General features: G+C 36.6%; 41 protein-coding genes and 1 pseudogene (1 of these 42 running past the window's edge). 9 read left to right on the top strand and 33 right to left on the bottom strand.

Translation table 11 applies throughout. From position 1 onward, the window contains the following. From JM172_RS03675 to JM172_RS03745, 16 genes and pseudogenes are all read right to left on the bottom strand, one after another. Nucleotides 1–2,521: Ig-like domain-containing protein (locus JM172_RS03675; RefSeq protein WP_214480740.1), on the bottom strand; the 2,521-nt coding region annotated here is incomplete at its 3' end. A 288-nt stretch (nt 2,522–2,809) separates the two neighbouring features. Beyond that, nucleotides 2,810–3,652, bottom strand: a complete 843-nt coding sequence (locus JM172_RS03680; RefSeq protein ID WP_483297240.1) for a flagellin — start codon at nt 3,650–3,652, stop codon at nt 2,810–2,812. Further along, nucleotides 3,628–4,048: pseudogene (locus tag JM172_RS25600) on the bottom strand (flagellin N-terminal helical domain-containing protein); the annotation flags it as partial. The pseudogene JM172_RS25600 and the gene JM172_RS03680, both read right to left, overlap by 25 nt. Before the next feature lie 216 nt (nt 4,049–4,264). Next, the gene (gene csrA / locus JM172_RS03685) at nt 4,265–4,510 is read right to left on the bottom strand and encodes a carbon storage regulator CsrA (protein ID WP_214480742.1); all 246 of its coding nucleotides are present in this window, start codon (nt 4,508–4,510) and stop codon (nt 4,265–4,267) included. Between the two features lie 13 nt (nt 4,511–4,523). Next, on the bottom strand, nt 4,524–4,967 hold the full coding sequence (fliW, locus tag JM172_RS03690; protein ID WP_214480743.1) for a flagellar assembly protein FliW: 444 nt from the start codon (nt 4,965–4,967) through the stop codon (nt 4,524–4,526). Nucleotides 4,968–4,984: 17 nt separating this feature from the next. Next, complete coding sequence (locus JM172_RS03695) at nt 4,985–5,575, bottom strand: DUF6470 family protein (protein WP_214480744.1); 591 nt, start codon at nt 5,573–5,575, stop codon at nt 4,985–4,987. A gap of 69 nt (nt 5,576–5,644) precedes the next feature. Then, nucleotides 5,645–6,526, bottom strand: coding sequence for a flagellar hook-associated protein FlgL (gene flgL / locus JM172_RS03700; protein WP_214480745.1), 882 nt, complete (start codon nt 6,524–6,526; stop codon nt 5,645–5,647). A gap of 12 nt (nt 6,527–6,538) precedes the next feature. Next, on the bottom strand, nt 6,539–8,059 hold the full coding sequence (gene flgK / locus JM172_RS03705; protein ID WP_214480746.1) for a flagellar hook-associated protein FlgK: 1,521 nt from the start codon (nt 8,057–8,059) through the stop codon (nt 6,539–6,541). Nucleotides 8,060–8,079: 20 nt separating this feature from the next. After that, nucleotides 8,080–8,577: a flagellar protein FlgN gene (locus JM172_RS03710; protein WP_214480747.1), complete on the bottom strand. Its 498-nt coding sequence runs from the start codon at nt 8,575–8,577 to the stop codon at nt 8,080–8,082. Nucleotides 8,578–8,615: 38 nt separating this feature from the next. Next, the gene (gene flgM, locus JM172_RS03715; protein ID WP_214480748.1) at nt 8,616–8,879 is read right to left on the bottom strand and encodes a flagellar biosynthesis anti-sigma factor FlgM; all 264 of its coding nucleotides are present in this window, start codon (nt 8,877–8,879) and stop codon (nt 8,616–8,618) included. Nucleotides 8,880–8,967: 88 nt separating this feature from the next. Next, nucleotides 8,968–9,390 (bottom strand): TIGR03826 family flagellar region protein, encoded by a 423-nt coding sequence (locus JM172_RS03720; RefSeq protein ID WP_214480749.1) that lies wholly within the window; start codon nt 9,388–9,390, stop codon nt 8,968–8,970. Between the two features lie 255 nt (nt 9,391–9,645). After that, nucleotides 9,646–10,350: a ComFC family protein gene (locus JM172_RS03725; RefSeq protein WP_214480750.1), complete on the bottom strand. Its 705-nt coding sequence runs from the start codon at nt 10,348–10,350 to the stop codon at nt 9,646–9,648. A 28-nt stretch (nt 10,351–10,378) separates the two neighbouring features. After that, nucleotides 10,379–11,896 carry an ATP-dependent helicase ComFA gene (locus JM172_RS03730; protein WP_214480751.1) on the bottom strand — a complete coding sequence of 506 codons (1,518 nt, stop codon included), beginning with the start codon at nt 11,894–11,896 and terminating at the stop codon, nt 10,379–10,381. A gap of 309 nt (nt 11,897–12,205) precedes the next feature. Continuing rightward, entirely contained in the window at nt 12,206–13,048 is an 843-nt protein-coding gene (locus JM172_RS03735; protein WP_214480752.1) for a DegV family protein, read from the bottom strand. Nucleotides 13,049–13,235: 187 nt separating this feature from the next. Next, nucleotides 13,236–13,922, bottom strand: coding sequence for a response regulator (locus JM172_RS03740; RefSeq protein WP_250886504.1), 687 nt, complete (start codon nt 13,920–13,922; stop codon nt 13,236–13,238). 195 nt (nt 13,923–14,117) lie between these two features. After that, nucleotides 14,118–15,254, bottom strand: coding sequence for a sensor histidine kinase (locus JM172_RS03745; RefSeq protein ID WP_214480754.1), 1,137 nt, complete (start codon nt 15,252–15,254; stop codon nt 14,118–14,120). 472 nt (nt 15,255–15,726) lie between these two features. Here JM172_RS03745 and JM172_RS03750 point away from each other — a divergent pair, with 472 nt between their 5' ends. The 3 genes from JM172_RS03750 (at nt 15,727) to JM172_RS03760 (ending at nt 18,785) form a co-directional block, all read left to right on the top strand. Beyond that, nucleotides 15,727–16,365, top strand: coding sequence for a YigZ family protein (locus JM172_RS03750; RefSeq protein ID WP_214480755.1), 639 nt, complete (start codon nt 15,727–15,729; stop codon nt 16,363–16,365). A 31-nt stretch (nt 16,366–16,396) separates the two neighbouring features. Then, on the top strand, nt 16,397–17,404 hold the full coding sequence (locus JM172_RS03755) for an LCP family protein (RefSeq protein ID WP_214480756.1): 1,008 nt from the start codon (nt 16,397–16,399) through the stop codon (nt 17,402–17,404). A gap of 346 nt (nt 17,405–17,750) precedes the next feature. Further along, nucleotides 17,751–18,785, top strand: a complete 1,035-nt coding sequence (locus tag JM172_RS03760) for an LCP family protein (RefSeq protein ID WP_214480757.1) — start codon at nt 17,751–17,753, stop codon at nt 18,783–18,785. A 384-nt stretch (nt 18,786–19,169) separates the two neighbouring features. On the opposite strand, the gene JM172_RS03765 is transcribed toward JM172_RS03760, so the two are convergent. Further along, a complete protein-coding gene (locus tag JM172_RS03765) occupies nt 19,170–20,228 on the bottom strand; it encodes a glycosyltransferase family 4 protein (protein WP_214480758.1) in 1,059 nt (352 codons plus the stop codon). A 308-nt stretch (nt 20,229–20,536) separates the two neighbouring features. Between JM172_RS03765 and JM172_RS03770 the strand changes: the two genes are divergently transcribed. Together JM172_RS03770 and JM172_RS03775 are read left to right on the top strand one after the other, a co-directional pair. Further along, nucleotides 20,537–20,767: a hypothetical protein gene (locus tag JM172_RS03770; protein WP_214480759.1), complete on the top strand. Its 231-nt coding sequence runs from the start codon at nt 20,537–20,539 to the stop codon at nt 20,765–20,767. Nucleotides 20,768–20,788: 21 nt separating this feature from the next. Beyond that, nucleotides 20,789–22,156, top strand: coding sequence for a SpoIID/LytB domain-containing protein (locus tag JM172_RS03775; RefSeq protein WP_214480760.1), 1,368 nt, complete (start codon nt 20,789–20,791; stop codon nt 22,154–22,156). 115 nt (nt 22,157–22,271) lie between these two features. On the opposite strand, the gene JM172_RS03780 is transcribed toward JM172_RS03775, so the two are convergent. From JM172_RS03780 to JM172_RS03820, 9 genes are all read right to left on the bottom strand, one after another. Then, the gene (locus JM172_RS03780) at nt 22,272–23,045 is read right to left on the bottom strand and encodes an S-layer homology domain-containing protein (RefSeq protein WP_214480761.1); all 774 of its coding nucleotides are present in this window, start codon (nt 23,043–23,045) and stop codon (nt 22,272–22,274) included. Nucleotides 23,046–23,068: 23 nt separating this feature from the next. Further along, nucleotides 23,069–24,601, bottom strand: coding sequence for a murein biosynthesis integral membrane protein MurJ (murJ, locus tag JM172_RS03785; RefSeq protein ID WP_214480762.1), 1,533 nt, complete (start codon nt 24,599–24,601; stop codon nt 23,069–23,071). A 5-nt stretch (nt 24,602–24,606) separates the two neighbouring features. Next, on the bottom strand, nt 24,607–25,698 hold the full coding sequence (locus JM172_RS03790; protein ID WP_214480763.1) for a glycosyltransferase family 4 protein: 1,092 nt from the start codon (nt 25,696–25,698) through the stop codon (nt 24,607–24,609). Further along, the gene (locus JM172_RS03795; protein ID WP_214480764.1) at nt 25,699–26,853 is read right to left on the bottom strand and encodes a polysaccharide pyruvyl transferase family protein; all 1,155 of its coding nucleotides are present in this window, start codon (nt 26,851–26,853) and stop codon (nt 25,699–25,701) included. Nucleotides 26,854–27,296: 443 nt separating this feature from the next. Further along, nucleotides 27,297–29,126: an N-acetylmuramoyl-L-alanine amidase gene (locus JM172_RS03800; RefSeq protein ID WP_214480765.1), complete on the bottom strand. Its 1,830-nt coding sequence runs from the start codon at nt 29,124–29,126 to the stop codon at nt 27,297–27,299. 256 nt (nt 29,127–29,382) lie between these two features. Next, complete coding sequence (locus tag JM172_RS03805) at nt 29,383–32,151, bottom strand: S-layer homology domain-containing protein (RefSeq protein ID WP_214480766.1); 2,769 nt, start codon at nt 32,149–32,151, stop codon at nt 29,383–29,385. 706 nt (nt 32,152–32,857) lie between these two features. Next, nucleotides 32,858–34,306, bottom strand: coding sequence for an O-antigen ligase family protein (locus JM172_RS03810; protein WP_214480767.1), 1,449 nt, complete (start codon nt 34,304–34,306; stop codon nt 32,858–32,860). A 247-nt stretch (nt 34,307–34,553) separates the two neighbouring features. Next, nucleotides 34,554–36,848, bottom strand: coding sequence for a S8 family peptidase (locus tag JM172_RS03815; RefSeq protein ID WP_214480768.1), 2,295 nt, complete (start codon nt 36,846–36,848; stop codon nt 34,554–34,556). A gap of 242 nt (nt 36,849–37,090) precedes the next feature. Next, nucleotides 37,091–39,166, bottom strand: a complete 2,076-nt coding sequence (locus JM172_RS03820; protein ID WP_214480769.1) for a 5'-nucleotidase C-terminal domain-containing protein — start codon at nt 39,164–39,166, stop codon at nt 37,091–37,093. Between the two features lie 254 nt (nt 39,167–39,420). Between JM172_RS03820 and JM172_RS03825 the strand changes: the two genes are divergently transcribed. Beyond that, nucleotides 39,421–41,301, top strand: a complete 1,881-nt coding sequence (locus tag JM172_RS03825) for a bifunctional metallophosphatase/5'-nucleotidase (protein ID WP_214480770.1) — start codon at nt 39,421–39,423, stop codon at nt 41,299–41,301. A gap of 86 nt (nt 41,302–41,387) precedes the next feature. Here JM172_RS03825 and JM172_RS03830 read toward each other — a convergent pair whose 3' ends face one another. Further along, complete coding sequence (locus JM172_RS03830; RefSeq protein WP_214480771.1) at nt 41,388–45,692, bottom strand: S8 family serine peptidase; 4,305 nt, start codon at nt 45,690–45,692, stop codon at nt 41,388–41,390. Nucleotides 45,693–46,208: 516 nt separating this feature from the next. Further along, nucleotides 46,209–47,201 (bottom strand): GGDEF domain-containing protein, encoded by a 993-nt coding sequence (locus tag JM172_RS03835; protein ID WP_214480772.1) that lies wholly within the window; start codon nt 47,199–47,201, stop codon nt 46,209–46,211. Nucleotides 47,202–48,051: 850 nt separating this feature from the next. Here JM172_RS03835 and JM172_RS03840 point away from each other — a divergent pair. Further along, entirely contained in the window at nt 48,052–48,411 is a 360-nt protein-coding gene (locus JM172_RS03840; protein ID WP_214480773.1) for a hypothetical protein, read from the top strand. Next, nucleotides 48,408–48,656, top strand: coding sequence for a hypothetical protein (locus tag JM172_RS03845; protein WP_214480774.1), 249 nt, complete (start codon nt 48,408–48,410; stop codon nt 48,654–48,656). The genes JM172_RS03840 and JM172_RS03845 overlap by 4 nt, the downstream gene beginning before the upstream one ends. Nucleotides 48,657–48,842: 186 nt before the next feature. Here the strand turns inward: JM172_RS03845 and JM172_RS03850 are convergent, their stop codons facing one another. Continuing rightward, nucleotides 48,843–50,579, bottom strand: coding sequence for an ABC transporter ATP-binding protein (locus JM172_RS03850; protein WP_214480775.1), 1,737 nt, complete (start codon nt 50,577–50,579; stop codon nt 48,843–48,845). Between the two features lie 656 nt (nt 50,580–51,235). On the opposite strand from JM172_RS03850, the gene JM172_RS03855 reads away from it, so the two are divergent. Beyond that, a complete protein-coding gene (locus JM172_RS03855; RefSeq protein ID WP_214480776.1) occupies nt 51,236–52,510 on the top strand; it encodes a glycosyl hydrolase family 18 protein in 1,275 nt (424 codons plus the stop codon). A 312-nt stretch (nt 52,511–52,822) separates the two neighbouring features. Here JM172_RS03855 and ssb read toward each other — a convergent pair whose 3' ends face one another. From ssb to JM172_RS03875, 4 genes are all read right to left on the bottom strand, one after another. Further along, nucleotides 52,823–53,164, bottom strand: a complete 342-nt coding sequence (gene ssb, locus JM172_RS03860) for a single-stranded DNA-binding protein (RefSeq protein ID WP_214480777.1) — start codon at nt 53,162–53,164, stop codon at nt 52,823–52,825. A 487-nt stretch (nt 53,165–53,651) separates the two neighbouring features. Further along, nucleotides 53,652–55,070 (bottom strand): glycoside hydrolase family 18 protein, encoded by a 1,419-nt coding sequence (locus JM172_RS03865; RefSeq protein WP_214480778.1) that lies wholly within the window; start codon nt 55,068–55,070, stop codon nt 53,652–53,654. Between the two features lie 514 nt (nt 55,071–55,584). Continuing rightward, a complete protein-coding gene (locus JM172_RS03870; protein ID WP_214480779.1) occupies nt 55,585–57,075 on the bottom strand; it encodes a HAMP domain-containing sensor histidine kinase in 1,491 nt (496 codons plus the stop codon). Next, nucleotides 57,068–57,671: the 3' portion of a response regulator transcription factor gene (locus JM172_RS03875; protein WP_214480780.1), read on the bottom strand. 77 nt of this gene lie beyond the right edge of the window; only the last 604 of its 681 coding nucleotides appear in the window; its start codon lies beyond the right edge, outside the window; its stop codon occupies nt 57,068–57,070. The genes JM172_RS03870 and JM172_RS03875 overlap by 8 nt, the downstream gene beginning before the upstream one ends.

Genomic DNA, 57,671 nt, shown 5'->3' on the forward strand with positions numbered 1-57,671 from the left:
CTGTAATGACCACTGTTCCACCTGTAGCGTCTGCTGGAACTGTGATTAAACCAGTCACATCTACTGCTGCTTGGCTTGCGTCGTCACTACTGTACGCTACTTCGCTTGTTACATCTTTTGTTGTTCCATCTGACATATTGGCTACAACTGAGATTTGTTGTGTTTCTCCCTGTGCCAACGTTACTGTTGATGGATCTAATGTAATTCCTTGTACTGTTGCTGGGACAGTTACTGTTGTTGTACTTGTGTGCCCTTCATAACTTCCTGTAATGACCACTGTTCCACCTGTAGCGTCTGCTGGAACTGTGATTAAACCAGTCACATCTACTGCTGCTTGGCTTGCGTCGTCACTACTGTACGCTACTTCGCTTGTTACATCTTTTGTTGTTCCATCTGACATATTGGCTACGACTGAGATTTGTTGTGTTTCTCCCTGTGCCAACGTTACTGTCGATGGATCTAATGTAATTCCTTGGACTGTTGCTGGCACGGTTACTGTTGTTGTACTTGTATGCCCTTCATAGCTTCCTGTAATGACTACTGTTCCACCTGTAGCGTCTACTCCAACTGTGATTAAACCAGTCACATCTACTGTTGCTTGGCTTGCGTCATCACTACTGTATGCTACTTCGCTTGTTACATCCTTCGTTGTTCCATCTGACATATTGGCTACAACTGTAATTTGTTGCGTTTCTCCTTGTGCCAACGTCACTGTTGATGGATCTAATGTAATTCCTTGGACAGCTGCTGGGACGGTCACTGTTACCGTTCCACTAATTCCTTCATAGCTTCCTGTAATGTCCACCGTGCCCCCTGGTGCATTTTGAGGAATGGTGATCAATCCACTCGCATCTATTGTTACTAGACTTTCATCAGCACTGCTATATGTTGTGCTGCCCGTTACATCAATTTGCGTATTGTCAGACAAATTGGCTAATACTTGTAGCTGACTTGTCTCTCCTTGCGCAAGCGTTAATTCATCTGGCGTAAAGATTAAACTCTCTGCAGTTACATCGAGTACTTCAATTGTCGCTACTGCTGTTTTTCCGTTATGATATGCTCTAATATATGCGATCCCGCTTGGAGCGTTTTCTGGGATTGTTACTAGTCCATTTTCATCGACCATTGCTATACTCGTATCATCGCTACTATATGTTGTACCTGTCTCTCCTAATGTCACATCTACAACGGAATCATCATCTTTTGTAGCTGTTACAGTTAACTGGTGTGTCGTCCCTCTTAATAAAGTGATGTTTTCAGGTTCAATTTCTACATTTTTAATCACTTCATAAGGCGGTATCGTAATCGTTCTCGCTACAAACTTCTCATCATGATCTGACAATAAATTTACTACATACTCAAGCTCTCTTATGTCAGCACTTGGTTCTATTTCTACATCCCAAGAAACTTGTGTTTCCTCACCTGGATTTATAGAACCTATACTTATTTCTTGTTGTTGATTTTCAGCTAGCTTTAAACCTGCTGGTAAAACAATGTTTAATCTAGCATTCCTCTCTGTATAATTTTCAATGTTAGTAATATAAGCAGTAACTGTAAACGGATTTGGGCTGTAGCCATTCTCGGTTGCCTCTACAATACTCGCACCAGTTACACTTAATGCTAGAGGTGGTGTTAAATCTTGTGAAAGCTCACTAATACCGTAAAAGGTCTTAAATTCCTTTACTTCCCCAGGTGCTAATGTAGTTGGATTCCAATAAATAGCAACTGCACTATCTTCCCCACTGCTGTTACCACTAAAGTCTTGACCAGGTAAAATAGAATAATCCCATATTTTACCTCTTATTCTTGACCAACCTATAAATTGGATTTTATCGGGCTTGAAAGTAGTCCCATTAAAAACGCTTCCGTGTGTTATGACTGTTGGTTCTTCAATATCATCAAATGCTTGCCAATATTCAGGAATGTTATCACCTGTGTACTCTGTTTCTGTATTTACAATACCTTCCCCCGGTATTCTAAATGGAGCACCATCGTTAATCCCAAGCATCGTGTCCAACATAATACGTAACCCAACCTCATGACTTTGGTTGCCATTGTTAGTCACTAAGTACTTAATTTCAACAGTATCATCATTATTTGTGTTTTGATTTTTCACAATAGATAATACTTGTTGGATAGAAATATCGCCTCTCGTTTGTACTGTTGAATGAGATAAATTTGCGTAATCATACGTACCTGAATTATCAGCTTCAAACCAGAAAGGTACACCGTCTATATTTAATGATGTCATAGAAGACCACGGAACACCCTCTTCATGACCATATAGCATTTTTTTATTATTATCTCTATCATTTGCTGGGTTACCGCCAGTTGTTCCTATTGTAAATCTCCCTGCTTTAGTATCATTAGTAGTATTAGGTGCTACATCAAATTCAATAAAATCATTCCCAATTTCACTCTCTGCAATCGCATTAGAATGATCCACAAAAAACGCCAGGAAAAATACTAAAAATAATGCAAGATACTTTGTGTTTATCCATTTCTTTGAAAACACTTTCATAATAAACTCCTCTCTGTGACAAGATAAAAAAGCTTTTCATATAATGAAGAAAAGCTGTAAGCGCCTTAGCATTAATAAGCACTAAGTAGCCTTTGATACAACAATAATTAAAGGTTTAGCACTCATATTTTTCAATATGAAACTAAGCACTAAAATGTTTATTAACAATCTAAACTTTACTTTGAGATATAGTTATAAAAGATCAAAAATGCAATAACCTATTTGTTTCTAAAAAAAGAGACCTTAGATGATCTAAGATCTCTCCTTCATGTATGCTAGCTTCAGTTATTAACGTAATAATTGAAGTACGCCTTGAGGTTGTTGGTTAGCTTGAGCCAACATTGATTGAGCTGCTTGAGAAAGAATGTTATTCTTCGTGAATTCCATCATTTCTTTCGCCATGTCAACGTCACGGATACGAGACTCAGCAGCTGTTAAGTTTTCAGAAGATGTGCCTAAGTTATTAATTGTATGCTCTAAACGGTTTTGGAATGCACCAAGTTGCGAACGTTGAGAAGATACATCTTCAATTGCATGATTGATCGCAGAGATAGATGCTTCTGCTGATGAAGCTGTTGTTACATCAAGACCTTCAATTTTCAAAGCACTAGAGCTCATATCTCCAACACTTACACTCATTGTTTGCGATGAATTTGCCCCAATATGAAAGCTTAATCTGTCGTCAGTAAGATCAGTTACTTCTTTCCGAGCAGTAAAAGTAAGCTCTTTCCCTAAGTCTCCAGAATTAAAATCTCTATCTACTGTTAAATCAAATGATACTTCAGCAGCACCACCCGTTGCAGGAACAAAGAAAGTAGTACCCCCTGTTGCAGATGATGTTAATGTAAGGTTACCGTTGGTAATAGTTATATCACCACTACCCGATGAAGTCGTTGTAGCAACATTTCCATAAGCATCTGAAATTTCAAGTGTAGCAACTCCCGATGCATCTAAACTAGTTACTTTAACATTTATTGTACTATCCACAGATGAAGATGCTGCTGGTGGTGTAGTAGTCGCATTACTTGTTATCGCTATTTTAGTGAAGAGATCTGCATCTTGATTGTTGTCAAAACCAACAGTCTCTGTTTGTTCTACTATTCCAGCTTTAGTACCATCTAATAACGTCATCGTATTAAATTCAGTTGTAGTAGAAATACGATCAATTTCTTCAAGTAGCTGATTCATTTCTTCTTGTAATTCACCGCGATCTGCATCTGTATTAGTATCACTTGCAGATTGAACAGCTAGCTCACGCATACGTTGAAGGATTGAGTGTGTTTCGTTTAGGGCACCTTCAGCTGTTTGAATTAGAGAAATACCATCTTGAGCGTTTTTTGAAGCCATATCTAAACCGCGGATTTGTCCACGCATTTTTTCAGAGATTGCTAAGCCTGCTGCGTCATCTCCAGCACGGTTAATACGAAGACCTGAAGATAATTTTTCCATTGATTTTGATGCTGCAGTGTTACCTGCTGTTAATTGACGGTAAGTGTTTAGAGCTGCGATATTATGATTAATTCTCATTGTTAAATTCCTCCTTGAATTTTGTATTCCACATCCATATGGAATAGGTATAAAGTATGGTAATTACATACAATAGTCGGCCGCCTATGCATCTAATCTACCAGTTATACTATATATATCGACACGCTTGTTAATTGTTTAATAGATTTTTTAATATTTTCTTGTAAAATTTTCAGGATATATGTAATGAGCGTGAAAAATAAAAAGCCCTAACCATCATGATAGTTGGTTAGAACTATTTTTTAGTGTTTTATTTAGTTGCTGTAGGGTATCTTTCGAGTTGAGGGCAGACTCAATATTTTCTTGTTGAATTGACAAGTAAATTTCTTTGCGATGTATTTCTGTTTTCTTCGGTGCTTTAATACCTAGCTTAATTTGCTCACGATCAATGGCTACTACTGTCACTTCGATGTCTTCACCAATTTGAATGGCCTCATCTACTTTTCTCGTTAACACTAGCACATCTGCTCCCCCCTTACTTCATTAATTTTTGCTTCTTCGTAAATAAATTGTGCTTTGTATGGTAGGACGTATTTGCTAGAATGACTTGTTTTCCTACTCGCTTTTCTACATTTATTACAATCGGCGCTTGAAGATTAACAGTCGTGTTTGTAAACGGCTCATGAACTGTAATGATATTGTAAATTGCGACATTTTCCTCTAATATAATATTTAATTGATCGAGCGAACGGCTATCTAGCTCGAAGGCATAATCTTGAAAATAGGAGAATGGTTCTATGAGCGTAAATGCGACATCTTTACTACATACAGACTGCAAAATTTGAAATGGTGTCCCTTGTGAAAACGGGATAATGACAAATTCCTTTTCATCTAAGAAGCCTGGAATACCATTCGCAAAAGTAATCATATCGTCATTATTTATATTGACCGTACCATGATATTTCGTATTAATTTCCATAGTTCACAACCCCGTAACTAAATTTCAATCTCAAAATTATTACCGACAAATTTCAAGTTTTCAAAATCAATTTCTAATGAGTTAGAGCGCATTACAGCAGTATAAACATCACCAGGCTGATAACGGATAATTGGTCTATGCACTTCGACTTCAATTATTGGCCTATGAACTTGCACGTCGATATGAACCTGTGCAGGCTCATAATCAGTTTTCACACTAAAATGTGAAGGAATAAAGCCGATGTTCTTCTCATATATTGGTCTTTCACTATTTTCCTTCGCTTGCTTGGCGATTGGATTTCCTCTATTTTCAATCCGCATCAGCTCATCACCTTGTTGCGATCGACGCTCAAGACCGTCAAGCCAATCCTTATAGCCAAGTTCAGCTGCTTCTTCAATTCTCCGGAAAATATGTTTTAAATCCATATCCTCCCATGCCTGTGTCTGATCTATCGTTAGCTTTCCTGGCGTAGTTTCTATTGATACATCCGGCTTTGGCTGTTCAATCGATACTTCGGCTGGTGGTTGTTCAATTTCTACAGTTGCGGGTGTCGTCAGCATTTCCATTTGAATAAGACTTGATTGTTGACGAATTTGTGGTAATTGCATAGCGCTTTCACCCCTTATTTCATGAAAAAGCTATCTCCAATAGAAGATAGCTATGTTTTTTATCATAGATTATCGTAAAAAGTCCATTAACGTCGGCTGCATAATACTTGCGCCAACACTTAAAGCAGCACGATGAACACTTTCCTGTACAGTTAAATCGATAATGACCCGCTCTAAATCTACATCTTCATTGTCAGATAAAATTTTAGTAGCGATGAGCTCCTGTTGGGCTAGGCGATCCTCTACTAGCTCAACGCGATTATAGCGCGCACCTAGCTCAGATCGCTCGGCAGAAAGGCTGTCTAAATGACCATCCACCTCGTCTAATAGTGTATCAAAATCACCTGAACCCGATGCCAGCCCGTTAAGGCTGTCTTCAATATCCTGAATAGTATCAAAAAGCGCTTGACTAAACACGTTGTCTGCATTTATATTCGCCTTCATTTCAACTCCGTTGGAAACTGAAATATTAAATGCATCCGTATTGATATTTGCAACTATAGGAGGTCCTGCATTGACAGGAGCTTCATCTATCGCTGTCCCATTATAAATGTATTTCCCAGCTACCTTCGTATTTGCTACAGATATTAAATCTTCCTTAATTTGAGACAGCTCATCCGCTATTGCCTGTTGATCCTCAGGCGAAAGCGAGCCGTTTTTTCCTCTTAATACTAGATCACGAACTTGGGCAAGTGCTGAGTTTGCATGGTCTAGGCCATCCTCAGAGTTTTCAATCCATGAGTATAATTCTGAAAGGTTTCGTTGATATTGCTCTACCTCTGTCAAGTTCGTTCGATAAGCTATCCCCTTCATCGCTACTACTGGATCGTCAGAAGGTCTAGTAATTTTCTTCCCTGTAGATAACTGGTCTTGTAATTCTCCAAGTCGAGAGTAGCCTTGACTAATATTACGAAGTGAGCGATCAGCTATCATCGTTTGAGTAACTCGCATGTTTTATTCCTCCTATCTACCTACTATTCCCATTCCATTAATTACTCTATCTAACATTTCATCAATCGTTGTAATATTTCTTGCCGATGCGTTGTATGCATGCTGAAATTTAATCATATTCGTAAATTCTTCATCTAAAGATACACTGCTCACAGATAAACGATTTTCTTCTGCTGTACTAAGCAATAAACCGACATTATTTGTGAAAACAATCGATTCTTTGGAAATAACAGCCATTTCACCAATAACACCTTCATAATAATCTTGTAAATTTGTCGTTTTCCCGTCAATTGTTAATGCGTTATTTTTCACTTCTGCTAATGCAACAGCGTTACCACCATCCCCAAGCTGGCCGGTTGCAGACGCCGCAATGTTATCCGTTGATGCTTCAATTTCAGCTGATAGCTGAAGAAGACTCGCAGCGCCTTCTGGATTCGCCAGTGCTTCAAAGAAATTAACTGGGGTTTGCGTGCTTGCGTTTATATCATTTATATTCCAACCTGATTGATGGACATTGTTAAATTCAGTTGCAAAGGCATATGCCATTTCATCGATCTTTTTGATCATGTCAGGATATTCGCCTTCTTTTGATGTCCCATCTGTATAGCCGTATGAATCTATTAAACTTCTAATGCTACCTGTCGAAGCAAAGCCACCATCAACACCCATCGTATTACCGTCAAAATCAATCGATTCAGCCAAACCATTTGTTGCATTGTAATTAATCGTTAATGCGTTCACATTACCAGATGTATCTACGAGTGTGCCAAGTGAGTTTCCAGAATCATCAACGAGAGTGACAGTTGCAATCCCGTCTGCTGTTGGAGGGGCATGTCCCCCACTTGAAGTGTACGATACTTCAATGTTAGCAAGATTAGATATTTGGTCTAAAAGTCGGTCACGCTCATCATACAAATCATTTGGTATTAAGCCGTGTGGTTCTACTTCTGCAATTTGCTGATTTACATTATTCAACAATGTCGCTAATGTATTAATTTCATCAATGCTATGATCTAGCTTGTCTTTAAAATCCTGTTGTGTAGCTTGTAATGAACTTGCTATGTAATTAAATGCTTGTGCAACTGAACGACCGTTTTCTCGAACAACTGAACGTGCTCCTGAGTTTGATGGATCAACAGCTAAATCCTCTAAAGATTTCCAAAAAGCATCGATTGTACTTGATAAACCTGAATCAGAAGGCTCATTCATAATGTCCTCCATTCGAGAAAGTGCTTCTGCACGAGATTCCCAATAACCGAGCTTACTGTTTTCACTTCTATATTGAATATCTAGAAAACGATCCCTTATGCGTTGTATTTCTCCCGCTTCAACACCTGTACCCATTTGCCCAGGGATTTCTGGTCTATTTATTGACGCAGGTGGGTAAGGTTCTGTTTGTACAAAATCCACTCGTTGTCTTGTGTAACCAGGTGTGTTCGCATTTGCGATATTATGCCCTAAGACGTTTAGCGCAGTTTGCTGTGTCGTCATGCCTCGACGGGCTGTTTCTAATCCGTGAAATGTAGAGCGCATGTATACTTTCCTCCGTTTCTTTACGCTTTTGAGTCAAACATGCTGCGATTAACTATTTGTTCATGTGATGTAGTTGACGTTGGTTTTTCATAATTGAATGAAGTAGGCTGTGGGATGAGTAAATCTAGAGACAAGTTAACATATTGGAGTGATTGATATATAAGCGCTTGATTAAGTTCATTTTGTTGTTTTAGCTTGTCTATCACTTTAATTAACTCGCTTTGTATGTCAGCTAATTGTTGTTTCGTCTGACCAGTAACGATGTTGATACAATCTATCATCGTTGGCTCATTCCCTGAAATCGGATGACCACTAACCAGCTCGTAAACCATTATTTTTCGTTCTTCATCCAGCTTATTAATGATGGCAATATACTTTTGTTCCTCTATGAGAATCTTGTCCAAAGCTTCAATATTACTAGTTTTTATGACATCTACCTTTTTTATACTTAGATCATACAGGCTTTCGTGTTGTTTAAATAAGCTCTCCAAAGTTTGTAATAATTTTTGAGAAGACAATCGTACTCCCCCTATCTATCTGTCATATCTATGATGAATTATTGTTTAGTGTAAAATTGATACAATCCTTTAGCAACCTGTTCGCGATTAATTGTATAAGTACCATTTTGAACTTGCTGCTTTAGCGTTTCGACCTTTTGCTGACGATCGATTTCAACTTGTGAGGTTTCCTGTAATTCCTTTGCAGCTGAAGAAATTTCGATTCGATCAGATTTTGTATGCTTATCTATGTTATTTTTATATTGGTTCGTTTGCTGCTTATAGGCATATAAGCCATTTGGTTTAAACTGATTAATTTTCATGTGTATCCCTCACCTTCATTAATGAGTGAACTCCCCTCTTGTTACTATTATCGGTTGTTAACAATAAATTTTAATAAACAATAGTAAATTATTCATCTTTGTAAAGAGAATAATAAGTAATAGACTTGCGTTCACGCTTTCTCATATGTTCCTTTCTATTTTCTTCTCTTTCAAATGTAGCTAGTTCATTTTGTAATTGAGCCACACATTTTTTGCATAGTTCACCCTCTTGAATCATATCGTTGCACCGTTTACACGGATATCCTAAGTTCGGAAATTGCTTAAGGCTTAACCGCCCTTTTTTAATAAATTTGATAATATATTCTTCAGCTACCTCTGTATCCTCAACAATTTGTGCAATTGTAGCACTGCGGTTTTTTTTAATTCGTAGGTACGTATATATCTTGTTAAACGCTTCTTCCTCTTCTTTATAGCATTGATCACAAACTTCTCTCATATTATGCTTTACAAATAATCTCTCACACCGTGGGCAATTCATTAATTCATTCATCATAATCCTCCCGTACTATGTGTATTCATATTTTTAGTCTACTATAGCATTCTATGTTCTAATTGATAATGGCTCTTTTCGTAAACATTGTTGCTTTTATTAACAAATTATTACTATAAAAAGTGATTTTATATGTTAGTCATTTTCGTACAGAAGAAAAGATGCCACGATAGATAGTTGACTACGTGTTTATTTCTTAATACGAAAAATAACAATCAATGCGAAAACAGCATTGATAATAAAGAAATGACATATTTATCCTCGCACTAAAGTGAGCGAAGAAGCTGATTTTGCCCCAGCTTGTAATAGGGCTTTCGCAGCATGACGGACGGTTGTTCCAGTCGTATATACATCATCAATGAGTAAGATTTGTTGATGATTCACAAGAACAGTTTCATTAAATATATACATATTGTCCGAATGGATACGTGCATATCTTGATTTTTTTGATTGTTTTTTTTCATGTTTACGTGATAGAGGATGAGACAATGATAAATCTAGCAAATGAGCTATTGCATCTGCTTGATTAAAGCCTCTTTCATATAAACGTTGCTTACTTAAAGGAATGGGAACTATCATATAGTTATCTTGAAAATGTTCTTTAAAGCATTGTTGAAATAATGACTTAAAGGCATACACAACTGCATAATCACCACGGAATTTAAAAAGATTAAGTATTTCTTTCATATAGTCATTATACCTATAAACAGATCGATTACGCTGAAGTACACCCCGCCACTCTCGTTGATTTTCCCACCTAACACAGTCGTAACATAATGTTGTCGTTGACGATACATCCTGTAAAGGACGACCACATATACTACATAGCTTACCTTCAATTATTGTAAGCCTTCTATGACATTCGTGGCAAATCTTTTGTTGTTCAGGCGACAAAGTCAATATAGCATGCCAGCTTACTTCCATTTGATATGGTTTGTGACATAGAAGACATGTCTTCATAGTAATTACTCCCTTACAAAACATCAAACTATTTATTATTAATGTAGCCCTGCCTTTGTCCTTGTTTATTCATGTATTGAATATGTCTTTTGGCTCTGACCATCGCTTTTGTTTTTCCGAAATGAAAGAAAATGATTTCTCCAGTTGGAGACGCAGCATGCCTTCCTACTCTCCCTGAAATTTGAACGAGTGCACTTTCAGTAAAAATACGATCCTCAGCACCTAGTACTGCCACATCAATGTTTGGTATCGTCACACCCCTTTCAAGTATCGTTGTCGTCACAAGAATTTGAATGTCACCTTTACGGAAAGCCGCAACTTTTTCTTTACGCTTTGGATCTTTGGATGAAACACTGTCAATTCGTTGATCAAATTTCTTTATAATCATTGTAATTGTATGTAAAACATCAATTGAAGGAACAAAAAGCAAAGCTTGCTTTTTGCATTGGAGATGCATAGATAGCCATGAGGTGACGATTGTAGGAAGATAATGCTTCAACAGGCACTTCTGCCAATTTCCACACCAGCGAAACGAGGGCAAAGGCAGTGGATAACCGTGATATCTAGCGGGAATGACAATCGCATTCCTTTGTTGTCTTTTTACTTCCCTCTGCCATTGACTATGAGGGGTAGCTGTCAAATAAATTGTTGATGCCGTTAGTTTTTTAGCGTTATTAACAGCATATCGTAGCATAGGTTCTACCGTATATGGAAATGCATCAACCTCATCAATGATCACAACGTCAAAAGCACGATAATAGCGTAAAAGTTGATGTGTAGTCGAAAGCGTCAATGGTTCAAGTTTATTTTTCAAGTCAGCGCTCCCGCCGTACAATGCATTAATATTAATAGAAGGAAAAACTTCTCGTAAGCGCGGTGCAAGCTCTAACACAACATCTGTTCTTGGCGTTGCAATGCATATATATTTATTCGTTTGCAATGCTCTTTCTATTCCACTGAATAACACCTCTGTTTTCCCAGATCCACACACAGCCCACACGAGAAGGGTACTATGTTGATCTATTGTTTCTTTAATTGTTGTCGAGGCTAACTTTTGACTTTTTGACAATGTTCCATCCCATTGTAATGAACCATCATTTCTCGGAGAATCTGGGCTTGGACCAATCCAATGTATGACAGGTGTGCATTCACTTATTCTCCCTAGCATAATACATTTTCTACAATAGGTACATTTTTCATGACACCGAGCACATAAGAAGCTGGAAAAGAGCTGCTTGTTTCGATTACCACACCGTTTACAATAATAATTTCCATGTTTAAAAGCAATTCCTTGTTGATAAGTAAGGTAGCCATTTACATAATGCTCATGGATAAGGTCTAGAGGATAGGGAATATCATGTAACAACAGTTGCTTTCCAAATAAGTATTGCTGTAGTTGCTTACTGTAGACATAAGAAGAATTACAAGTTGGAGGTGACATGAATGAACACTGTCCGAGTGGTTTTTTTTGGAGATGATGCTTTTCAAGCTCAGAAGTAGCAAGAGACTCAGGTATTAACCGCTCTCGATACTCGTAAAACCGCATATTCGAGCTCCTTTCATAATTTATGAATAGTCATATTTAGTTTAATAGTAGTTGACATAAATTGTTATTCAATGAGTTTTCGTAGCGTTGTATCTTATAACATGACCAGCTTATTAAGTGATCCTACAGTAGGGGTTCGCTTATGCCCCCCCTGCTGTGAATGAGATATAAATAAATTAAGGTGTTTTTGAATGATTGATGTTTTCTGTACTACATGTACACATCCAGATCATCTTTACTTCGATAAAACGATGACAACCGTAAAAAACTCTTTTCTTACGATGCTCATTTTATAACAATAGCCATAAATTATTTTCTATACCAGCCCATACCTATTGCACCTTCTCCAAGATGTGTGCCGATAACTGCTCCGAAATAGCTTAATGTAAATTCGACATGTGGATACTGCTTTTCAAGTTCACTCTTTATTTGCTCAGCTTGTTGTTCGCGATTTGCATGAATGATGACTGCTCGCATTGGTAATTGATTTGAAGCCTCTTCTCCAAACATGTCTATCATTTTCTGAAGTGCTTTTTTGCGTGTACGAATCTTTTCATACGGCACAATCACTTTATTAACAAAATGCAGAACTGGCTTCACTTGAAGAAGACTGCCGATTAATGCTTGAGCACTGTTTAAGCGTCCCCCACGCTGAAGGTGTGATAAATCATCAACCATAAAATAAGCTTGGACTGACTTTTTCATTTCTTGAAGCCTCAAGATTATTTCTTCAGGAGTTTTACCTTCCTTTGCCATTTCAGCTGCCTCTATTACATAGAAGCCTTGGAGCATACAGCTCGTCTCTGAATCGAATGGGTAGACGTTTATGTTTTCGACCATTTCTCCAGCTGAAACTGCACCAGCATAAGTTCCACTAATACCGCTGGAGAGGTGAATACAAATGACTGCGTCAAAATCATTAGCTAATTGTTTAAATTTCTCAACAAACAAGCCAATTGACGGCTGTGAGGTTGTTGGTAGCTCTCCATTACCACGAACCTTGTCATAAAAATCGTCTGCTGATATTTCAATTTCTTCTTTATATGATTCGTTCTCAAAATTAACCATTAATGGAATCATTTCTATATGAAGCTTATTACGAATTTCCAATGGAATATACGCCGTACTATCAGTTAAAATTGCCGTCCTCATTCCTACAATCCTTCCTTATGCCGTATGTTTGAGCTTAATAACACCTTTATACCATCATTTATTTTACATGATATTGTTTATAAATTGTATAGAAAATACACAAGCTACTTCAATTATTAAACGACGAATATGATCATAAACCCTAACCTTCTCATTCACACAATCATAAGGTGAGATGCTACATCATTTATCGTACTTCCACCCAACCATTTTTAATGGCAACTACAACTGCTTGAGTACGATCATTGACACTCATCTTTTGCAAAATATTACTTACATGGTTTTTAACTGTTTTTTCACTAATATATAATGCTTCACCGACTCCACGGTTGCTCTTTCCGTCTGCTAATAGCTGTAACACTTCACATTCACGTCTAGTAAGGATATGAAGTGGTCTTCTTATTTCAGTTTTTTCAATGGCATTTCCCATATTCGTTTGTCCACCATCAGCTAAACGTCGGAATTCATTTACAAGATTATGCGTAACCTTTGGATGTAAATATGAGCCTCCATTTGCTACAACTTTTATCGCTTCAACTAATGCATCCGCATCCATTTCTTTCAACAAATAGCCTCTAGCACCAGTCTTCAAAGCATGCATAACATAGTTTTCATCATCGTGAATCGAAAGAATGATGACCTTAGCTTCACTATTTTCTTCTATTAGTAATCTTGTCGCTTCAACACCATTTACAATTGGCATATTTATATCCATTAATATAACATCAGGATTAAATGTTTTTTCAAGTTGTAAAGCTTCGTTTCCGTCACTACCTTCCGCAACTACTTCAAAGCTCTCCTCAAAATCTAAAATCCTTTTTACACCTTCTCGAAATAATTGATGATCATCAATAATAACTATTTTAGTATTCAATGTAATCCTCCCCATACTTTTCAAGGCTACTAAGAACTACGTTACTATATTTATTAATAGCTTAATCCTCTACCGGTAAGAAATAATAGTATTTTTACTGCATTTACATGCGTATTACTCTATGTCTTTTCCTTTTATTACATTTGATTATTTGAAATTACCCTACCACACCTGCCACTACGTCTTGAATGATCATTAAACAGGAATTGGGATTCTTATCATAATTACCGTACCTACACCCACTTTGGAATCTACTGTCATTTCACCTTCTAATAAGTCTACTCTCTCATTCATTCCTATAAGTCCAAAAGCATTTTCTTTTTTTTCATGGATGTTGAATCCTTTACCATCATCTTTAATGACCAGTATAACATTATTCACTCCAATTTCAATTTTCACCTGAATTTTACTTGAATCAGCATGCTTAATGGCATTTTGTACTGATTCCTGCGCTAGGCGGAAAAGCGCTACCTCTAATCGAGCAGGTAATCTTTTTTCCTTTCTAATACTTAGAAATAGAATGACTACTTGATTATATTCTTCAACTGTTGACAAATATTTTTTTAAGGTCGGGATTAGCCCTAAGTCATCTAGAGCCATCGGACGTAGATCATAAATAATTCTTCTTACTTCAGAGAGAGTGGAGCGTACCATCGTCCGTAAATCACGTATCTCTTTAAATGCTTCCTCTGCTCCACGTTCACGGTACAATCGGTCTATTAACTCTGATCTCATCATAACATTTGCGAGCATTTGAGCAGGTCCATCATGAATTTCACGTGATAGCCTTTTCCGCTCTTCCTCTTGCCCCTCAATAATTCTCAAACCAAAATCTTGTTTTTGAATGGCATCTTCAAGCAATTCTCCAACTTGTCGAAAATCACTGTTTAAATAATTGAGAACGACTGAAATTTGTCCCATTAAATGGTCTGCACGCTCAATCGTTTCCGATAATGCTAATATTCTTCTTTCAAGGTCATCACGACGATCTCTAAGCTGTTTCTCGCGTTCTCGAACCATTGATAAATTCATTTGTAGCGCGTGTGCTTGCTCGTAAGCACCGCGAACTTGGCTCTCACTATATTGATCAAAATGTCTACTCACCTCTACAAGTCGTTGCCTTGCAAACTTTTCATGAGTATCTAACTTGTCACCTTCATCAATCACGTCATTTACTAGAATTTTTGTCTTTAAAAGTTCTTCATTTAATTTTTCGTATTCCGTACGCGATTGCTCACTTATTTGGAAAATTTCCCCTTTGCTACTATCGACAGTTTCTATCATTTTTTTTAGAATATTATCTAATGCTAATGTATTGAATTTCTTTGTCATTTTGCCTCCTTTATATATTGTTGGGCTTTATATTAGCAATCGACCTTAGACAAATTTTTCATGATTATTGCAATATATGTATAAATTTCAATCTACAGTGATTTAAGAAGGTTCTTGCTTTTAATTATATCATGGAGCAAACAAGTATATTTTCCCATTTAAGCGTCGACAAAATTCGCTATTTTTGTCGATATTTTTTAAAAAATTCATACAAATTGGAAGCGATATAGTTAATAGTACCTATTTCATATCGACAACCTAAAAAGCGAAATGAATTTACAAAAATAAAGAATATGTACAGTATTTATTTGCAAAACAGACTTTGCTCCATTAATGTAAATATTGCGGAAAACTATTTGCTGTAAAATTTTTGTCGTTTTATAATATATATGGAGAATTATAACGAAAAAGAACGACATTTAAAAGAATGGCGAAAGTTTGATCGAGAAGTATAATCAGGAGGGTTATCAGTTTGTTACAAAAGTATTATACCGTAAAGGGAAATGGAGAACATGAAATTACGATTCAAAAATCCCGCTTCATCTGTCACGTAAAGCGAGTAACGACTGATGCAGAAGCACAACAATATATACTTGATATTAAGAAGCAATATTGGAATGCTTCTCATAATTGTTCTGCATACTTAATTGGTGAAAGAGACCAAATTCAAAAAGCAAATGATGACGGCGAGCCTAGTGGCACGGCAGGTGTACCGATGCTAGAAGTGCTAAAGAAGAAAGGCCTAAAAGATACCGTCGTCGTTGTCACTCGTTATTTTGGTGGAATTAAGCTAGGTGCAGGGGGGCTTGTTAGAGCTTATGGGAAGGCTGTATCTGAGGGGCTTCAAGCGACGGGTATTGTCGAAAGAACGCTGATGCGTGTGATGCACACCAAAATTGATTATAATTGGCTCGGGAAGCTCGAAAATGAGCTGCGTTCTTCAATATACAAACTAAAAGAAATTCACTATTTAGAAGATGTCGATATTGAGGTATATGTAGAAGAAGAGCATAAACAACAATTTATTGAATGGATGACAGATTTAACGAACGGTAAAGCCGTCATCTCTGAAGGCATAAGCACATATTTAGAGGAGACCGTTACAATATAAGGAATTACACGAAACGAAGAAGGGTGAGGGAATGAAAGACAATCAGGACAATAAATCAGGAAAGGTTATATCAAAACGACGCAAGAGGCTTATTATCTTCATCATTCCAGTGCTCATTATCATCATAGCTGCCACTGCATATGGTGCAAATTTATATATAAAAGCTCAAAATGCATTTGAAAATTCACGAGAGGTTCCGACTAATGAGGATACATCTAGTCCACCAGTACAAGAAGCGATTATAAAGAAAAAAGATAACTTTTCGTTGTTAATTATGGGCATAGAAAATAGTGAAACGAGGGTTGATGCAAATAATGTAGATGCATTACTTCTTGCTACATTTAATGAAGAAAAAAAATCTGTGAAGCTTTTACATATCCCACGTGATTCCTATGTATATATTCCTTATAAGGATAGTAAAGACAAAATCACACATTCCAATAATGGCGGAACTCAAGCAACCATTGAAACTGTTTCACAGCTTCTTGATCTACCGATTGACCGCTATATTAAATTGGATTTTAATGCATTTGTTGCCATTGTTGATGCACTTGGTGGTATTGAAGTTGATGTACCAATTACATTTTCTGAACAAGATAGTCAGGATCGACTTAATAGCATTTATATAGAAAAAGGCCTGCAAACATTAACTGGTGAGGAAGCACTTGCGTTAGCACGAGTAAGGAAGCTTGATAATGATTTTGAACGTGGTAAACGTCAACAGCTTATTATTGAGGCGATTATTGATAAAGCCGCTTCACTCGGTTCGATTACGAAGTATGGCACGATGATTGAAGCACTTGGAGACAACTTAAAACATAATTTTGCTACTTTCTCTGAAATCACTTCATTATACAAATATGCCACGCCTGATCTCACAATTGAGACGCTACAGCTACAAGGGTATGATTCAACAGCTGGAGCAGCATATATTTTCGAATTAGATGAAGCTTATTTAGAAGAAGTTAAAAAAGAACTGCAAGATCACCTAGAAGACGTTGAGCCTCCTAACAATGAAAGCTCTAATAACGAACAATAAAGCATTTATTTCTACAGTTCAACAACATCCTAATTATTGGATATTAGCACCAGCCACTAACATGTTATACTAGATATAGTGGCTTATGTTTTGTTCAACCAGATGGAAACACATTAAGCCACTAACAGCACCTAGAAGTAAGGCATTTTAGTTCGTTATGAATAATATTAGCTTTCATTTTACTAAATTTCCCCATTTACGAGACTTATAAAAAAAGGTACAATGGAAGCTGTTATACTTTTTTTGAGTTCAACAGTAGCCACCATCATTTTAAATAGTGGCTCTTTTACTAAACTTTGTTTGTGCCTATTCGAACAATCTTTAAAACTTAAAGGAGTAGAATGCTATGAATAATGATAGACGCTATCTTAAGTTAAAGCATCGTAAAAAGAAGCGAAGAAGAATAATTTATTTATTTACGATCCCATTATTAGCCATTATATTAGGCGTGACAACATACGGTTCCATTTTATTAAACCAGGCACAATCAGCTGCCAATGAGGCAAATGAGGAATTAGTCAGAGGCGAAAAATCAGAAAAACGCGAAGAAGTCGTACACCCAAAAGCAGATAATATTTCAATTCTATTTATGGGTGTAGATGATAGTGAAGCAAGAGGTAGTGGTAATAGTAGAACAGATGCTTTATTACTAGCTACATTTAATGAGGAAGAAAAGTCTGTAAAACTATTAAGTATGCCGAGAGATTCATATGTTTATATCCCTTCAGTAGGGTATAATGACAAAATAAATCACGCCCATGCTTTCGGTGGAACTGACGGTGCAGTTGAGACAGTTGAAAACTTACTTGATATTCCAGTTGATTACTTTGTTAAATTGAATTTCAACGCATTCGTTGATTTAGTCGACGCACTTGATGGAATTGAAGTCGATGTTCCAATTACGTTTTCTGAGCAGGACAGTCAAGATCGTAAAGGAGCCATTTATCTTGAACAAGGGCTACAAACACTTGACGGTGAAGAAGCACTTGCTTTAGCCAGAACGAGAAAAATAGATTCTGACTTAATGCGTGGTGAACGCCAGCAGCTCGTGATGAAAGCAATTGCTGAAAAAGCAGCTTCATTAGGTTCTGTTACTAAATATAGTGCAATCATCGAAGCACTTGGTAACAACATTAAAACAAACCTTACCTTTGACGAGATGATTTCTTTCTATGATTATGCGACATCAAGCTTTACAATTGATAATCTCCAATTGCAAGGTAGTAATGCAATGATTGACGGCATTTATTATTACGATCTAGATGAACAACAATTAGAAAATATTAAGCAAGAATTAAAAACACATTTAAATGTGAATGCAGATCATACGGCAAATGATTCGGTTGTAAACAACGAGCAACAAACATCCGAGCATAATTAAGAAACACAGCTCTATTCGTCTATATTTGACGAGTAGAGCTGTTTTATTTTTGAGCTAGAGTCTCTTGGTTTAAAACTCTCCTTTAGTTCAAAATATATGCTTTGCTGCATTAAAAGTGTTGGGAAAGATACAGGAGTTGATGAGACCGTTTGTCATTCGTCCACTTCACTCCCATTTCAATGCTATAGTAGCACATATTCATTCATGTTAAGAGAAGTGGGATGTACAAACATCTCACATCTATCACAAACTGAAGGTCAGTCCTTGAAGTCTTGCTCACCCTTAAAATAAAGTTAATCATTGTCCATAGTGCTAAAAAAGGAGGATGACTATGATCCTGCCCAACAAATTCATTGGGTTAGATCATTTGTCATCCTCCATTAATTATTTTTTTACATTTGGTGCATATAAAATGCCGCGTATGAAATTAATTAGTGGACGATAATTTTCACCAATTAAGCCGATCTTTTCAACAAATAGCTCAACGACAAGTAATAACACTGAAATAATGACGAGTGCATACCATATCGTTACTTGTGAGAAAATAACAGCAGCAACTCCAAACATGGCACTTATACCGTAAATAACAAGAACGGTTTGTCGGTGACTATACCCTAGTCGTAACAAGCAGTGATGCAAATGTGATTTATCAGGTGCAGATAACGGCTTTTTATTTACAATTCGACGAATGATCGCAAAGAACGTATCTGAAATCGGTACACCTAACACAATGATTGGCACAATCAAGGAGATAAATGTAACGTTTTTAAATCCTAGTAGTGATAGAACAGCTATCATGTAACCAAGGAATAACGCTCCTGTATCACCCATAAATATTTTAGCCGGATGGAAATTATAGAATAGAAAGCCAATAATGCTTCCAAGCATAATTAACCCAATACTGACAACAAATATATCACCTTTAATCATCGCCATTCCAGTAATTGTAATCAATGCGATAGCAGATACTCCTGCTGCTAGGCCATCAAGGCCATCGATTAAATTAATGGCATTAGTGATGCCGACTATCCATAGTATTGTTAACGGTATACTGAACCAGCCAAATTGCAATTCACCACCGAATGGCAAGTTGATAAATTCAACTTGTACACCACCTAATACAACCACACCGGCAGCTAATAACTGTCCACCTAATTTTATCTTCGCAGATAATTCAAATACATCATCTAATACACCTGTGAGGATAATAATGGCACTACCGATAAGTATAGCTAATTGAAATTCATCTTGAGGTCGTAAAATCAACACACCGATTAGAAAACTTATATATATCGCTAAGCCACCTAAACGCGGCATGATTTTTTGATGTACTTTGCGCTGATTCGGACGATCTGTTGCTCCAATTTTATACGCAAATTTCTTTACAAGCGGCGTAATCAATATGGAGATTATTAAACAAATCAATGAGGTCAAATAAATCATGTAGACCCTCCTTAGTAATATATGTTGCCCAATTTCATTCAAAACTATCTTCTTTTTTACATAAAAATTTACAATTAATTCTAAATTTAAGTATATTTGCTATCTTGTTTTCTAGTTATACAAATTGCATTATATCATAACTATTTTATAAGATAAATAGAATACTAGGCAACTATTTTTAACAGTTTCCTGCTACTTCTATCGCATTCTCTAAAATAGCGAAACGCAGGCCACCATTTCTTTGTTATAATAATATTCGTGCAAATCTTTCATTTTTTGACCATTATCTACAAGGAGGAAACAAAAAAATGAAATTCTCTAAGAAATCGATTCTAGCAATTTGTGTAACTAGTATGCTTGCACTATCAATATTTACAGTTAAAACTGCCGCCAATACAGAGCCTGTCATTGCAAGTGTAGAATGGGTTTTGTCAAAAATTAATCCACTGAGTGATAAGGTAGAGAATTTAGAACAAAGAGTGACAGAGCTTGAAGATCAAGTAGATCAATTAAAAAACAAGCTTGAAAATAACTCATAACGATAGGGTGGTGTACATACGATGAAAAAATTAGCCATCGCTATCATGTCAATCATTTTTATAGCTCTACTCCCAACAATCTCTGCCGGATCTGGGACAGCAGGTATATCACCTCCACTCTATGAGACGAGTATTAAGGTGAAATTGTTACCAGAAAAAACATTTTCAGCAAAAATATTTGGGTCATATCATTTTGTGAACCTAGATGATCAATCGGCAATTCCTTATACTACAGACATTATATTTGAGCAACAGAATGGTATAGTCATTGCTACAACCAATGGTGACTCCTACGAATCGAGTTCTGGATACGGACTTTATGAAGTAGAGCAAAATGACCAAAATGCTGTAGAAATATCTAACATCCAGACGAGCTCTGGACCTATGCCTATTCAGTATCGTGGTTCGTTTTCAATTACACCTCTACTAACAGAAGAAGCACCTAACTTAGTTAACACGTTACATATTGAAGATTATATCAAAGGTGTTGTACCTAGTGAGATGCCATCTTATTGGCCATATGAAGCACTAAAAGCACAAGCTGTAGCAGCACGGAGTTATGCGTTCTCTCAAATGCAAACATCACAATATTTAAACATGACTGTTGCAAGTCAGGTTTATCGTGGTAAAACGAACGAAGCAGCAACGACTAATCAAGCAATCGCTGAAACAAATGGCATATTTGCAACATATAACAACGAACCTATTCAGGCATTTTTCCATGCTAGTAGTGGTGGTTATACTGAAAATAGTGAAGATATATGGTCAAATCCTATTCCTTATATTCGAGCTGTAGAGGATTCATTTGATCAACATCCAGATAACACTCATTATGGTTGGAGCATGAGCATCCCTGCTACAACGATAACTAACAGCCTATTTGGTAATGCACAAAACACCTTACTCTCTTTAAAAGTAACTGAAAGAAGTATAGCTGGTGCAGTACAACAAATGGAAGCCATTGTATATGACAATGAAACGAATACTAGACCTTCCATTTCATTAAAGCCTACATTTACAAGCTCTTCTGATGGATTTCGCACCATCTTCGGAGAGTACTTAAAGAGCTCCAAATTTACCGTTACTGGTGATGCAGCTGCAAAAATCATCGTTGCAGACGGCTCAACAACTCATGTAGATAACCTTTACGGCTATGAGCTACAAACAGCAGACAATGCGACAGAGACAATCGTTGACGACAACATTACATTAAAAACTAAAACGTCAACAGCTCTTTATCCAACATTTACTCAAGCGTATCAATTTTCAGGCGACGGTTGGGGCCACGGTCTAGGCATGAGTCAGTGGGGTGCACGAAGCATGGCATCAGCAGGCTATACATACGACCAAATATTAAAGCATTATTACATTGGTATCGAAGTCAGATGATCACCAAAAAAGCTTAATATCCATCTATAGTCACAAACAAGGAGACTTACGATAATAAGTCTCCTTTATGTTGCCCTATTTTTTTAGATGTTTTCACCTTTTGTGTATTTACTACTTAATCTCTTTCCAATGCTCGTACAAGAAATGCAGAAAACTGAGAGCGTTTCGTTGGCTCACTTGGGTTAAAATAACCATTGCTTCCTGTCGCAATGCCGTGCTGGGTAACAATCTTTATAGCGTCATATATGTCACCATCACTGTTATCATTTGTTACATCCACATACTCTGTAAAAGCAACGTCTAGTGGCTGTAATTGAAAGCCTTTTTGTAATGCAACAGCCATATGTTTTCTTTGCATTGGTTCATTTGGCATAAACGAACCGTTGTTACCGTCAATCAACCCATGTTCAAAAGCAGTCATAATCAACTGTTCGGCCCAATTACCTGGCTCTACATCATTGAATACGGACGGTGTTTTAGATAGTGGGAGGTCAAGTGCTATGACAATCATCTTTGCTGCCTGTGCCCTTGTAATTGTATTTTCAGGTTTGAAGAGCTGTTCAGCTGGGTAGCCTGAAATAATTCCTTGCTTGTACAATTTCATAACTTCCCCAAAAGCCCAATAATCAGCTTGCACATCATTAAAGACCGGCTGTTCAGTTGACTGTTCTGAACTCATTAAAAGTTCTTCTACTTCTTTCTCAAGTAAAGCAACTTTATCTTCTACGCTTTGTGTAATTGCAGCTACTTCACCTAGCTCTTGCTCCGTCCACTCTGCTGTTGCTACCTCGTTATTTTTACCTGCATATGTTTTTTGCTCCTGTGAACAAGCAGACGTGATTAATAAGCCGGTAATAGTACATAATAAAAACCCTTTTTTATTAAGCATCCTTTAACCCTCCCCCGTCACAATTATTCAACAACTTGCTTATTTCTCTTACTTCTTAAGTAACGCGTAAATATTTCAAGCTCAGGAAATTTCAATAATTTCATAAGGAGCGCACCTACGATTACAAATATCACTAACCCGATTGCTACGTTGATGAAGGAAGAAGCAAATGAGAGCCAAATGGAAGAGACGTATGTAATGGTACCTAAGATCAAAATAAAGATCCACGTTTTCCAAATTTGCATTATCTCTTTCCCATACACTTTTAAGCGTAGGATGAAGCGTCCAAACATCACGAGTAAAATGTAATTCGAAATAGCACTTATTGTCGTTCCCCAAGCAATGGCATTAGTGCCTTCATAGTCGATAAGAATATTTGTTGCGAGAACTGTTACACCAAATACGGAAATAACGTTAATCAAAACAGGTAAAAATGTATTTTCCATCGCATAGAAAAATCTCGTTACGTATGCGCTTGATGCGAGAGCATACATAGAAATGGCTAATATTTGCACGAGTGGAGTGGTCAATATTGTGTCGTCTGCTGTTAATTTTCCATATTCAAAAACGATCGTGACAATATCTTGTGCGTAAAAATAGACAAACACCGTGATCGGTAATAGCATCAGCCTAAGTACTCGTAAACCCCTTTGATATAAGCTTTCAATTTGACCCATCTCATTCGCTGCTACCTTTTTAGACAGCAACGGATAAATAACAGTCGTAACAGCTGTCATTAATACTGCTTGAGGGAACTGTGTAAGCTTGGAAGCATTATTTAACAGTGTCGTTAACCCATCAAATTCAGGGAACCGTGCAGCATAAATACGTTGAATAAAAATGTAAAATTGTAACGCTGCCCCTCCTAAAATAAGTGGAACTGTCATATTGACTAAGCGCTTCATTTCATTTGTATATGCAAACTGAAAACGAAATTGGATCTTTTCTTTTTTGATTCCGTATATGAGCACAACAAGCATAAAGACTGCACCGAGTAACGCACCAAACCCGTATGAATAAAAGCTGAGTATCGGCATAAGGGCGACTCCAAATATTAAAAACACTAAATTATATAGTAACGTTGAAAATGTCGATAAACTAAATCGATTATGAACATTTAATACTCCACTTAACCATATTGATAGTACTAATAAAACGGTAGATGGAGTCATCCATAAGTAAAGATTTTTTGTAATTTCAAAGCTTTCACTAGAAAGCTGCCTAAAGGATAATTTAAGGATTGGATCGACAAATATCATTAACAATATGGTTAAAGCAATAAAAATAACCGTCATATAAGAAAATACGATATTTAGAAATTTTGTTTTTTCTTCTTTCGTCGGTAATTTGCTATAAATTGAAATAAATGCTGTGGTTATTGCACCACCAACAACTAGGTAAATGAGGTTTGGAATCGTATAGGCAAAAAATATAGCATCTGCTTCTGTTTTACTAAATAACATACCTACTACTGCATCTTTAGCAAAACCAATAAGCCTAGCAACTATATTAATAATCGTAACGATCCCAATCGCTTTAAAAAGTTGATTCTTCATGTCTTTCATCCTTTATGATAAATGCTTATTAGCTTATCGATAAGAGTATCTTCGTCATTTTCTTCTGCGCGTTTCTCGCCATTGTTAATTAATTGCTGTTTAAGTTGGTCATCACTCATAACTGCATTAATTCCTTCATAAAGCGCATCTGCATTTTGTGGCTGCACTAAAATCCCATGTTGATTTGCTAGCAAATACGATAAACCACCAACATCACTACCTACTACAGGCGTGTGACAAGACATCGCTTCAACTGCTACAAGACCGAACCCTTCCATATGAGATGGTAAGACAAAAACCTCTCCAGCTGACATCCACTTAGCAAGTTCCTGCTGTGTTAATGCACCAAGAAATTTTATATCAGCTGTCTGTAGTTCACTAGCCTTCTGTTGTAACTCATTCATAAAGTTTTCGTTACGACTTGGACCGATTACATACAAGACTGCATCCTTATGTTCTTTTTTCAATAAAGTAAATGCTTCAATCAGTTCGATAAGTCCTTTTTCACGAATGATATTACCGACAAAAATAAGTGGACGTTCATGCTCTTTCAAACCAAGTTGTTGACGGACAGCTCGTTTCTCGTATGGGACAAAGACTTTTCTGTTGACACCCATGTTAACGATCGACAGTTTGTCCTTCTCAACGCCATATTGCTCGTGTATCTCATCATACAGTCCTTGTCCAACCGCAATGACATGATTAGCACGTTGTAATATTTTTTGTGTCCACCTTCGAATCCGTGGATTCTTCTTAGCCATGCGATCTATATCACCGCCATGTGCAGTAACAATTAATGGCGTACGGTGAATCTTTTGAAATAGCAAGCCAATAATCCCTGTTGGAAAAACATAATGTGCATGAACCACATCATATGATCTTCCTTTTATTAGTAAAGTCCACAATGCTTGCAGCAACCACTTACAATATTTTATTATTACGTTCACTTTGCGATTACTTGGGTCATCAATTGCAATGACATCTACATTTAATCCTTGCTTCCTCAGAGCTTCCACCTGATTCTTCACAAAGATACCGAAAGTTATGCCGTCATCATTAGGGTACATATTACTTAGTACAAGTACTTTTTTCTTCATTTACTTACCCTCTTTTCTCGGCAACATATGAAATTGCTTTAACCCTTGTGCTGCTTTCTCCTTTAATTGAACGGATATTTTCTTAACAAGTGTTTCTGTGTGTTTCCAATTCTGTTCCATTTCATTTACCGATGACAAAAATATCGTATCGTTCGATGATAAGTTATCTATTGGAATACAAGCCTTTTCTTGATCAATCATCTTCATAAAATGCTCAACCTTATGATGGTACGCTACACCAATGGACGGTGTTTCTACCAGATATGAGAAGATGATAGAATGAAGTCTCGTTCCGATGACAACATCCTGTTCTGCACATACATTAATCAGTTGATGCGGTTGCAAATGATCATCAATGACAGTAGCATGATCTTTATATTTCATCCGGTCATAAATTTCCTGTGTCATCCATACATCCTGTGGATATTTTGTTGAAAAGAACGTAATATCTACACCTTTTTCTTCAATAAGCGCATCTAAATTTTGAGCCATTCCATTTACATACATTTCATATTTTTCATCATTAGCTTCAGGCCAATATTTTAAGTTATAATACGGTAGGCTTGTTACACCAATTTTTTTTATCTTCTCGCTGCTTTTGTGTGTTTTTTCGGGAGTGATGGAAAAAGCAGGGTCACCAATCACATCGATGTCCTTTTTAACACCAATTTTCCTAAGTAGCTCCTTCGACTGAGGATCACGCACCGATACACTATCAGCAACTCTCGTCAGAAGTCTAATAAATAATCTACCAATGGACGTATTCAATGGGCCTACTCCACATCCGTAAACAATCACTTTAGCTCCATAAAAGCGTCCTAATAAGCCGTACGTTCCAAACAAAGGTGCCTCACGCTTGTATAAGTCCATCAAAATGCCACCACCACCAATGATGACAACATCTAACCCTTTCATTACTTTCCGATTATGTTTCACGGTATGTAATAATGTTTTAACAGCCGACCCTTTTTTATAATAAAGCGAGGCTGCTTCCGTTCCATATTTTTGCTTCGTAAAATCTGGGTTATCACTAAAGACCGTAATATCTTTTCTATTTACATCAAAATGTGTCGTTAATTGTTGAATAATACCTAACAGGATCGCTTCATCCCCGTTATTGTTATTCCCATAATTACCCACAATCCCAATTTTCATGTCTATTCGTCCTTTTCTTATTAAAAATACCACGAATATTATACCATACATATGTCATAATAAAACTGTTGCTCTCTTGAATTAAGGTGATATCAACTAGTAATTCTTACAAGAGTAGCTATATCAAATCCTATGTGCATGGGGATTTCTCTTCGTTAAAATGAACGCGTCATTGTTGTCTATTAAATGCACTAATTGTTATTTTTCATCCTTTCAACACGTATAGCGATGTTCGTGGCACCCCTTCACATTTTGGCTGTTCTCGTATGGATTGTTGTTTTTTGCACTAAAAAACTTACTTATACATAGTCATTTATTCTTCTAAAAACGATGACTATAGCGTAAAACGACGTCTTTCGACTAGTTTAGGAACTATAACAACAAAGCTTACGAAAAGAGCCTAAAGAAAACAACGAGCTAAACAGCTCGTTGCTATGTTGGTGTTAAAATAATTGATAATATAACTGAATTCCTGAAACAATTCCATCTGCATACTTCACTAAAACATTATCATCAAGTAGCAATTCAGCATCTACTTCGTTTGAGAGAAAACCCAGCTCAACGAGAACGCTTGGGATATCATTATGCTTAACTACATACAATTCATTGTCCTTAATACCACGATCAGCCGATCCAACTATTTTCACAATTTCAGATTGTATAGCACTAGCTAATAGCTTGCTTTCCGCTCCATTTTCATTCGTAGAAGTATTATAGTAAGTTTCAGTACCATTCGCATCGTTATTGGACGCCGAATTCGTGTGAATACTAACAAATATATCTGCATAATTTTCTTTCGCTATATCAACGCGATCCTGAAGCTCTAGCTTCGTATCATCATCTCTCGTCATAACGACGTGAGCCCCTAATTCGGTAAGTCTTTGCTCAACTAATTTAGCAACTTTAAGATTTATATTTTTTTCTTGTTCATCATAGCCAGACGTTCCTGGATCTTTCCCACCGTGTCCAGCATCAATGACGATAATGCGATTTTCGATCATGTTACCTTTATCAGTTGATAACAGCTTCAAATATGTTTTGTGTACATATCCAGTTTCATTGTTAAATTGAATATGTGCCCAATTGCCATTTAAGTCCATTACATCAACGATTTCTCCATTCAACAGCTTGCCAACCACTTCACTTTCTGTTGATGGCGACTGACGAACATTTAATGTGGTCTCAACAGTAACGACACCTTTTAACTCTCCAGTTTCACTATCAGGGTCTGGAGCTGGCTCTGGCTCTGGTTTTGGGACTGTCATTCGAAAGTTTTCATTTAATGTTCTAGATAAGAACACCGAAAACTCAGCTCTTGACACAGCTTTCTCCGGTTTAAATTGATTATTACTTCCGTTTGAAATCCCTTGATAATACAATGCCGATATGTAATTAGATGCCCAATAATTAGCGTCTACGTCCGTAAATACTGCATCGATTTGTTGCTGCGCTTGTGTTTGCTGTAGAGAAAAAGCCTCTGTAATAATCTTACTCATCTGTGACCTTTTCAACGTGTCATTTGGTTGATATTTATCACCGTATCCTGAAATAACACCAAGCTGCACAGCCTTTTCGATATACCCTGATGCCCAATGATTCGTTGGTACATCAGTAAAGGTTGCATCTACTACCTCAAGCTGGCTTTCTCCTAACGCTTCAATAATCATTTTAGCTGCCTGTGCCCGGGTTACGTTGTTTTCTGGCAAAAATTGCTTGTCATCGTTTTCTAAAGTATAGCCTGAGATAATCTCTAATGATACTAAGTAATGAATGTTTGGCATAGCCCAATAGTCATTATTAATATCGATAAACACTTGATCTTGATCAATGAAATCTTCAAAAGTTGGCTGGTCAGTGTCATCGGACTGATCATTGTTTTCTTCATCAGAAGGTTCCCCTTCATTTTCTGGATCGTCCGTTGGATCATCCTCAGTGGCTACTTCATCTGCATCCTCATCATCACTATTTCCTTCCGGTTCTTCCTCATCAGAACCTTCTGGATTTTCTTCATCATTTGCTGCTGTTTCCTCGTCAGATTCTTCATTATTCTCTGCGTCCTCATCGGATTCTTCATCCTTTTCTTGCTCTTCCTCATCAACAGGATCGTCCGTTTCTTCTCCCCCTTCGTCCTCTGGTGGATCTTCAGGATCAACCTGTGTCATAGGCTCTGTGTTTTGAGTCGCACGAAGATCGGACTCTGCATTGACTTGAGCACCGAGGAAAAATGTAGAGAAGCAAAGCATTAAAATCCATAAAGATAGTTTTTTCCCCACGAGTTACACCCTTTCTATAGCAAACAGCTATACAAATAAAGCTAGCGTCTGCTATGTTTTTATATGGACATTGTAAATATGTAAAAAAGACGTAGAAGAAAGGTAAACGCTTGTCCTCAATCGTTGTTCCACGCCTTGTTAAATAGTTGAAGAGGGTTCCTCACACGCTCTATCGAATACATCAATGTTCACGCGTTGCTCATAAGAACCCTCTTTGAAAAACCCTTTGCGAGAACTTCCTCCCGCGTAAGTAGATTTACTTTGTTAAAATACGGTATAAAAATGCACTGAATTGTGCACGAGTGACGTAATTATTGGGCTTGAAAGTTTGATCTTCATACCCTGTCGTCACACCATTTGCTGCTAATGCAGAAATTTCTTTATACGCCCAATGATCAGCAGGGACATCCTTAAAGTCAGCTGCTGCTTGTCCAGCTAAATCATATGCACGCTGTAATATTGCCGCCATTTGGCCACGAGTCAAAGTCCCCTCTGGATCAAATGTGCCATCTTCTTTCCCTTTAACAATCCCTGCATTTGCTACTGCTGCAATCGTTTTATAATATTGATGATCTGTTGATACATCCTTAAAGTTAGGATTAGTTATGTTACTTGTGTCAAGGTTCAGTGCTCTATCTAGCAGCACTGCGGCATGAGCACGAGTTAGGTTGTTATACGGTAAGAAATTTCCATCAGGGTAGCCGTTAATAATCCCTTTGCTTGCTAAATATTCGATCTCAGTTTTCGCCCAATTATCTTCTGGAACATCTGAAAATAATTGTTCATTATACGATGCACTGTAAACAGCTTGTAGCTTGTCAAAATAAATTTCACCACTGTCTTGCTTATCTTCCACAGCTTCGGCTAGATAAACTTTACTCACCTCAATTGGTGCTTGAACATCTTGTGGAATATCAGCTTCAACGTATTTCCAGCCTGTCCAAGTTAAGCCACCTTCGGTAGTGAAATCAATCGTATGGGTCTTGCCCGCGCTATCAATAATTTTTCCACGTAACCAATGACTCTTTCCATCACCGTAAACCCAAAGACCAAGCTTTAATGGTTTACTTGCTACTTTGATCGGTTGTTTCGCAGTTACATAAGCAGCTGCTACTCCCTCCTCACCAACTGAAAAATCATAGCTTAGTTTTAGAGATGCAGAACCTTCTTGACGTGGTTCTGATTCACTGCTCTTTGCAATTGAGGCAGATGCTCGAGCCGTTTCAGCAGTCCATTTTGAAACATCGTCAAAGCTATCAAGGCTTAACGGCTTATTGTTCACAGTTACTGGTACGGATACTGACGTTTTTCCTAACGTTGCAGTTATCTTTCCAGATCCTTCAGCCTCTGCTGCAGTAAACAATCCGCTGTTTGAAATCGTCCCTATTGCTTCTGTTACAGACCAAGAAACTAAACTGCTATCATAAATGAGCTTGTCATTATTTGAATCCAATGCTTGTAAATTCAATTGCTCAGTTTGACCTGAAGCTACGACTAATGAATCAGGTGAAACTGTTAATTTATCAATCGTATCTACTACAGTGATTGGAAGTTCTTTCACAGCACCTTCATACGTAGCGATAATTTTTCCTGTACCACTGTTCTCTGCTATAAACTTCATGCCTTCAAACTTTCCGAGATTATTAGTTACCTGCAATGAAAGTTTAGAAGAATCAAAGGATAATGGATTATAATATTTGTCCATTACAAAGTCATAAACTACTTCGACTGATGCACCTTCAACAATTTTCCCTTGCTCCTTCATATGGAGTTCTAAAAATTTCGGTGTGTCATTCGGTGCTGAGCTTACAACGTGAAGAGAAGTTGAAACTGCCCGTTCTCTGCCATCCGAAGGTTTATTTGCTACTGATGCATATTGATCACCATGCTCACGAACGACCATCGTCGTTGATCCACCACCATCAAGGTTGATGGCACGATCTGCACCAAGACTCGCAACATACTCTGCGAATTCTTTAAGATTCATTCCTGTACTATAGCCAGATTGTCTACCATCAACAGTAACAAAAAACACTCGGTTTTTACTACTATCAATGGCAACAGCTGAACGGGGTGCCTTTTCTTTTGCACGGGAGCTGTTTTCATCAATTGTTAAGTACGGCTTGCCGTCCTTCACTAGCATAGGTCCAGACGTTAACATATACTTTGAGTCCTGCCACTTCGAATCAATATTTAAAGAGACTTGAAGCTGGTCCCCTACTTTTACATGTTTAAGTTGTTCATTCCACTTCCCTGTCATAGAAAGAACAAAGCCATTTTTCGGAATAGGAGTATTTGCATTATCCCCATAGTTACGGATGGATTGAACTGTACCATTGTAAACATCACCAAAGCTTGGTAACCCTTCTAATGCTTGGTCTGTAGTAACAATGAATTCCGTTCCATATTCATTCGTATCTGTGTATCCATTAGAATGACTTGGCGTATAGATAATCATCTCATCATAGCCACGACCACGATTGATGCCGTCTGCTTGATATGTAGTTCCGTTATGTTCAAGAGCTATATTTACATTATAATGATCAATTTCTGCTTGCCCATTGCTTAAAATCCCAAATGCAATGGCTTCATTTACATATTGATCTCTACCAGAGGCAATCATGCCACCATTATAAATTTGATTGTCCTTAGCAATCATGTATACAGGTAAACCATTACTAGTATGATAGAACGAACCATTTATCGCCCCGACTACATGATGCTCTGCACTACTATTTGCTTTTGCACTACTTGAAACAGTAGTTAATTTATTTAGAGGGGATGGAATTCCTACTTCAATTGATGTGAATGGGTCATTCAATTGAATATCTAATACATTAGCAACCTGTGTAGTAGATGATGATTGAAGTTTCGTATTTTTATATGTGACACCAGGTGAAACTTGAAACTGGTCTAATAGATCTTGTGAGTAGCTTTCAGCACGTACACTTTCTGTAATCATGCTAAAACTAAGCATTTGTATAATTAATACTAACGACGTAATTAATGAAACTATTTTTTTCATGCTGTCTCCCCTTACACTCCTTTCAAAGCTATTAATCTTGTTCACCACCTTACATATTTTAGCAGATAATGTCGAGATACGCTACCTATCTATTGCACTATTTTCGACAACTTGTAGTCAGTCCTCATAAAATTATAATGAAAGATGCTAGAATAATAGTAACAAAATAGTTACATTTACCAACAACATCATTCTTATAGCTTAGTAAGATCGTCACAAAATACCATATAAATCGACAAGGACTGTTTTAACTTAATTAAAAATGCAGCTCTATTAAACAATTAATTTTACACTAGTTAGTAACCACCATATATTCTTTTGTGACAAAGTATTACACGAAATTACAACATCTCCTCAACATATATTCGGAGAAGAATAAATCAATATGAGGGTACAAATACGTTTTATGACGTTCTTTTTAGGAATGGCTGTTTGCGCAATGGTTGTTGCTTTGCGTTCTAATATATAAGCACGTATAAACCAGCATCTTTTATACGTTTACAATGATGAGGTTTTATAAAAACTGTATATTTCAACAAGGTTTATGAAGAGAGCCGTAGGAATAAATGAGACGATGATACTGTTGACTACATGATCGTACGTTCATTATGAGCACCTCTCGTTACAGTCGTTCGTGAGAAAAACGCCTTACACAATATAAAAAACCTATCGCAAAATGCGATAGGTTATCGTTTAAGTATACTGTTTAATCTTGTAGCACTAATTTGTGTTTTGCAGCGTATGCACCTAGAATCATAAAGAAATATAAGGTGTAAATCTTAGTTTCCCAAATATTGTATAGCAACCCACTTGCACATGTTGCCATCCAAAATGCAATCATCACATTCGAAAATAAATCTTCTTTTCTTCTTTTCCAAAAGAGAACTAGCATTCCTAGAAGGAACACAGCAAACAATATAACGCCCGCAGCTCCTGTTTCAGCTATGACCTGAATATATTGATTATCGGTATAAAAATTTTGGAAATAATACTTATTTTCGCTACCTTCACCATATCCGTCCGAGTAAATATTATATTTTTCATATATTGGTGATGAAAACGATAATGTAGCCGAATCACCAAATGTTGCAAAGCCTGATCCCATCATTGGATAGTCCTTGAAAACTTCAAAACCTTTTTCAATAAAATAAATTCTTCCAGTCTCTGCAGTTAGTATTTGCGTCTCATCATCAACTGTATGCTGGATCCTATTAATGAAGCCACCCTTACCATAATCTTGGTCATTAATATATTGTACTAGCGCAACCCCACCGTTCGTAGGAAAGTATACGAGCAGTATACCAAGAATTAGCGTGACAACATAGGGCTTGACTGGCTTCCAATACCTTGTTAAAGCTAAAAATACTATCCAACCTATAAATACAGAAATGAGCGTTCCTCTAGATAATGTCAGTAGCATCGTTCCGTTAAATAATGTTAACGCAACATATAGGAAACGCTTCGTTTGTCCCTCTGCCTGATGTAACAGGTATAAACTTAAGACGATGGCTACACCAAGATACATACCTAGTGTATTGGGGTTACCAGGCATTCCATAAATACGAGCAAAGTTAGTTTCTGAAATAATTCTTTCAACCCAAGCTTGGGGCAATAGCCATGTTCTCAACGAAAGCTTCTCAATAATTCCATGTACACTAATTAGCATAGCGACAAAAACTGTTACCCAAGCAAACTTTGTGATGTCTTGCTTATCAATTTTCATTCTAGATATTATGTAGTAGAGTAAATACATAATTATAAAAGTGCGAAGCTGAAATACAATCGCTACGATGGATACGCCTGTCATATAGGCAGAAACAGCACCTACAAGGCAAAATAAAAAGAATGCCCATTCAAAAACTTTAAAGCGAAAAATCGAACGTATATCATGTCTCAACTGATATACTGTTATTAAAAAAAGTAAAATTGTGATGATGTCCCCAATATACTTCAGTCCAGGATTTGCTTCTGCATACAATGGCCTGATTGGAACATATAGCAAGAGTAACAAGAGTGCATTTTTCGGATTCACTATAGTATATACTGCAAAAATTGCCGTAATCGAAATTAGAGCTAATTTAGGTGTTAACGTTAATGACAAAGTTAGGATTAAAAAACCTATTAATAGAAATCGATACGATTTAATGTTCTCCATAAATATAGACCCTCGCTATTTTTAATAGTTCATGTTATAAAATCATTTTAAAATCTATTGTTGGGCTGTACTATTTTGCACCTTCAGTTAAGCAAAAATGAATACATAAAAGGAATTTAAAACTCCTAATTGTTAGAGATAATGTATAACGAATTGATGTATACAAATATCAGACAGTTTCTATCATACTACAAATTATAAGATTCGTCATATTAATATTTCCTTTATCCAAATAACTGGTAACATTCTATTTTTGAAGATGCTCATATGTCCTCATAAGCATGGCAACGAATTGTGCCCGCGTAATTTTCTCTTCAGGTCGAAAAATCGGTTGCTCACTAACAATTCCTATACTTGTTAAGTACTGCACTGCATTGTACGCATAATGGTCTTCCTCCAAATCGTTAAATTGATAGTGATTTGGTGAATTCATATGATCATTCTTCTGAAGAGCCCTATGCAAGATCACTGCGATTTGTCCTCTTGTCAATTCTTCTTCAGGGTAGAAGCTTCCATTACTATAACCTTTAATAATCCCTTTGTCTGCAGCAGAATAAATCGCTAAAGACCCAGACAATTCGATAGGAACGTCCTGAAATGTCATCTCTATGGAAGCTGGAAGCTCCCAATTAAACAAGCGCTCCAAAACCATCACACTATGACGGCGAGTAATTTCATTATTTCCCCGAAAAGTACCATCGGCATATCCGTGAACAAAACCCAATTCTTGTGATTCGTATATGTAATCGTACGCCCAGAAATCATCCGCAACGTCGGAAAACTCGTGTCCTTCTTCTTCACTGTTTGGCATAAGCACCTTAATTTGGTCTGTCGCATGAACTCGTTGTTCACTCATAGCTACTACGGATAAAGTAAGGTCACTTTGGAATGCATCAATATTACTAAAATCTATAAACAGCCTATTGGATTCAGCTTTTTCAGATGAATACAACTGCCCATCAACAAATATATGGATATCAGACCCTATCAATCCGTTAGATAAGCCTAGTATGTTCATCTCATCCTCAATTAAGGTCTGTCCATCTTTTAAGGTGAGCCATTCAATCACTTCGGTAGTTTCTTCCTGAACTGCCTTTGTAAGCTGTAACAAGCCAGCTCCGGAATAAATGTCATAACCATCAATGTTTAAGTCCCTCGCAGTTGCTAGCAACTTTGATCTTATTTGTAATACGTCTAACTGATTATTATCAAGCTTCATATAGGCGACTGCTCCAGAGATGTATGGCACAGCCATCGATGTACCTGATAAAGTTTTATATGAATTATCTTTATATGTACTTAAGATATCTGAGCCAGGTGCGCTAATGTCTACCTCCCAGCCATAATTTGCAATAGAAATAATCCTATTAAATGATGTTGTACCAGAAACAGTAATGACTCCAGGATAAGAAGCGGGATAAATTTTGTCAGTTGTTGTTTTCCAATTACCTGCAGCTGCTACGACAACAATGTTCTGTTGAATTGCTTGCTCAATTGCTTCGCGAAGCATTTTAGTTTCTCCTTTTCCTGCAAGGCTAAGGTTAATCAAATCAACATCTAATTGAACGGCATCATCCACCGCTACGCCTAGTTCATAATCACTTCCGTTACCGTACTTGTCTAATACCTTTAACGGTAAGATATCAACAGGTGCATTTGCCAGTATACCTGTAACGCCTACTTCATTATCGGAGCATGCAGCTAAAATCCCTGTAACATGTGTGCCGTGCCCGTACTCGTCATCTACATATTCATCGTCACTAGTATAATTCTTTCCTAAGCTATATAATACATTCCCGCAATAATCCTCGTGTTGTGATACACCTGAATCAATTACGGCAATTAACAAATGATTCACACCAATGATGTTGTTAATGACTGGCTTCTTCTTCCAAACCCCTTTTGTTTGGACCATTACCTTTATCGAGTCAAAGGCATCATCTCTTGGTATAAGCACATCTAGCGTTTGCAAATTACCTTCGTTCATTGCAATTCTTTCACCACTACTATTGAACACCTCGAGCTGCCATATATCTTCAACATGTTCAAGCTCAATGGAAAGTCTGGAAATAGTTTCACTACCAAGGACTATAGTAAACTCTGTTTGTTCCAACGATTGATTGTTGTAAGTTATCGTTCCTTCAGGCGTAATGATCTCATTTCCAATCATTAAATTATCTCTTGCAGTAGAGTAGTTAGCCATACTATCTTCTGCGTTCACTTTGTCCAATCCCCATTGGTCCACTACAAGTGGATCAGAGAGGCTAAGCTCTAGCGCTGCAGTTTTCGAATAATTCTTTTCTACTAAACTTACAAACCCTTCTTGTTGAATTGTTTGTATTTCATACTCTGTAAACGACCCTTTTACTATTTGTTTTTCAATACTTATAACACCTTGTCCATGACTCTCTAAGAATCTATCTAAATCTGCCTTTTTGTCGAAATATAACAGCCACTCATCAGCTTTTTCCTCGGCACTTGTATTAATAGTAGTAACAAATAAACATACACTTAAAATGAGTAAATGTAACAAAACTTTCATAAAGAACTCCCTAATCTTTTATTTTCTATTATACCAACCTTTGTAGTTATTTGAATGAATAGTTTGTTAATCTACAATCAAAAAACGACATAAAGCACAAAATTATTTCCTAAGCAATTATTTTTATATTAATACGGACATAGTGTTTGGGTAACGTCAAAATAACAAAAATAGGGGACGTGTGGGGTTAACCGAAATAAAAAAAAGAGCTGCTAGTAAACTAGCAACCCCTTAAAACAAATCTATTCATTTTTCATGAAGCGATCATCCATGATCGATGCTGCATCAACTTCTTCTGTCATAGCACGCAAATAATCAGCAAATAATTCGCGTTGGAAGTCAGTTGAGTCAGTCCATGTTACTTCTCCAAACGCAGCATAGCCATCTCCTTCACCTGTTGACAAGAAGTTGTTTGTCACAACAGAGAACGTACCTTCTGCAAACTCACCATTAGTATAAACTGGTGTACCGTCCGTTAACGTAATATCAACTATTTGATCACCAAGCTCACGAGCATCATCAATCACTACTTTTAAACCTGAGAATTGTATTTGAAGTAATCTGTCTTCAGGACCTTCAAGAATAGTTTTCAGCTGCTGAGCAGTCATATCAGATGTTACATTATAGTTATCGAATGGGAGTACTTTAAATACTTCACCGTAATTAATCTCTCCAGCATCGATGTTTTCACGAATCCCACCTGAATTTTGGAAAGCAATTTGAGTTCCTGCTTTTTCACGCATTGCATCAGTAATCATATTTCCTAATTGGGTTACCCCAAAATCACCCTCAGAGTAATCACGAGTTAACTCGCCGTTTGTGCTACCAACCATTTCATTTTCTATTTCTTTCACTTTCGTTTGATAGTCCTTTACAATACTATCAGTATCTGCGTCTAAAGCAGTAAGATTAATATTTGTTTCAAGCAAGCCTACTTCTTGTGAAACAACTTCTTTGCTGTCTTTATCAACGAATAACTTTATATGACCCACTGCTCTCGTATATTTATCAGCTTCGATTACAGGAATGCCATTAACAATACCAGCCACACGTTTATGTGAGTGTCCACCAACGATCGCATCTAAAGACCCAGCTGATGCATCAGCTAAATCTGCTAATTCACCTACGATTTCATTCGTTTCTTCCTCAGCCCATCCCGGTAAGTGAGATGTAACAAAGATAAGGTCTACACCTTGATCTTTTAATTCCTTCGCTAGCTCTTCAGCAATCGGAGCTGGTGTTGGGAATATTAAACCTTCTACATGTGTTGAAAGTGTAGTAGATTTTGTTTCTGGTGTAGCGAAACCAATGACACCAATTTTATAGTCACCTTTTTCTAGAATCACATAAGGCTCAGCCCAATCAACACGCGAATTTGTTTCTTCATCAAACACGTTTGCACCCATAATCGGTAATTGCGCTTGTGCAATACGCTCTTTTAATACATCGACTCCCCAGTCAAATTCATGATTCCCGATTGCAGCAGCATCGTATTCAATTGAATTTAACGTGTCAATTGTAGAAGCACCTTCAAATGAATTTGAGATCAGTGTTCCTTGCATGATGTCCCCACCATCAAGCACGACTGTTCCGTCTGTATTTACTGAACGGAATGCATCAACGATTCCACCAACAACAGCCATACCGCCACGTTGTTTTGCTTCATCAAACTCAATATTCCCATGAATATCATTCGTTGAAAGAATATCAATAACATCAAAAATTACTGGCTTTAATGCATCACTTGCTTCTTCACGAGTAAGGTTGTCCTTCGCGCCAAACGCTTCACCGTTGTTCACATCGAATACTCCTGCAAGAAGTGAATAAGCCACATAAGGACGTGCCCAATCTGAAATATCAGCTACATCTGTAAAATTGTTTAAGACACTCTCATCTACAGTAGGCATATTACCGTCTGTTAATGCTAGAGTAATAATTTTGGCAAACTGCTCTTTATTCACTGTGTCATTCGGGCCGAACTCAGCTTCTGAATAGCCTTCTATTAGATTAGCAGCAATTGCTTTTGCTACTACATCTTTATGTTCTTGGGTATAAACATCTTTAAAAGATAACTCAGCTTTTTCCTCCCCAAGTTCACCAGCTCTATCTAACATGATTAAAAGTTGTGCACGAGTAACCAGTTGGTCACCACCAAGGTCACCGTTACTAAAACCTTTTACAATACCTTTTGTTTGCATTAGATTAATATCAGTTAATTTGACTGCATCAAAGTTCGTGTCTGCCTTAGCTAAATCTGTCCCTATCAGACTAAAAGCTAGAGCAGAAGATGCAACAAGCGTTGTCAACTTTTTCTTCATTAAAGTTCACCTCATATGTAGTTTTATTAAACCGTTTTTCTATCGCTCTATTAATATAGCACATAGTTTATAAATGTCAAAAAGCCATTGTTTTGGTATTTTATCCATACTTAAGGTTACTTACATATTTTTTCTAGAATGAGGTAAATGTTGTTAGTATAAAATTTTTATTGTCGAAATCTATAGAATTTCTTATAATAGAGAGTGTTTGAGAGTTTTAATAGTTAAGTTAACTTTCGATTGGAGGAGAATATATGAAGACATTTGGTAAAGTTGGAAGCGTTTTAGCTGGAGTAGCTCTATCTACATCTTTGTTTGCTAGTACTACTTTTGCGGAAGCCATTGAAGTAAATCATATTGATTGGATGAAAGAAGAAAGTATTTTAAAGGGTAATCAATCTGGAAACTATAAATTGAATCAACACGTTAAGCTAGCAGATACTCTTATCTTTCTTGCTAGAACAAAAGGTGTTGAAGGGCTAGAAGAATCTACAGGCAAGAACTTTGCTGAAGATTATATACAATGGGCAAAATCAAATGATGCAATTTCTGATGACCAAGCGAAATTTCCTCATAAACAGCTTTCTTCTGATGAAGTTACAGAGATCGCTAGTAAGCTAGGATACGAGCTTGCTCTTGAAAATAGCAAAAAAGTAACGAGAGAAGACTTTTTAACAGCACTTGGAGAAGCTGTTGTTAACCATATTACAATCGGACATACAAATGATATTCACGGTCACATTGAAGAAAATAGCTTCGGTGGAGAATATGGTTATGCAAAAATCTCTACATTAATTAACGAATGGCGTGCTGAAAACGAAAATTTCTTATTGCTTGATGGTGGAGATACGTTCCAAGGAACTGTGTTAGCGAATGAATACAAAGGTGAATCACTTCTACCTATCTTAAACTATTTGGATTATGATGTGATGGCTGCTGGAAACCATGAATTTGACTTTGGTTACGAGCAAACATTAAAGCTACGTGATGCATTGAACTACCCAATGATTTCTGCAAACGTATTTAAGCCAGACGGAACGGAATTATTAATTCCAGTTCACTATGAAGAAGTTGCTGGTAAAAAGTTTGCCTTCGTTGGATTTGTTGCTGAAGATACACCTGTATTGACTCACCCAGATAATGTTGCTGGGCTAACATTCAAGAGCCCTGTTGAAGTAGCAAAAGAATTAATTCCTGAAGTGCAGAAGCAAGTTGACAACGTCATTGTCGTTTCACACGTAGGTGTGACAGTTGACCGACAAATCGCTGAAGCTGTTGATGGTATCGATTTAATCGTAGGAGGACATTCACATACACCACTTACTGAACCTGAATTAGTGAATGGTACGTATATTGTTCAAGATTGGGAATACGGTAAATCATTAGGCCGTGCAGACTTATACTATTACAACGATGAGGTCATTGCATTCGATGGCGGGTTAGTAGAATATGATGAAACAGTTGAAGCTGATCCTGAAGTAGCTGCAATGGTTGAAAAAATTGTAACTGAAATTGATGAAAAATTAAATGTTACAATTGCTACTACTGATGTTCATTTAGATGGTGCTCGTGATTTAATTCGCTCTCAAGAAACAAATCTAGGAAACTTAATTACTGACATTATGCTTGAGAAAACATTAACGATTGATGGTTACAATGCTGATGTTGTTTTAACTAATGGTGGCGGTATTCGTGATGAAATACCAGCTGGTGACATTACGAAGAAAATGCTAAACACTGTCCTTCCATTCCCTAACACATTAGTCGTAATTGATGTAACTGGTGAAGAGTTAAAAGCAGCATTAGAGCATGGTGTTAGTGGTGTTGAAGAAGGTGCAGGACGCTTCGCACAAATCGCTGGTATGTCATTCACTTATGATTCTACTAAACCAGCCGGTGAACGTGTATTAGAAGTGAAGGTTGGCGAAGAGTTACTTGATGAATCAAAAACTTACAAGCTAGCAACAAATGACTTCGTTGGAGTTGGCGGAGATGGATATGAAATGTTCGCTAACAAAGAAATGTTTAACACAGGGTTCACATTATATTCTGTTGTAGAAGAAGGTTTAATGAGCCGTGAAACGGTAAGCCCAGTTGTTGAAGGAAGAATTGTTGACGTAGCAAGTAATAACTAAATTGTTACAAAAACCCTATACAGTAGTCCTTTTTAACACGACTACTGTATAGGGTTTATTTAATTTAAGCTATGTTGTGTGATGTACTAAGGTATAAACCTATCATTAATTGCTCTAGCCAAGAATACTGCTAACTGGCCTCTTGTTGTTTCCTCTCCAGGACCAAATGTGTTATTTCCTTTACCAGTAGTAATTTTATGAGCTGCTAAACTATTAATATAGTCTTCTGCCCAATGACCAGCTTGTATATCAGTAAATTGCGCATCATAATCAGCTGATAGCTCAAAAGCTAATGAAAGTATTTTTGCCATTTGTGCGCGGGTTAATGTATCCTCTGGCTTAAATGAACCGTTACTTCCTAATATGATGCCGGCTTGTGTAGCCGCTGCAATCTCTTTATAAGCAGGGTGATCAACTGGAACATCTGTATAATTTGGTTCATTCACTCCATTTGTATCTAATTGTAACGCGTTTACAATCCAAACAACTGCATCTGCACGTGTTACTTGTTTATCAGGCATAAATGAAGTTGAATCAGCACCTGTAATAATACTTAAACGCTGTAAGAAATCAATTTCATTTGAAGCCCAATAAGATGGTGAGACATCTGTAAAACGCTCTACTTCCTCAATACCACGATAAATGGTGATTTCTTTTTCAGTTACGTTCCCACTGAGGTCAACAGCCTTTAACACAACTGTATTCTTTCCATCTTCAAGCTGAATTTCTTTTTCAGTATCATATGCAATACTTCTCATTTCAAAAGGCTCTTTTAGAGTATTTTTATACTCTTCATTGCCATTAATATAAAATTTAAGTTCATCGAAATTATCTGCTACGCTTACTTTAAGTAATGCAGTCTCAGTATCAACAAAAGTTGGTACTTCAATATCCAAAACTGGAGCCGTTGTATCAACGATTATTGTTCTTCTAAAAGAGATGTCATTCCCTTCACTATCAACTGCGCTGAAGTAAATGTCGTGAAAACCATCCTCTTCATATCGAACCTCTGTAGCAAATGTGTACTGATTTTTCTCAGCATCCCAAGTAAAATCGACTATATTTCCATCCACTTTTAGCTCCTGGACTTCTGCATCATCACTTATACTTCCAGTAACAGGAACAGTTCTTGACGCTACTGGAGTAAGTGGAGCTGGTGAATCAACTACGACAAATGGGATCACCTCATCTGAAGTTACTACCTTATTGACCATATTTCCTGCATAATCATAGGCAACGACTTTAATCGTATCATCTTCTCCTACATCTTTTAAACGATAGGTTGTAACATCACTAGCTAAAGGTTCCTCTAATACACTACTACCATTTACTTGAACGTCATAATGTGAAACGCCTGATCCATTTTCAATCGACTTTATGGATAAGTTACCGTACTCTTCATCATATAAAACGATTAAAGAAGGGCTGTACGTATCAACATAAATTGGAAGTAAAAGAGTCTGCCAATCTGCATTTGGGTGATCAATTTTTGTTTTTATTTCGTAATAGTATAACCCATCCGCAACTTGCTTGTTATTAGCTGTTCCATCCCAAGCTGCATCTTCAAATAAGTGAGCTAATTTATCCCCAGAATTATCGAAGAGATTTTTCTTAACATGTTGAGATGTTGCTAGCTTACGAATCACTTCTTTGTCACTATTTAAAATAGAAAATTCTATTTCCTTAGCATTTCTTAAAAATGTTAAATATGGTATAGCCGCATCATTGAAGCCATCACCATTCGGAGAAATCGCCAAATTATCTCCATGGACGATTCCATCAACTGGACTATATCCTAAATAGTTATATATTGGTGTTTCTACTCCTTCTACTTCTTCAATTTCAATATCATCAGACACGAGACCTGCTACACTATAATAAGACTGCTCTGATCCACTTAACTCATCTAAAACAGGTGCTGCGTCCCAGTCTCCATGGAAACCGACATAAGGTATGCTTAACTCAGGGTTCACATCATTCGTATCGACTAACTTAACAAAACCTTCAACGAAGTAGCCATTTTCGAATACTTCATCCAATGGTAGGTTTGAGACCCAATCAATCGTGTTAGTTAGGTCGACATTCACATTAAATGTCACCGAATTCTTTGCAGGTACTGTTAAAAGCAGTTCCCCAGCTTCTTCTTTAATATGAGTTGAAGAAAATGTGATTGGGAATTCACCCGTCCAAGGCTGCTCCTCACTTATTGTGCCATCAACATATATACCTTGAGATTCAAGCTGATTTACGCCTTCCATCACTAGATCAGTTAATACACTACCTTCTAAACGATACGTTACTTCTTCATTCGAAACATTTTCAGCTTTTAAAGTAAATGTTGTCTTATCTCCAATTTCCCTCAAGGCAACCTTAGCTTCACCTGATTCGACTTCTGTAACAACTACAGGTGTACTCATAGCGCCATGTAGGTTCATCAAGCCTGCTCCTTGACGACGAGGAGAATATCCATTTCCAGTACCATAGCTATTGAAATCACCTTTGTCATCAATGACTACCGCTGTGTTCATTAATAGATTTTTTGCAAGTTGAACGCGTTCTGTACTATCTACAGAAAACTGTTCATTTACACGTTGCAATACTAGCGCTGCTCCGCCAGCAACATGTGGAGATGCCATAGATGTACCAGACATCAAGCCATAATTATCATCTTGAAATGTAGAAAGAATATTTACACCTGGTGCAGTAATTTCAGGTTTAAAATCAAGGCTTGGCGTTACTCCCCATGAGCTTGATTCTGCTAATTCTCCTATTTGTGGGTTTACCGAAGTAATCTTTTCTCCAGTAAAAGTTATTGAAACATCCTCACCTGCATCTAATAGACTATACAATATGTCTCCGTGCTCTTGAAGAATAAACAGTTGTGGAATAGTAATTTCAGGATCAGATACCATCGATACATAACCTGGTGAATGGTTATAGATGATCACGCCAGCTGCACCTGCTAGTTGTGCATTTAACGCTTTTGAAACGAAAAACGTTTCACCACGCTGAATCAATGCAATCTTTCCATTAAGATCTAAACCTACAAAGTCATCAGCCGATGGAGCAACATCCGAATCCCCTGGTTTACGACCTAACCCTGCGTATACCACTTCATATGTTTTCTTAGTTAAATCATCTGGATGAACTGATGACGAGGACATAAATGAGATTTCGCCAGTCTCATCACTAGCTTCATATTTAAATCCATCAAGATCTATATAATCATTGTGAATACTTGCTACTTGAAGAGTTTCTGGAAATAATCCCGGAGACCCTACAACTCCTATATCAGGATTAGCACCAAAAGGCAACGCGCCATATCCATACCCAATCTGTCCTGAGTTTCCAGCTGAAACAGCAACAAGGACACCGCTATTTACAGCTCTTTCTATCGCTTCTTTTTCTGGGTTTTCTGGATCATTAAATTGTGCTGAATCTCCTAAACTCATATTTATGACATCCGCACCTAGTGAGATAGAATCATCAATGGCTTTTATGAAAATATCACTGTATGTCCCAGTTAATCCAGGATCATTACCGAATACTTTCATAGCTAAGATTTGCGCTTCTGGTGCAACTCCTTTAATGCCATCATTTTCTTCATCACCATTTGCACCTACCGTTCCAGAAACGTGCATACCATGGTATGAAGCACCGGGACCTAAATCAAGAATTTCCTGGTTATTGTCCGCATAATTGTATCCGTATGGTACTTTTTCAGTAAAATATTTCCCTGCTAAACTATGTTGATAAACGAGTTCTGCAACACCTTCTTGCGTTAATGCAGGAGCAGTGCCGTCACTTAACACCATATCTCTATGGCTAGGATCAACACCAGTATCTAATACAGCAACTACCATTCCTTCACCATGGTATCCATAATCTTCCCATGTTTCAGGTGCAGACACCATGTCCTTACTATAAATCATATTTGGTTGTTTATTCACGTTTACTACAGGTCGTGAATATTCATTAGCAATGTAAACATTTTTAACATTACTTAAGGCTTTAATTTTATCAATAGATTGATATTCTACTTCTCCACTAAAACCATTGAGTATTGTTGTAAAACTCTCTTCATAGTCAAAATCTATTGATTTAGAAGCAATATCTGACTTAACAAATTGTTGCTCCTTCATAACCTTTTCCTTTAATTCTTGTTTTTTATTGTCATTTAAATCACCAAACTTTACTTTTGCTTTGTTGGCATAAGTTATGCTTGGCTCACTTGCTAACTCTACAATAATACGAACCTTTTCATTTGGATCTAACACTTTCTCATCGGTCGCATCTGTTTCAGCTTGATATGGAGATGCTGTCGCTAATGAAACATTGGACATAATGAGGAAAAATGTCGTAATCATGAGAAATAATTTCTTAAACCTCACCGAATAACCCCTTTCTTAATTATAATAGGTAAAAAAAATTCCTTTGTTACTATTATAAGGAATACTATTATTCTATTTCCTTATAAATATTTAGTCAAACCAGAAAATGGAAATAATTCAAATTATTCAGACTTTAATGGGTATAACAGGCCGTAAAATAATTACGGCTTATCACCAATAGCTCCATTATTATTATTTTATAATAGGATAAACATTGTCAAATCAGTATTTTCTCTCCACTTCAAGTCTAGCCACCATAAGTTAAAGGTCACAATAAAAAATATTATTAGGCGACAAAAATTTTCGAAAAAATAATTTTTTCTGCATATTTTCCCACTAAAAAAAACCTTTATTGTGCATATTTATTCAAATTTCATATGATTTGCATTATCAGCATCTTTCATGAAATTTCTATGTAAAACTTCTTTTGCCTTAATCATGATTAATAAGAAATACTGTCATTTATCAATAGTATTCTTTTCATCCTCTCTTATTTAATAATGATCATGCTTAACTTTATTTACTAACACAATTTCTCCCCTTTTTCTTTGCACGATACAAAGCTTTATCAGCCGCTTTAATGACTTCATCAGTTGCTTTGTTTGTTTCATTTCTTTGAGCGACCCCAATGCTTATTGTTACTTTTAATTTTTGAGTGGTCGATTTACCATTTTTGTATTGTTTCTTGTAAGCATATTCTTGTTTTGAGATTTTTTTTCTTAATTCATCTAAATGCGGAATAACTTCTTTTATATCCTTTCTAGGAAATATGATCGTAAATTCTTCTCCACCGTATCGATAAGCTTTCCCATTACCGGTTACTTTTTGTAAACAGCTAGCTACTAGTTTTAATACTTCATCACCAACGTCATGACCATATTTATCATTAAATTTTTTGAAGAAGTCGATATCCAGCATAGCTATTGAATACTTACCTCCCAGTTTCATTAAATCTTCTCTCAGCATTCTTCTCGATGGAATACGAGTAAGTTCGTCAATATATGCCATAGAGTATGTTCTATTAATAATAGATAATATTAATAACAGCCCACTAAGTGAAAAGAAGATTTCTAAATTTAATACTCTATCTTGGAAATGAAAGGCTAAAAATAAACAAATAGATATTCCTAATAGGAAAGTATTTTCAACAGAATAATTTACTATGTTGATAATGATTAGGGTCGATAAAAGTAATAGAAATAATACAATTGAAAGCTGTGGCATATTCTCGTAATTAAAATTACTAATTGGTAACTCATAATCGAGTATGAAACGGAAGGCCTGTTCACCTCTATTTCGAAATAACCATACGAATATAGCAGCTTCTAATAATAAAATTATACTCATTATACGACCTTGAATAGAAAAAACAGCACCATCTTTAATAAGTGCCACAATAGCTATATTTAATGGCAGAATGATAGCAAAAATTTCAATTAACAAAGCAGGTGAAGGAGTTGATAAATAGTTTATACATAATAAAGCAATAAAAAGTAAAATACCTACCAAAAATGCTTTCACTTTGTTAAACCAAAAGCTGAAGCATATGAGCACGATAAATATACTATATGTAATATAGTGAAAAGATCCCAATAGTGAATTAGGGATATTGTTGGGATTGCTCGTATAGTATAAACCTAAAGAACATAGACAAATGATAATTATATAAGGGATAGTATTTTTTAGGATCAATTTCACTTTAACAGTAATCCTTTCTATAATGATGTTAACTTATTTTGTTAGAATGTTTTTTCAATGATAAATCTGAAACCTAGCTAAAATTGATAGTTATAAAAAAATGATGTTCATAAGATTATTAATAGTTTGTATGATAAGTTTCATAGCAATATTATTACATCTATTATCGGTCAGTATTTCAAAAAAATGAATCCACATAATGCAGGTATAAAGCTTAAGAAAGCTTTACTAATAGTGCTCTATTCACCATGTTGTTTTGCGTATTACGAAGTAAACACACACAACTAGATTTAGGTGCCTTTTCTTCTCTGAAGACTAAAATATCATACACAATAGTTACTCAAATGTAAGTGAACAAAAGAAACAAAGGTTACGAAAAGAGCCTTTGATAAACAGGAAGCAATGCGATACAGCCTATAAGAAATTCCATTGATATAGATATGATTTCGTTTTAAAACATATAGTGAACAATAGTCATTACGATTAGTGTACGATATGTTCCCCTTTCAAATGGAATTGTAACCTATATCCATTTCACAAACAACCGTTCGTTTTCAACTTCACACAAATACCTTCAGTATAAAAATTGATTACAATAAAGGATTTATATGAAAAACCTAGAATCCACTTAAGTACATATCATATTTAGGAGGGGACTTCATTGAAAATACCTCAATTGAAAATACCTCAATTGTTAAAGACGATTGAAAAAAATAGAGATATATGTGATATATTGATGGAATATTTTGATTTGGAGATTATCACACCCAATCTCGACGTAAAAAAATTCCATTTTGAAACTAGCGTTGAAACAATGATTATAGCTGAGGATGGATCAGGAGGTATTTTCGCTTTACTCCACAATGAAGGGTTAGAAGACCTACCAGTTTATTACATTAACTCAGAGGGTCAAGCCGGAAAAGTTGGAGAAAATTTCGAGCAATTCTTATCAATGATCATTACTATCCCCTACTGGCTAGACTTATTAAAATTCTCAGGAGATGTCAATTATCTGAAATGAAAAAAGCTCAACCATTCCTACTAGAGGAGCGGTTAGAAGATTTCCCTAAAATTCAGCGTGTGAAAGATAAAATAACATGTGAACTGTCTATTAATGAAAGCTCGTACCCTGTAGAAAACTTACACAGATCACTCGTTACAAACTCACAAACTCCTATTTACTCTTTGGATGGGGAAAAAATGGAGTCTTTATTTCAATCTTATAAACCATCAGACAACCCTCTATGGAAAGATAGAATTGTATAAGGTTGTTATGGTATATATGGTGTTTCTTCTATCGAGATTCAAGAATCTAAATCGTATTTCCGTATAACATTGCTCTAGTTTAGTTGCCCTGCTTTCTGTACATATCATGAAAAAGGAATAAGGTCTTTCAACCGCGACCCCATTCACTTCATTCATGTAAGGATTTAAAGGTATAGGTCTATTTGTTCAGACCCCCAACTGGTGTGTCGCGAATTCGCGGTACATGTTGTGCGTTTCAAATAGTTCAGCGTGTGTACCTTTACCGGTCATAATGCCTTTATCTATAAAGATAATTTGATCAGCATCAACAACGGTAGATAGCCTGTGTGCAATAATTAATGTCGTTCTACCTTTCATTAAATTTTTCAATGCTTCCTGTACGACAATCTCCGATTTACTGTCTAAACTAGACGTTGCTTCATCAAGCATTAATATTTTCGGATCCCTTAATAGTGCTCTAGCAATTGCAATTCTTTGCCTTTGCCCTCCGGATAACTTAATTCCACGCTCCCCAACTTCCGTCTCATATTTCTGAGGAAGTTCTTCAATAAATTGATCGGCGAATGCCATCTGTGCTGCTCTGCGTAATTCAGCTTCACTTATTTCATTTTCCGTTCCATAAATGATATTTTCCTTAATTGTTCCTGCGATAATCGGACTTTCTTGAGATACGTAACCAATCTGATTACGCCATGATTTTAAAGAAAATTGATGAATCGGCTCTTCCCCTAGTTGTATGAATCCATTTGACGGTTTATAAAACCTTTCAATAAGTGAAAATAATGTCGTTTTTCCACTACCACTCGGTCCGACAATGGCTGTCACTTTTCCTGCTTTTACTGAAAAACTAATATCCCTTAAAATATCCTCCCCATTTTCGTATGAAAAAGTAAGGTTTCTCACATTTATTGATTGATCAACATTTGTAACAGTTGACCCGCTCGTTACGTGCTCCTCATCATGGTTTAAGATATCAATGATCCGTTCTGTTGCACCCATTGCTTTTTGAAGCTGAGTAAAGAATGCTGTAAATTGGCTCATCGGGATAATAATTTGGATTAAATAAAGGATAAATGCTACTAAATCTCCGGCAGATAATGCGCCTGATGCCACTCTCAAACCACCATATCCCATAATAACAACGAGTAAGGCCATTAACACAAACGACATTAAAGGTGCAATTAAAGCCTGTACTTTTGCCTCTTTCAACCCAAACTTGAATAAATTATTGATACCCCTTCTTCCATTCTCAAGCTCAATAGATTCTGCATTAGAGACTTTTACAAGTCGAACTTCAGAGAGTACTTGACTAAGTACAGTTGTAAACTTTGCTGTTTCATCCTGTAAATCCTTTGATATTTTATACATTTGTCTCCCTAATGGTAGTAATATAAATAGGGACACTGGTACTACCAGCAGCATTATCAAGGTCATTTTCCAATCAAGATACAGTAATATGGCAACAGATCCTATAATTGATATAACGCCAGTGACGAAATTGGTTAAGTGATCCGTGATTAGCTCCTTGACTACTGCAGTATCGTTAGTCATTCTACTTATTGTGTCTCCTGTTCGGTTTTGGTCATAATAACGTATAGGAAGCACTAACAGCTTTTTCCATAACCGTTCCCTTATCTTTGCTACGATAGATTGACCTATATAGCTTAGTAGATAAAGAGAAACTCCTCCTGCAATTGCCTGAATGACGAATGCTACAATTAACAAGACGACATGAATTTGATTAAATGACGACAATGAAAATTGATCAACTAAGTTTTTTGTAAAAAGGGGGATCGCCAGTGAAACAATTGTCGAGAAGATACTCATCACCATCGCAATTGAGATTAATAATTTGGATGGCTTTGTCTCCTTAATAAGAGCTGAAAATAATCTCCAATCCCCTAATTCCCTTTTCTTTTCCATCTAAAGCACTCCCTACAATAAAATGTTTATTAAAAAGGTGTTCTTAATATCATCGAATGCGTTTGTTATAAAAGATATGGTTTATGTACAATTACTACGTTTATAAAGAAGAGAATGTTTCAAAAACCGTGTTGTTTTTTCACATTGATGTTGCTTTTCGTTCAAAGATAGAACCATGTAGTCAACTAGCGTTCGTGGCATCTTTTTTACTTATAGAATTATTGAGCTCTCATAATACTCGTCATACTGTCCATTTGTAATAAAAATTGCAACAAAGTTTACGAAAAGAGCCTAAAAAACAACATATCCTCAACTCACGAATGACAAGTAGGTTCGAAGGTTAGTATATTGAGAAAGTCCTTACATTATTAATTCTTTTCCTCTCTTTTAAGAACTTCATCTTTACACTCTCTCATCAGGGGGCTCCCTAGCATAGTAATCTAGTATGTATTATAACCATTTCTAGCAACATTTAATAAAAGTTATGAACACGCAACATGAAAATAATTATTATAACTTTAACACTTTAAGATCCCAAAAATAGTGGCATATTTTTGTTACGTATGAATAGTTTAAGATAGATGGGTTATTGTGTACTTTTATGAGCGAATTAGACGATGTTGTTTGATTATGTGAAGCATTCGGGAGGTTATGAAATGATTATATACACGGTTAAGCAGGGAGATTCTATATATTCCATCGGGCAAAAATTTAGAGCCTCTTATCAAGATATTATGAGAGTGAATGGTTTAGAAAATGGTAATATTGTTCCTGGTCAGTCGCTTCTTATTAGACAAAATGTTTATATTGTACAGCAAGGGGATACTTTATATAAAATATCCGAAATGACGAATGTTTCTACGCAAGCATTAATAGATGCAAACCAAATCCAGAACCCGAATATGATCAATCCAGGAATGCAACTGACACTTCCAAATATACCTAGCTATTCAGCTGACAGTGTTGGATATGAATCAATCATTACAGCTGACGAGATGGGCTATGTAACATTAAGAGATCCTATTCCTTTAGAAGAAGAATTAACAACCTTTGCACCGTGGCTTAATTATGTCCCTTTATTCGATTATCAGTTACAAGAAGGCGGTAATCTTAGTGACCTTGATGATGAAAGTGCCATCCGAACAGCACGTGAAAATCGAATTGCGCCATTAGCAACGGTCACCGCTTTTAATGCAGACATGATTCATAGAGTATTATCATCCGCAGAAAATACGCAAAGATTAATAGATAATATTTATCAAATCGTATCAAGTAAAAATTATTCTGGGGTAAATATTGATTTTGAAGCTGTAACTGAAAGAGACAGAGACTCATTTTCCGAGTTTTGTAGATTGCTCAACGACCGTATGAAAGTGGATGGGTACCTTACGACGATCGCAGTTTTGGCAAAGGAATCTGAAGCATGGCATAAAGGGCTAGATTATCAGGCAATCGCACCATCAATGGATTTTGTATTTATTATGGCATATGATTGGCATTGGAGATTCAGCCAGCCAGGGCCTATTGCGCCAATTAAACGAGTTCGCACAGTACTTGATTTTGCTATTACACAAATTCCTAGAAACAAAATCGTTTTAGGAACGGCTCTATATGGCTATGATTGGACAGTACCGTTCACACAAGGAATGAGTGCACGTGCCCTATCATCACATGCGGTCACAAAAATTGCAATGCAATATCAAATTCCAATTAGATACGATGTTGAATCAGCGTCCCCATGGATCGAGTTTGTTGATGAAGAAAACAAAAGACGTATCGTCTGGTTTGAGGATGTTAAAAGTATTAATGAAAAGTTCAAGCTAGTTCGTGAGTATGGATTAGGTGGAGTAGGCTTCTGGCAAATAAGACTTGAGTTTCCACAGCTGCCAACATTAATGAGTGAGATGTTTACAGTTGAACATATATTGTAAGTATTCGTGAATTAGTATTATTTTCTCATTGATCGTTGTTTTTCGAACAATAATAGATACATGTATAGCTCTAAATTTCGTGACATCTTTTCTACTTTAAAATATAAGCGTGTATAATAGCACTTCTTCTGTCTATTGCTAACAACAATAGTAACTTAGTTTTTAAGAAGAGCCTAATGCGCAAAAAAATACCAACCAAAATAGGTTGGTATTTTATATTGGAGATACATTGAAGAAACTTTTTGTCTTGAGGATCGTTGAAGAATATGAGAGGCATTGTGTAGCGAGGATCTATTTGTTGGGGGGTGTCTACTAAATTGCAATTGATTCAGGTTTTTTAACATCCATGAACCGTACTGATTCAGCAATGACTTCAGTTACATACACATTTTTCCGTTCTTGATTTTCGTAGCGTCTCGTTTGAATTCTTCCAGTAATTCCAACGATCGACCCTTTTTTACAATACGTCGCTGTATTTTCAGCAGCTTTTCTCCACACCGTACAATTAACAAAATCAGTGTCGATCTCACCCTGAGCATTTTTATAATTTCTATTTACCGCCAAAATAAAGTTTAATACAGCCGTCCCATCATTCGTATACCGCATATCAGGATCTTTGGTCATGCGTCCAACGAGTATGACCTGATTTATCAATTTATTAGCCCCTTTCTTATTTGATAGTCCCATCATACCTAAGCCGTTGCATGTAAGTAAAATGTCCAATTTTGCATTTTTATCACACAAAACGTGTCGAAAATGCAATTTCTGTAAGTGAAAATGGCTTATTTGCACGTCTAACAAACATAAAAATACAAAATTAGCATAGTTTAAAATTTTTTTTAAAGGTTTTTAAGCTTGTAACAGAAATTAGAAACCACCACCGTAGAGAAGTGAGAAAGTACTAAACACCATAACAAAAGAACTCTTAACAAAAATCGCTAAGAGTTTCTTATAATTGACTGTGTATTAATTGATGCTTTTCGCTCTATGATATAAGTACGTATACATGCTAGCGTTACATTATTTCTACTTTGACCATGATTTATCTCTCATAATACTCATCATACTGCTCATTTTTAGTACAAACAGTAACAAACTCCCACACGTCTACACGTCAATTATGACACTTCGATTATGTTTCCTAAATATGTTTGTGAGCTTTAAAGTTGCTATCAAGTACATACCAATTTTGTGGAAATGGCAATCCAAGAACCCAGTAGAACAAGCCTCTTAAATGATACTCCTTCACTGTGTCTAGCTTTGCTTGAATGCTGCGTGCATCTTCAAACCACACTTCATGATGTGCTCCTTCTTCATCGTAATATCTAAAAAATGGTGATTGATATGTTGGATCATATTCAATAGTAGCACCGTACTTTCCTGCACGTTCTACCGCAGCTTGTGGACTTAATGTCGACGCAGACGTACCTTGGACGAAAGGAATGTTCCAGTCTCGACCATATAAAGGAATTCCCATCAAAATTTTGTCTCTCGGTATGACAGTAACAGCGTAATCTAATACTTTTCTCACCGAATTGAGTGGTGCTATGGCCAACGGTGGTCCACCAGACCATCCCCATTCGTAGGTCATTAAAAAGACCATATCAACGATTTCGCCATGAGCCTGATAGTCATGCGCAGCACGAAGTAAATCTGACTCTGTGCCTGTTACTTTCGGAGCTAAAGCTGTTGACACCGATAAGCCTTCAGGATGAAGTCTTGCAACTGTTTTCCGAAGAAAATTATTATAATTCTCACGATCCTCAGGATATACAAATTCAAAATCAACATTCAGCCCCGCATAGCCTTTTTCCTTCATCGTTTCTAAAATATTTGTAATCAATGTATCTTGTAATTCTTCGCTTGCAAAGATCGTCGCAGTTAGGTCTGAATCAAAATTCCCTCCAGAAAGGTTCGAAATAACCATTAAGGAACCAATATTATATTTCTCAGCTGCCTCTATGACTTCTTTATCACTTAATGTTGAGATCGTACCATCTTCTTTTACCGCATATTCAAATATTGATAAATAGGTTAGTAGATTTCCTACTTCATCAACGAGCTCGACACCTCTTTCACCCATTCTAGTAATGTACGCATTTACATCAGCTAACTGCTTTACACTTTCTGGAATGCGTAACACTTGACCAGGGAAAATGAGATCAGGGTTCGCAAGCTGATTTGCAACAGCTATGTCCTGAACGCTTACCCCGTATCTTTGCGCAATCATCCAAAGCATTTCGCCTGGCTGTACGACATGATGTAAAGCTACAGGGATGGTTAAATACTGACCTATTTGAATACGATTTGGATCAGCAATCGCATTCTTATCAATGATTGATTGGACACTGACACCATACATTTGAGCGATTCTCCAAAGATCTTCACCTGGCTGTACGACGTGTTGGCGTGTCGGCGAAGGAATAACTAGTGCTTGACCAACAACTAGCACATTAGGATCTTTGATTCCGTTCGCCTTAATAATTTGGTTTATATCAGCACCATACCGCTGTGCAATACTCCACAAAGCATCCCCACTTTGTACAACATGGATTTGCATATCATATCCTCCTTCACACAATTCTTCTATATACAACTGTTCAAAAAGGCTGATAACACATTCATTGTTGTTCTTCCAAAAGACTGTTTGAGCATTAATTGTTGCTTTTCGTACTAAGATAAAAGTACGTATACGTCTAGTGTTCGGAGTATCTTTTCTACGACTGCTTGCTCTTCAGTTGCTGTCCCTTTTTTGAACACTCATTATAATGTATTCGGTGATTATTCCACTTATTATTTAAACTCCAATAATTTTTATATATGCTGATTTTATAAGTTGATAAATTATTATATGGAGCATAACTTGAGGAAATTTAATACTGCTGCAAAAGCAGCTATACTCCAACTAAATAAAGGTTATAAGGTGTAAGAATTAGCTGGAGGAATTGCAGCTTGGAAAGCATGAACTTCCCACTTGATGCAGAAAATTTAAGCTGTGGATGTTTGTTTTTTGTCCATAAGAATTTAACTCGTTTTTATATCAACCCCCACTTGCTAATTATTGTGGGGGTTTTTCAAATGTTGATTTTTGGGATATCCTCCTCCCTCTTGGTCGTTGTTTTTATAGGAAGTAATAAGGTAAAGGTACTTCCGTCATTTGAGCTCTCTTTTAAGAACAAGTCTCCGTGTTGAGCATTGGCAAGAAGTTTACTAATTGGTAAGCCAAGACCTAAACCTCTCACTGTATTTTTTTGCACTTTGCCTTTATAGAAGCGCTCGAAAATTAATGACTGCTCTTCCAAAGGGATACCACATCCACTGTCAATGATATCAATCGCAATAAAATCTTTATTTGGCTCGTATATTTTCACTTCAATCTCTTTTGAGGATGCATGCTTACTATTATTTAGTAAGTTTATGATGATTTGCTGCATACGATATGGATCTCCGTATGCAAAAAGAGGTTTTTTAGAAGATAAAACTTTGACTTGAATGAGATGGTGTTCATCATTAGTCATCTTCCATTGATCAGTCATTTCCTGTATGAACTTATATATATCAAGTTGTTCACAATTTACTTTTATTTCGCCGAGAGTAAATGAATTAAAATCAAGTAAATCCTCCACCATCAGCTGTAGCCTGCGTGCTTCATTTAACGTAATATCCAAAAATTCTTGTTTTTCATCACCAGATACAATTTGATCATTCACAGCCTGCACTAAACCACTAATTGATGCAATGGGGGTTTTCAGTTCATGTGTCACACTTGCAAGCAGCTCTGTTCTCATTACCTCTAATTGTTTAAGGCGGGTAGTCATTTCTTTAAATGATTCAATTAAGTCATAAAGTTCTTCCCCTTGTGTATCAGTAGCTAGGTGAACATTATAATTCCCATCTTGAATTTGTTTGGCAGCTTTAGAGACTTGTAGAATAGGGGATATAATCTTGTTTGATAACAAATAGATAATGATCAAGCCTAATATCGCTAAACTTCCTAGTAAAATAGCTAGTAAACGATATTCTTCATCCATTTGTCTTCCCATTGAGGAAAATTCTTCTTCTGGTACAATGATGGCTACTGCTCCTATGGAACGATCTTCATATTCAATAGGTGACGAAATAACATATGACAACCCTAACAAATCGAATTCCACTTTCTCAACTTCATTCATTTGAAGCAAATTTAATTGACGCTCTTCTGGAGAAATAGTTGATAATCCACGCGGAAAATTCGGATAAACGACTTGCCCATCTTCATCCTGAATTATGATCATTGATCTAATATCCAAACGATTTAATCTTTTAGGATCTTGAATGATTTCTTCTATTACGCGGTTAAACAACGGAGAGCTACCTTGTATTCTTTCAATGTTTCCATCTTCAGTTACTAAACGGTCTGCAACATCTGCAACGAGATATTGTGCTAATTCTAACTTATTTCTAATAGCTTCATCCTTAATCCAAACAACCGAAGCAATACCGATCACTGTTAGCCCAATGATCAAAGTAACTAAATACCTACTTACTAAATAGTTCAATAAGGGAATGCGCTTATTTTTATTCATAAACACTTAGCTGATACCCCATTCCCCGTAACGTTTTAATTTCACCTACAGATGAATCCCACTCTTTCAGTGATTTTCTTAAGCGCTTAATTGCTAAATCTACCGCTCGGTCACTTCCTTCATAATCAATGCCCCACACTTGCTCTATCAGATGCTCTCGCGTAAATGTTTGATTTGTATGCTCTGCTAAAAATATGAGTAATGCTAGATCTCTAGGTGTTACGTGAACCTCAGTTCCATTTAATAGAATTTGATGTGAGCTTGTGTCGATTGCTAAATTTCCGAATTGCTTCACCGTGTGATCTTCAATAGACTTTGACCTTCTTAATACAGCATGCACTCGAGCAACTACTTCTTCAGCAACAAATGGTTTTGAAATGTAATCATCTGCACCGTTGTTCAGCCCTTTTAAACGCTGATTAATATCTCCTAATGCTGTAATCATAATTACAGGACATGAACTCGTCTTCCTAATCATCTGTAAGACATGCCAGCCATCCACATCAGGAAGCATAATGTCTAATAGCACAAGTGAAGGCCTATGTACCTCAAATGCCTGAAGCGCATCCTTACCTTTCTTCGTATGTTCCACTTGA

The sequence above is a fragment of the Bacillus sp. SM2101 genome (assembly GCF_018588585.1).
Taxonomy (GTDB): domain Bacteria; phylum Bacillota; class Bacilli; order Bacillales; family SM2101; genus Nanhaiella; species Nanhaiella sioensis.

Excerpts from the sequence above, each read along its gene's own strand:
- JM172_RS03720 (WP_214480749.1), bottom strand. The coding sequence starts at position 9,390 with ATGAATGAATTAATGAATTGCCCACGGTGTGAGAGATTATTTGTAAAG.
- JM172_RS03865 (WP_214480778.1), bottom strand. The coding sequence starts at position 55,070 with ATGCAAATCCATGTTGTACAAAGTGGGGATGCTTTGTGGAGTATTGCA.
- JM172_RS03805 (WP_214480766.1), bottom strand. The coding sequence starts at position 32,151 with ATGAAAAAAATAGTTTCATTAATTACGTCGTTAGTATTAATTATACAA.
- JM172_RS03855 (WP_214480776.1), top strand. The coding sequence starts at position 51,236 with ATGATTATATACACGGTTAAGCAGGGAGATTCTATATATTCCATCGGG.
- JM172_RS03790 (WP_214480763.1), bottom strand. The coding sequence starts at position 25,698 with ATGAAGAAAAAAGTACTTGTACTAAGTAATATGTACCCTAATGATGAC.
- murJ (WP_214480762.1), bottom strand. The coding sequence starts at position 24,601 with ATGAAGAATCAACTTTTTAAAGCGATTGGGATCGTTACGATTATTAAT.
- flgL (WP_214480745.1), bottom strand. The coding sequence starts at position 6,526 with ATGCGAGTTACTCAAACGATGATAGCTGATCGCTCACTTCGTAATATT.
- JM172_RS03825 (WP_214480770.1), top strand. The coding sequence starts at position 39,421 with ATGAAGACATTTGGTAAAGTTGGAAGCGTTTTAGCTGGAGTAGCTCTA.
- JM172_RS03870 (WP_214480779.1), bottom strand. The coding sequence starts at position 57,075 with ATGAATAAAAATAAGCGCATTCCCTTATTGAACTATTTAGTAAGTAGG.
- JM172_RS03795 (WP_214480764.1), bottom strand. The coding sequence starts at position 26,853 with ATGAAAATTGGGATTGTGGGTAATTATGGGAATAACAATAACGGGGAT.
- JM172_RS03815 (WP_214480768.1), bottom strand. The coding sequence starts at position 36,848 with ATGAAAGTTTTGTTACATTTACTCATTTTAAGTGTATGTTTATTTGTT.
- JM172_RS03680 (WP_483297240.1), bottom strand. The coding sequence starts at position 3,652 with ATGACGTTATTAGATGGTACTAAAGCTGGAATAGTAGAACAAACAGAG.
- fliW (WP_214480743.1), bottom strand. The coding sequence starts at position 4,967 with ATGGAAATTAATACGAAATATCATGGTACGGTCAATATAAATAATGAC.
- JM172_RS03770 (WP_214480759.1), top strand. The coding sequence starts at position 20,537 with ATGAAATTCTCTAAGAAATCGATTCTAGCAATTTGTGTAACTAGTATG.
- JM172_RS03745 (WP_214480754.1), bottom strand. The coding sequence starts at position 15,254 with ATGACAAAGAAATTCAATACATTAGCATTAGATAATATTCTAAAAAAA.
- JM172_RS03730 (WP_214480751.1), bottom strand. The coding sequence starts at position 11,896 with ATGCGGTTTTACGAGTATCGAGAGCGGTTAATACCTGAGTCTCTTGCT.
- JM172_RS03845 (WP_214480774.1), top strand. The coding sequence starts at position 48,408 with ATGAAAAAAGCTCAACCATTCCTACTAGAGGAGCGGTTAGAAGATTTC.
- JM172_RS03775 (WP_214480760.1), top strand. The coding sequence starts at position 20,789 with ATGAAAAAATTAGCCATCGCTATCATGTCAATCATTTTTATAGCTCTA.
- JM172_RS03755 (WP_214480756.1), top strand. The coding sequence starts at position 16,397 with ATGAAAGACAATCAGGACAATAAATCAGGAAAGGTTATATCAAAACGA.
- JM172_RS03760 (WP_214480757.1), top strand. The coding sequence starts at position 17,751 with ATGAATAATGATAGACGCTATCTTAAGTTAAAGCATCGTAAAAAGAAG.
- JM172_RS03780 (WP_214480761.1), bottom strand. The coding sequence starts at position 23,045 with ATGCTTAATAAAAAAGGGTTTTTATTATGTACTATTACCGGCTTATTA.
- JM172_RS03725 (WP_214480750.1), bottom strand. The coding sequence starts at position 10,350 with ATGAAGACATGTCTTCTATGTCACAAACCATATCAAATGGAAGTAAGC.
- JM172_RS03850 (WP_214480775.1), bottom strand. The coding sequence starts at position 50,579 with ATGGAAAAGAAAAGGGAATTAGGGGATTGGAGATTATTTTCAGCTCTT.
- JM172_RS03765 (WP_214480758.1), bottom strand. The coding sequence starts at position 20,228 with ATGATTTATTTGACCTCATTGATTTGTTTAATAATCTCCATATTGATT.
- JM172_RS03695 (WP_214480744.1), bottom strand. The coding sequence starts at position 5,575 with ATGCAATTACCACAAATTCGTCAACAATCAAGTCTTATTCAAATGGAA.
- flgK (WP_214480746.1), bottom strand. The coding sequence starts at position 8,059 with ATGCGCTCTACATTTCACGGATTAGAAACAGCCCGTCGAGGCATGACG.
- JM172_RS03735 (WP_214480752.1), bottom strand. The coding sequence starts at position 13,048 with ATGAGGACGGCAATTTTAACTGATAGTACGGCGTATATTCCATTGGAA.
- JM172_RS03810 (WP_214480767.1), bottom strand. The coding sequence starts at position 34,306 with ATGGAGAACATTAAATCGTATCGATTTCTATTAATAGGTTTTTTAATC.
- JM172_RS03820 (WP_214480769.1), bottom strand. The coding sequence starts at position 39,166 with ATGAAGAAAAAGTTGACAACGCTTGTTGCATCTTCTGCTCTAGCTTTT.
- flgM (WP_214480748.1), bottom strand. The coding sequence starts at position 8,879 with ATGAAAATTAATCAGTTTAAACCAAATGGCTTATATGCCTATAAGCAG.